Annotated in this window: 51 protein-coding genes (2 of these 51 only partly in view); 21 read left to right on the top strand and 30 right to left on the bottom strand. The window is 60.9% G+C overall.

Annotated elements, in window-relative coordinates:
• Positions 1-367, top strand: the 3' portion of a protein-coding gene (fabA, locus tag AB5Y89_RS19465; protein ID WP_368224311.1) for a 3-hydroxyacyl-[acyl-carrier-protein] dehydratase FabA. It extends 194 nt beyond the left edge of the window; only the last 367 of its 561 coding nucleotides appear in the window; the start codon falls outside the window, past its left edge; the stop codon is at positions 365-367.
• A gap of 80 nt (positions 368-447) precedes the next feature.
• On the opposite strand, the gene rmf is transcribed toward fabA, so the two are convergent.
• The 14 genes from rmf to AB5Y89_RS19395 form a co-directional block, all read right to left on the bottom strand.
• Positions 448-624: a ribosome modulation factor gene (gene rmf, locus AB5Y89_RS19460; protein ID WP_010674759.1), complete on the bottom strand. Its 177-nt coding sequence runs from the start codon at positions 622-624 to the stop codon at positions 448-450.
• Positions 625-784: 160 nt separating this feature from the next.
• Complete coding sequence (locus tag AB5Y89_RS19455) at positions 785-2,434, bottom strand: DUF3466 family protein (protein ID WP_045524876.1); 1,650 nt, start codon at positions 2,432-2,434, stop codon at positions 785-787.
• Positions 2,435-2,442: 8 nt separating this feature from the next.
• Positions 2,443-4,353 (bottom strand): ABC transporter ATP-binding protein, encoded by a 1,911-nt coding sequence (locus AB5Y89_RS19450; RefSeq protein WP_039040795.1) that lies wholly within the window; start codon positions 4,351-4,353, stop codon positions 2,443-2,445.
• Between the two features lie 72 nt (positions 4,354-4,425).
• Positions 4,426-4,653, bottom strand: a complete 228-nt coding sequence (locus tag AB5Y89_RS19445) for a glutaredoxin family protein (RefSeq protein WP_368224310.1) — start codon at positions 4,651-4,653, stop codon at positions 4,426-4,428.
• Positions 4,653-6,824 carry a bifunctional 23S rRNA (guanine(2069)-N(7))-methyltransferase RlmK/23S rRNA (guanine(2445)-N(2))-methyltransferase RlmL gene (gene rlmKL / locus AB5Y89_RS19440; RefSeq protein WP_368224309.1) on the bottom strand — a complete coding sequence of 724 codons (2,172 nt, stop codon included), beginning with the start codon at positions 6,822-6,824 and terminating at the stop codon, positions 4,653-4,655. Before rlmKL ends, AB5Y89_RS19445 begins: the two co-directional genes overlap by 1 nt.
• 307 nt (positions 6,825-7,131) lie before the next feature.
• Positions 7,132-7,668 (bottom strand): cell division protein ZapC, encoded by a 537-nt coding sequence (locus AB5Y89_RS19435; protein WP_368224308.1) that lies wholly within the window; start codon positions 7,666-7,668, stop codon positions 7,132-7,134.
• 85 nt (positions 7,669-7,753) lie between these two features.
• Positions 7,754-8,764 carry a quinone-dependent dihydroorotate dehydrogenase gene (pyrD, locus tag AB5Y89_RS19430; protein ID WP_039040791.1) on the bottom strand — a complete coding sequence of 337 codons (1,011 nt, stop codon included), beginning with the start codon at positions 8,762-8,764 and terminating at the stop codon, positions 7,754-7,756.
• Between the two features lie 47 nt (positions 8,765-8,811).
• Positions 8,812-13,653: an NAD-glutamate dehydrogenase gene (locus AB5Y89_RS19425; protein WP_368224307.1), complete on the bottom strand. Its 4,842-nt coding sequence runs from the start codon at positions 13,651-13,653 to the stop codon at positions 8,812-8,814.
• A 274-nt stretch (positions 13,654-13,927) separates the two neighbouring features.
• Positions 13,928-14,149, bottom strand: coding sequence for a DUF2835 family protein (locus AB5Y89_RS19420; protein ID WP_010674767.1), 222 nt, complete (start codon positions 14,147-14,149; stop codon positions 13,928-13,930).
• Positions 14,150-14,216: 67 nt separating this feature from the next.
• Positions 14,217-16,841: an aminopeptidase N gene (gene pepN, locus AB5Y89_RS19415; RefSeq protein WP_368224306.1), complete on the bottom strand. Its 2,625-nt coding sequence runs from the start codon at positions 16,839-16,841 to the stop codon at positions 14,217-14,219.
• A 129-nt stretch (positions 16,842-16,970) separates the two neighbouring features.
• Positions 16,971-18,986 carry a carboxy terminal-processing peptidase gene (prc, locus tag AB5Y89_RS19410; RefSeq protein WP_219603624.1) on the bottom strand — a complete coding sequence of 672 codons (2,016 nt, stop codon included), beginning with the start codon at positions 18,984-18,986 and terminating at the stop codon, positions 16,971-16,973.
• Positions 18,987-18,994: 8 nt separating this feature from the next.
• Positions 18,995-19,639: an RNA chaperone ProQ gene (gene proQ / locus AB5Y89_RS19405; protein WP_010674770.1), complete on the bottom strand. Its 645-nt coding sequence runs from the start codon at positions 19,637-19,639 to the stop codon at positions 18,995-18,997.
• 101 nt (positions 19,640-19,740) lie between these two features.
• Complete coding sequence (locus tag AB5Y89_RS19400) at positions 19,741-20,199, bottom strand: GAF domain-containing protein (protein ID WP_010674771.1); 459 nt, start codon at positions 20,197-20,199, stop codon at positions 19,741-19,743.
• Positions 20,200-20,307: 108 nt separating this feature from the next.
• Positions 20,308-20,766: a hypothetical protein gene (locus AB5Y89_RS19395; protein WP_128271370.1), complete on the bottom strand. Its 459-nt coding sequence runs from the start codon at positions 20,764-20,766 to the stop codon at positions 20,308-20,310.
• Positions 20,767-21,045: 279 nt separating this feature from the next.
• Here AB5Y89_RS19395 and ccoN point away from each other — a divergent pair, with 279 nt between their 5' ends.
• The 11 genes from ccoN (at position 21,046) to ttcA (ending at position 31,213) form a co-directional block, all read left to right on the top strand.
• Positions 21,046-22,470 carry a cytochrome-c oxidase, cbb3-type subunit I gene (ccoN, locus tag AB5Y89_RS19390; protein WP_010674773.1) on the top strand — a complete coding sequence of 475 codons (1,425 nt, stop codon included), beginning with the start codon at positions 21,046-21,048 and terminating at the stop codon, positions 22,468-22,470.
• An 18-nt stretch (positions 22,471-22,488) separates the two neighbouring features.
• Positions 22,489-23,103, top strand: a complete 615-nt coding sequence (ccoO, locus tag AB5Y89_RS19385; protein ID WP_010674774.1) for a cytochrome-c oxidase, cbb3-type subunit II — start codon at positions 22,489-22,491, stop codon at positions 23,101-23,103.
• An 11-nt stretch (positions 23,104-23,114) separates the two neighbouring features.
• Positions 23,115-23,294: a CcoQ/FixQ family Cbb3-type cytochrome c oxidase assembly chaperone gene (locus AB5Y89_RS19380; RefSeq protein WP_010674775.1), complete on the top strand. Its 180-nt coding sequence runs from the start codon at positions 23,115-23,117 to the stop codon at positions 23,292-23,294.
• The gene (ccoP, locus tag AB5Y89_RS19375) at positions 23,294-24,283 is read left to right on the top strand and encodes a cytochrome-c oxidase, cbb3-type subunit III (RefSeq protein ID WP_039040785.1); all 990 of its coding nucleotides are present in this window, start codon (positions 23,294-23,296) and stop codon (positions 24,281-24,283) included. Before AB5Y89_RS19380 ends, ccoP begins: the two co-directional genes overlap by 1 nt.
• A 113-nt stretch (positions 24,284-24,396) precedes the next feature.
• Positions 24,397-24,885, top strand: a complete 489-nt coding sequence (locus tag AB5Y89_RS19370) for a FixH family protein (protein WP_368224305.1) — start codon at positions 24,397-24,399, stop codon at positions 24,883-24,885.
• Positions 24,886-24,973: 88 nt separating this feature from the next.
• Positions 24,974-27,370, top strand: coding sequence for a heavy metal translocating P-type ATPase (locus AB5Y89_RS19365; RefSeq protein ID WP_368224304.1), 2,397 nt, complete (start codon positions 24,974-24,976; stop codon positions 27,368-27,370).
• 82 nt (positions 27,371-27,452) lie between these two features.
• Positions 27,453-27,659 (top strand): cbb3-type cytochrome oxidase assembly protein CcoS, encoded by a 207-nt coding sequence (gene ccoS, locus AB5Y89_RS19360; RefSeq protein ID WP_324028869.1) that lies wholly within the window; start codon positions 27,453-27,455, stop codon positions 27,657-27,659.
• Positions 27,643-28,329, top strand: coding sequence for a sulfite exporter TauE/SafE family protein (locus AB5Y89_RS19355; RefSeq protein WP_368224303.1), 687 nt, complete (start codon positions 27,643-27,645; stop codon positions 28,327-28,329). Before ccoS ends, AB5Y89_RS19355 begins: the two co-directional genes overlap by 17 nt.
• 68 nt (positions 28,330-28,397) lie before the next feature.
• Positions 28,398-29,153, top strand: a complete 756-nt coding sequence (locus tag AB5Y89_RS19350) for an FNR family transcription factor (RefSeq protein WP_041215139.1) — start codon at positions 28,398-28,400, stop codon at positions 29,151-29,153.
• Between the two features lie 136 nt (positions 29,154-29,289).
• Positions 29,290-30,237 (top strand): universal stress protein UspE, encoded by a 948-nt coding sequence (gene uspE / locus AB5Y89_RS19345; protein ID WP_368224302.1) that lies wholly within the window; start codon positions 29,290-29,292, stop codon positions 30,235-30,237.
• Positions 30,238-30,304: 67 nt separating this feature from the next.
• On the top strand, positions 30,305-31,213 hold the full coding sequence (gene ttcA, locus AB5Y89_RS19340; protein WP_010674783.1) for a tRNA 2-thiocytidine(32) synthetase TtcA: 909 nt from the start codon (positions 30,305-30,307) through the stop codon (positions 31,211-31,213).
• Positions 31,214-31,284: 71 nt separating this feature from the next.
• Here the strand turns inward: ttcA and AB5Y89_RS19335 are convergent, their stop codons facing one another.
• Positions 31,285-31,947, bottom strand: a complete 663-nt coding sequence (locus AB5Y89_RS19335; RefSeq protein WP_368224301.1) for a DUF2987 domain-containing protein — start codon at positions 31,945-31,947, stop codon at positions 31,285-31,287.
• Between the two features lie 61 nt (positions 31,948-32,008).
• Positions 32,009-32,764 carry a hypothetical protein gene (locus AB5Y89_RS19330; RefSeq protein WP_042017089.1) on the bottom strand — a complete coding sequence of 252 codons (756 nt, stop codon included), beginning with the start codon at positions 32,762-32,764 and terminating at the stop codon, positions 32,009-32,011.
• A gap of 257 nt (positions 32,765-33,021) precedes the next feature.
• Between AB5Y89_RS19330 and AB5Y89_RS19325 the strand changes: the two genes are divergently transcribed.
• From AB5Y89_RS19325 to AB5Y89_RS19295, 7 genes are all read left to right on the top strand, one after another.
• A complete protein-coding gene (locus AB5Y89_RS19325; protein ID WP_368224300.1) occupies positions 33,022-33,639 on the top strand; it encodes a glutathione S-transferase family protein in 618 nt (205 codons plus the stop codon).
• Between the two features lie 245 nt (positions 33,640-33,884).
• Positions 33,885-34,304, top strand: coding sequence for a D-ribose pyranase (rbsD, locus tag AB5Y89_RS19320; RefSeq protein WP_268452468.1), 420 nt, complete (start codon positions 33,885-33,887; stop codon positions 34,302-34,304).
• 21 nt (positions 34,305-34,325) lie between these two features.
• Positions 34,326-35,855 (top strand): ribose ABC transporter ATP-binding protein RbsA, encoded by a 1,530-nt coding sequence (rbsA, locus tag AB5Y89_RS19315; RefSeq protein WP_368224299.1) that lies wholly within the window; start codon positions 34,326-34,328, stop codon positions 35,853-35,855.
• Positions 35,852-36,820 (top strand): ribose ABC transporter permease, encoded by a 969-nt coding sequence (gene rbsC, locus AB5Y89_RS19310; RefSeq protein ID WP_039040774.1) that lies wholly within the window; start codon positions 35,852-35,854, stop codon positions 36,818-36,820. The genes rbsA and rbsC overlap by 4 nt, the downstream gene beginning before the upstream one ends.
• Positions 36,821-36,850: 30 nt before the next feature.
• Positions 36,851-37,726 (top strand): ribose ABC transporter substrate-binding protein RbsB, encoded by an 876-nt coding sequence (gene rbsB / locus AB5Y89_RS19305; protein ID WP_010674790.1) that lies wholly within the window; start codon positions 36,851-36,853, stop codon positions 37,724-37,726.
• 98 nt (positions 37,727-37,824) lie between these two features.
• Positions 37,825-38,757: a ribokinase gene (gene rbsK / locus AB5Y89_RS19300; RefSeq protein ID WP_048207722.1), complete on the top strand. Its 933-nt coding sequence runs from the start codon at positions 37,825-37,827 to the stop codon at positions 38,755-38,757.
• The gene (locus tag AB5Y89_RS19295; protein ID WP_041211440.1) at positions 38,757-39,782 is read left to right on the top strand and encodes a substrate-binding domain-containing protein; all 1,026 of its coding nucleotides are present in this window, start codon (positions 38,757-38,759) and stop codon (positions 39,780-39,782) included. The genes rbsK and AB5Y89_RS19295 overlap by 1 nt, the downstream gene beginning before the upstream one ends.
• A gap of 89 nt (positions 39,783-39,871) precedes the next feature.
• Here the strand turns inward: AB5Y89_RS19295 and AB5Y89_RS19290 are convergent, their stop codons facing one another.
• The 13 genes from AB5Y89_RS19290 to thrS all read right to left on the bottom strand — a co-directional run bounded on the left by AB5Y89_RS19290 (position 39,872) and on the right by thrS (position 55,899).
• Entirely contained in the window at positions 39,872-41,521 is a 1,650-nt protein-coding gene (locus AB5Y89_RS19290) for a GGDEF domain-containing protein (RefSeq protein WP_368224298.1), read from the bottom strand.
• Complete coding sequence (locus tag AB5Y89_RS19285; protein ID WP_010674793.1) at positions 41,518-41,976, bottom strand: hypothetical protein; 459 nt, start codon at positions 41,974-41,976, stop codon at positions 41,518-41,520. Before AB5Y89_RS19285 ends, AB5Y89_RS19290 begins: the two co-directional genes overlap by 4 nt.
• 106 nt (positions 41,977-42,082) lie before the next feature.
• Positions 42,083-42,856, bottom strand: a complete 774-nt coding sequence (gene cobB / locus AB5Y89_RS19280; RefSeq protein ID WP_041215132.1) for a Sir2 family NAD+-dependent deacetylase — start codon at positions 42,854-42,856, stop codon at positions 42,083-42,085.
• 72 nt (positions 42,857-42,928) lie between these two features.
• Entirely contained in the window at positions 42,929-43,543 is a 615-nt protein-coding gene (locus AB5Y89_RS19275) for a GNAT family N-acetyltransferase (RefSeq protein ID WP_045524895.1), read from the bottom strand.
• Positions 43,544-44,794, bottom strand: a complete 1,251-nt coding sequence (locus tag AB5Y89_RS19270) for a response regulator (protein ID WP_368224297.1) — start codon at positions 44,792-44,794, stop codon at positions 43,544-43,546.
• Between the two features lies 1 nt (position 44,795).
• Entirely contained in the window at positions 44,796-48,719 is a 3,924-nt protein-coding gene (locus tag AB5Y89_RS19265; RefSeq protein WP_368224340.1) for a transporter substrate-binding domain-containing protein, read from the bottom strand.
• A gap of 54 nt (positions 48,720-48,773) precedes the next feature.
• Entirely contained in the window at positions 48,774-49,070 is a 297-nt protein-coding gene (gene ihfA, locus AB5Y89_RS19260; RefSeq protein ID WP_005300715.1) for an integration host factor subunit alpha, read from the bottom strand.
• A 3-nt stretch (positions 49,071-49,073) separates the two neighbouring features.
• Positions 49,074-51,461 (bottom strand): phenylalanine--tRNA ligase subunit beta, encoded by a 2,388-nt coding sequence (gene pheT, locus AB5Y89_RS19255; RefSeq protein WP_368224296.1) that lies wholly within the window; start codon positions 51,459-51,461, stop codon positions 49,074-49,076.
• Positions 51,462-51,473: 12 nt separating this feature from the next.
• On the bottom strand, positions 51,474-52,457 hold the full coding sequence (gene pheS / locus AB5Y89_RS19250) for a phenylalanine--tRNA ligase subunit alpha (RefSeq protein WP_043155490.1): 984 nt from the start codon (positions 52,455-52,457) through the stop codon (positions 51,474-51,476).
• Between the two features lie 305 nt (positions 52,458-52,762).
• Positions 52,763-53,119: a 50S ribosomal protein L20 gene (rplT, locus tag AB5Y89_RS19245; protein ID WP_010674800.1), complete on the bottom strand. Its 357-nt coding sequence runs from the start codon at positions 53,117-53,119 to the stop codon at positions 52,763-52,765.
• Positions 53,120-53,134: 15 nt separating this feature from the next.
• Complete coding sequence (gene rpmI / locus AB5Y89_RS19240; RefSeq protein WP_005300673.1) at positions 53,135-53,332, bottom strand: 50S ribosomal protein L35; 198 nt, start codon at positions 53,330-53,332, stop codon at positions 53,135-53,137.
• Between the two features lie 86 nt (positions 53,333-53,418).
• Complete coding sequence (infC, locus tag AB5Y89_RS19235) at positions 53,419-53,949, bottom strand: translation initiation factor IF-3 (protein WP_185219337.1); 531 nt, start codon at positions 53,947-53,949, stop codon at positions 53,419-53,421.
• A 21-nt stretch (positions 53,950-53,970) separates the two neighbouring features.
• Positions 53,971-55,899, bottom strand: coding sequence for a threonine--tRNA ligase (thrS, locus tag AB5Y89_RS19230; protein ID WP_010674801.1), 1,929 nt, complete (start codon positions 55,897-55,899; stop codon positions 53,971-53,973).
• Positions 55,900-56,224: 325 nt separating this feature from the next.
• Between thrS and AB5Y89_RS19225 the strand changes: the two genes are divergently transcribed.
• Positions 56,225-56,437, top strand: a complete 213-nt coding sequence (locus AB5Y89_RS19225; RefSeq protein ID WP_010674802.1) for a hypothetical protein — start codon at positions 56,225-56,227, stop codon at positions 56,435-56,437.
• Positions 56,438-56,440: 3 nt separating this feature from the next.
• Here AB5Y89_RS19225 and AB5Y89_RS19220 read toward each other — a convergent pair whose 3' ends face one another.
• Entirely contained in the window at positions 56,441-57,031 is a 591-nt protein-coding gene (locus AB5Y89_RS19220; protein WP_368224295.1) for a tetratricopeptide repeat protein, read from the bottom strand.
• A gap of 174 nt (positions 57,032-57,205) precedes the next feature.
• On the opposite strand from AB5Y89_RS19220, the gene AB5Y89_RS19215 reads away from it, so the two are divergent.
• On the top strand, positions 57,206-57,671 hold the 5' portion of the coding sequence (locus tag AB5Y89_RS19215; RefSeq protein ID WP_368224294.1) for a PA0069 family radical SAM protein. 590 nt of this gene lie beyond the right edge of the window; the window shows 466 of its 1,056 coding nt (coding positions 1-466); its start codon is at positions 57,206-57,208; its stop codon lies beyond the right edge, outside the window.

Genomic DNA, 57,671 nt, shown 5'->3' with positions numbered 1-57,671 from the left:
CAAGGGTGAAATCCTGGCTGAACTCGATATCACGCCGGATCTCTGGTTCTTCGACTGCCACTTCCCCGGCGATCCCGTCATGCCCGGCTGCCTGGGCCTAGATGCCATGTGGCAACTGGTCGGCTTCTTCCTGGGCTGGAAAGGGGGTCCTGGCAAAGGACGTGCGCTGGGTGTCGGTGAAGTCAAGTTCACCGGCCAGATCCTGCCGACGGCCAAGAAGGTCACCTACAAGATCACCTTCAAGCGCGTCATCAACCGCAAACTGGTCATGGGCATTGCCGATGGCATCGTGGAAGTGGATGGTCGCCCCATCTACAACGCCACCGATCTGAAAGTGGGCCTGTTCAAAGACACCACCGCATTCTGATCCTGCTCCTGGGTGAGCAGAGACAACGTAAAGGGGCCACGATGGCCCCTTTCCTTTTGTAATGAGTGATGAAGTATCGGTTACTTCATGAAGAGGCCTGAGCCTCGCCCTTCCATGGCATCGCGCCAACCACCAAGCCAATGGCCCCTGGCATCCAGGCACTGGTACGGACACGCTTCTTTCTGTTTGCCGACTACGCCAGCCTGATAACCACGAGCGCGAGCTCTCTCCAGACGGTCCCGTTTCTGTCTCTTCATCATCTACGACCCTCTTCGTGGAACAAAAAAAGCGACCAGTTTTTCACCGGTCGCCTTCATCTTTACCCCAGGGGGGAGGCAGGGTCAAACAAAAAATTCCATGCTATTCAGGGGTTGTGACACAAGATACTGAACTGCATTAATTTTTGATGACACTTATTTATCGCTGATAGCGACGCAGCCAGGCAAAGGGCAGCGCCAGCAGAGTCAACCAGAACAGGCTGCCGCCACCGCCCTCGCCACCATCCTGACCGGTCTGGTTGTTGACCGGCGCATTGCTGACCACATAGCTGGCCGGGGCATTGCCCTGATAATCCGCCACGGCCGGCGTCAGTTTGACGGCGACCACGGTGGCGTTGGCGCGTTTGTTGAGGTCGCTCTCGCTGTCATAGCGATACGCCGTCGCGGCAATGGTGCCGTCGCTGCTGATGCCGCTCGCGTAAGCGATGTGATAGTACTTGCCGTTCTGGGCACACTGCTTGTTGCCGGCGTCATCCTTGCCACAGATGAGATCGTTCAGATACCAGCTGTTGGCCGGGGCGGCCGCGTTCAGCAGGAAGGCTTCCTGCATGCGGTTGGTGCCATTGACCACCGGTTGGGTCTGGTGACGGGAGTCGCGCCAGCCAACCACCATGTTGTGATCGTTGATGGCGGCCGCTTCCGAGCCTGCCCCCGAGACCGGCTTGTCCTGGAGAGGAAGGCTGGCCGCCGTACCCGGCTTGCTCAGGTTGAACAGGAACATCTCCACCGGGCGGTTCTGTCCCTTGTTGATGCGATAGCGCTGGTTGCCGATCACGTAGCCGTTGTCGTTGACGGCCACGGCCCAGCTGTGTTGCAGCTTGGCATCGTCCTTGCCAGGCTCGCCATCCGGCAGCGGGATGATCTTGGTGGTGCCCACGGTGCCGGCAGCCGTATCCAGGGTCCAGTAGCTGGCGAGGTTGCGACCATCCAGATCACCGGTGCCCACCTCGCCGGTAGAGCTGTAGCCCACGCCGTAGAGGGTGCCGTTGTACTTGGCCACGCCCAGTGCAGAGGCGGTTTGCAGCACCTCGTCACGCTGATGGCCATAGGTACCGGCCTGCATCAGCTTGTTGAACCCGCCCGAGCTGTTGAGCAGCCAGAAGCTCGCCTGGGTATCGACCCCGGGGCAGTAGCGGAAGTCACCGTACTGGCTGTCATTGCCCGTCTCGAAACACCACTTGTAGAAGTCACCGCCCACCTTGTGGCGATACTTGTCGCTGGCCGCGGTACCGGTCACCAGATACTGACCGTTGTCCAGCTTCTTGATGGAGGTGGGTACGCTCAGGCCATGGGTGCTGGCCGCATCCTTGAGCTCGACCGGGTTGCCGTCATTGACCACGGCAAAGGCGGTGCGCAGCTTGCCATTCATCTTGTAACCGACCCGATCCTCCGGGACATCCCCGAGGGCCGTCACCAGGCCATCGACCTCGGAGCTGGTCACGTAGCCCAGGTTGCTGCGTTGATCCACCTTGTCCAGGAAGTCACGACGCCACTGGTAGGCAAAGCCCGAGTTGTCGCTCCAGAAGGAGTTGCAGACCGAGTTGGAGAGCATGCAACCCTGCTCGAAACGGAAACGATCGACCAGGAAGTCGGCAAACCGCACGGTGGAGAAGTATTCCGCCATGTTGTTCTTGGTGTTGAGCCCGATGAGGCCGTTGGCATCGCCGCTGATCCCGCTGGCATAGCCTTTGACTTCGTCATCGACGATGGTGAAAAAGGAGCTTTGTGCCGCCTGCGCGTTGAGGCTGGCGCCGACCAGGATGGCCAGCATGGATAATTGCTTTTTCATCTACTTCCTTAGTCTTGATGTTTCAACGCTTCCAACTCCTCCCAACGGGAGAAGGCGTGTTCCAATGCGGCCTCTGCCGCATTCAATGCATCCAGTTTGGGCTGGGTCTGCTCTGCTGGCAGAGAGAAGAAACCGGGGTGGTTAATCTCGGCCTGCAGGGCATCGAGTTCCATTTCCAACTGTTCCAGCCGGGCTGGCAGATTATCCAGCTCCAGTTGCAACTTGTAAGAGAGTTTTCGTGTTTTTTTCGCAGGCTCCGCTGCCGACGCGACAGGCTCTGCCACCTTGACCGGGGTCGCCTTGGCCGTCTGTTGGGCGGCCTGCAGGGCTCGTGTGGCCATCATGTCGGCGTAGCCCCCGACATAATCGCTGATCCGTCCATCCCCTTCAAACAGCCAGCAGCCGGTCACGGTATTGTCAATGAAACGGCGATCGTGGCTGACCAGCAGCAGGGTCCCCGGGTAATCGGTGAGCAGCTCTTCCAGCAATTCCAGCGTTTCGACATCCAGGTCGTTGGTTGGTTCATCCAGAATCAACAAGTTACTGGGCTTGAGGAAGAGTTTGGCCAACAGTAGACGGTTTTTCTCGCCCCCTGACAAGGCCTTGACCGGGGTGCGCGCCCGCTTGGGCTCGAACAGGAAGTCCTGCAGGTAGCCAAGGATGTGGCGGGAGCGGCCGCGAACCATCACCTCCTGCTTGCCCTCCCCCACGTTGTCCACCACCGTCTTCTCGGGGTCGAGCTGCTCACGGTATTGATCGAAGTAGGCCACTTCCAGGTTGGTCCCTTGGCGCACCGAGCCACGGCTCGCCTCGAGCTGGCCCATCAGCAGCTTGATCAGGGTCGACTTGCCGCAGCCGTTGGGGCCCACCAGAGCAATCTTGTCCCCGCGCAGCACCTGCAGATCCAGTCCCTGGAACAGGGTGCGATCACCAAAGTCCAGCCCCAGCCCCTCGGTCTCGAACACCAGCTTGCCGGAGCGGCCCGCCTCGTCCAGTTGCAGCTTGGCCTTGCCCTGCAGTTCCCGGCGCTGGGTGCGCTCCATGCGCATCGCCTTGAGGGCCCGCACCCGTCCCTCGTTGCGGGTACGACGCGCCTTGATCCCCTGGCGCACCCATACCTCTTCCTGGGCCAGCTTGCGGTCGAACTCGGCGTTTTTCAGCTCCTCGACCCGCAGCCACTCCTCCTTGCCTTGCAGATATTCGTCGTAGTTGCCGGGCCAGGAGGTGATCACGCCGCGATCGAGATCGATGATCCGGGTCGCCAGCTTGTGGATGAACTCCCGGTCGTGGGAGATGAAGACGATGGCGCCGCGAAAGTCCTTGAGGAACTCTTCCAGCCAGTTGATGGCATCGATGTCCAGGTGGTTGGTCGGCTCGTCCAGCAGCAACAGATCCGGGTCACACGCCAGGGCGCGGGCCAGAGCCACCTTGCGCAGCCAGCCGCCAGACAGACTGTCGAGCGTCACATCAGGGTCGAGATCAAGCAGGGTCAGCACCTGATTGATGCGGGTCTCGTACTGCCAGCCGTTCTGATAGTCGAGCTGCTCCTGCAACTGGCTCATGGTGCGAATGTTGGCATCGGAAGGGTCGTGCGCCAGGGCGTGGGAGACATGGTGGTACTGCTTGAGCAGCTCCCCTACCCCGGCCAACCCTTCTGCGGCGTAATCGAACACGGTGATCTCGCTCGAGGCGGGCGGATCCTGCTCGAGGCGGGTCACTTTCAAATCTTGTTGCAACACCAGACGGCCGTCGTCCAGCGGCAGTTCGCTGGCAATCACCTTCATCAGGGTAGACTTGCCCGCCCCGTTGCGACCCACCAGACAGAGGCGCTCGCCCCGCTCGATGGTGAGCTCGGCATGGTCGAGCAGCGGAAAATCACTGAACGACAGGGACGCGCCGTGCAATGTCAAAAGAGCCATGTTTGTTCCTTGTTGCTTATGAAAAAACGGGCGGCAGCGTGAGTCTGCCCCCGTTTTGTCGTCAAATCCTGCTCACCCCTGTGCCAGCCAGCCTTGCAGCTCTCCCAGGGTGAAAGGCCAGCCCAGCTCCCGGCCGGCAGTGTCTTGCAGCACCGGGATGCGCACCCGGTAAGCCTCGAGCCAGGCCTCCTCTTCCAGGATGTCGCAGCGGCGGGTCTGCGCGGCCATCCCTGCCTGTTCCACCAGCGCCCACGCCTGTTCGCACAGGTGGCAGCCGTCGGTGTGAAACAGGGTCAGCATCAGCCTTGTGCCTCGGCGTGGGTGATGATCCAGCAGTTGTGGATATGCTGGTTGCGCTCGAAGTCCTTGGGCCGGGTCTTGTTCGTGATGTTCTGCGCCTTGAGACCGATGGCGTCAAGGCCGGCCAAGTCCATCTTGAAGTGGCGCTTGTTGTTGGAGAACACCAGGGTGCCGTCCGCCGCGAGCAGGCGCTTGAGGTGCTGCATCAACAGCAGGTGATCCCGCTGCACGTCGAAGCTCTCGTCCATCCGCTTGGAGTTGGAGAAGGTGGGCGGATCGATGAAGATGAGGTCGTACTGCTCGTCGGCTTCCGACAACCACTTCAGACAATCCGCCTGCACGAACTTGTGCTCGCGGCCCACCAGCGAGTTGAGGCGCATGTTGTCCTGGGCCCAGTTGAGGTAGGTGCGCGACATGTCCACCGTGGTGGTTTCGCGGGCGCCGCCGAGCCCCGCGTGCACGGTGGCACTGCCGGTATAGGCGAAGAGGTTCAGGAAGCGCTTGCCCCGAGCCATCTGGCCCAGCATGCGGCGGGTCTGGCGGTGGTCGAGGAAGAGGCCGGTGTCCAGATAGTCGTAGAGGTTGACCCAGAGGCGTGCACCGTACTCCTGCACCTCCATCCGGTGCTGCTCTTCGGAGAGCTTCTGGTACTGCTGTTTGCCTTCCTGGCGCTCGCGCACCTTCAGGATCACCTTCTCGCCGTCCATGCCGGTCACCTTGATGGCGGCCTGCACCATGTCCAGCAGACGCTGGCGGGTCTTCTGGGCGGGAATGTCCTTGGGCGCCGCGTACTCCTGCACCACCAGATAGTCCTGATAGCGGTCGATGGCAGCGTTGTACTCCGGCAAGTCCGCGTCATAGAGGCGGTAGCAATCGAGGTTCTCCTTGCTCGCCCATTTCTCGAGGGTCTTCAGATTCTTGCGCAGACGGTTGGCAAAGTCCTGGGCCACCTCTTTCTGGGAAGCAACGGCATCGAGGGCGATCTGATAGTTGCGCAGCTGGCACTCGAGGGCGCCGTTGAACAGGCGATACTGCTTGTCGGCACGCAAGCGCAGGCAGCTCAGGAGTTCGGGAGAGGCGGAGAGAATGGTGACCTTCCACCCCTGGAAGCCGCGGCGCAGGGCATCGCCAAGGGCCTGATGCACTTCCAGCAACGCCGGGAATTCACCGAGACGCTCGCCATAGGGCGGGTTGGAGATAAGCATGCCGACCTGACGGATCTCCCCTTCCACAGCCGGCATCGGCAGCGGATTTTCCAGCTTGGTGACATCGGCCTGCTTGAAGGTAATGAGATGGGCCACGCCGGCGGCCTTGGCGTTGTCACGGGCCTTCATCAGGACCCGGGTATCCGCATCGCAACCGAACAGTTTCACCTCGCAGCGCTGCATGCCGCGCTTGGCACGCACCTGGGCTTCCATCATCAGACTCTGCCACAGTTCACCATCGTGTTGCAGCCAGCGATCGAAACCGAAGCGCTCACGGCGCAGCGCAGGCGCCATGTCGGCAGCGATGAAGGCCGCTTCAATCAGCAGGGTACCGGAGCCGCACATGGGGTCCATCATGGGCTCGCCGGCCCAGCCGCTGCGGGCAATCATGGCCGCAGCCAGGTTCTCTTTGAGGGGCGCCTCGCCGGTGCCCTGGCGATAGAAGCGCTGGTGCAGCGCCGGGCCTGACAAGTCCAGCGTGATATTGGCCTTGCCTTTGCCAAGGTGCGCCATGATGCGAATGTCCGGGGACTTCTTGTCCACATCCGGGCGCACGTGACCGCGCTTGGTGAAGCGATCGACGATGGCGTCCTTGATCTTCAGGGCGCCGTACTGGGTATTGCGAATGGAGGCGTTGGTACCGGTAAAGTCCACCGCGATGGTGGCGGTACCGGAGAAGTGCTCTTCCCAGGGAATGGTATGGGCCCCGAGGTAGAGGTCCAGATCATCGTTCATCTGGAACTCGGAGAGCACCAGCACGATTCGGGAGGCAAAGCGGCTCCACAGACAGGCCTTGTAGCCGATGGCCAGTTCGCCCTTGAAGTGGACGCCGGCCACGGTCTCACGGACCTGCTCCGCACCCAGATTGGTCAGCTCGACGGCCAGCAGGTTTTCCAGCCCTTTGGGGCAGGTTGCAAAAAATTCTTTCATCACGCTCACGGGGATGCCATAAAAATAGTGCCGCATTATACCTTATCGGCCCGCGCTCGGCACTCGAACCTTGGACAAAGGCGCCATATAAACGGCAAGAGGCGCGGCAAACGCTCCCCTCCCCCTTGCGGGGGACAGGATCCCGCTCCTGGCTGGCAGTTGTCTACCATCACATTCGTAAAGAATTCGAAAATCTTGCCCGGACCAGGCAGAAAATGGTCGTGACGACCAGACGAAGGAAAAAGACAAATAATAGAACAAGAGAGAGACTGAGCGCTTAAATATCAGACCAATATAGCAGGCCTATAACGGACTTATTCGTCGCCATATAACGGCCCCATCGTCAGCCCACTTCCCGATATTGTGTCAGTGCCCGGACTCTGGCTTGCATCCGGTTATTCATCACCTTGATCACTGCAAAGCGCGGCAGCGTCTTGCTGTTGGTCAGCACCAGCTCCTCGGTCAGGTTCAGGCAAACGCTCGCCTGATCGCCGGCTTCGATGACCATGAATTCCCCCCGACCGTGGGGAGTATCCATCCACACCAGGGATCCCATCTCTGGAATAACATGAGCCTGCTGTTCATGAAAGAACCAGCTTTGCGGCATCAGGGGTTTATAAAAACGGCTGACGGCGATGGCATTGAGGACCAGCTGGACCTGGTGGGGCGTACTCCAGTCGAGTTCAGCGGCCTTGTCCATCAACTGGTAATAGAGGGCGGCATCATCCACACAAAAAGGCTGGGTGGTGAAAGAACAGGGAACAAGTTGCCGACCTTTATATTCGGTGGCAAATATCATGCGATCGGACAAATCCAGCATCAGGCGATCATCCTGAGCGTCATAATGCCACTGCCAATTGTCATTGGGTTGAATACACATGGTGGTGCCCTTATCTAAGCCGTCCCTCGACTTTATTCCATGTCGAGAATTTGAGCAACGTTAAATAAGGGCAACCGGTTATTTTTTAAATATGGGTAACGATCTCTTTGACCAGACTCGGCCCTTTATAAATAAAACCGCTGTAAATCTGGACAAGACTGGCACCCGCCGCCAGTTTTTCCCGAGCCGCCATGGCGCTGTCGATACCACCCACACCGATAATGGGCAGGGCGCCGTCGAGGGCCTTGGCCAGGTGGCGGATCACCTCGGTGCTCTTGTGCTGGAGCGGACGACCGCTAAGCCCGCCAGCCTCTGCGGCATGGGGCATGTCATATATCATCTCCCGCTCCAGAGTGGTATTGGTGGCGATGACACCATCAATACGGTTCTTGATCAAAGAGGCGGCTACCTGATCTATTTCATCGAGTGACAGATCCGGGGCAATTTTCACGGCCAGCGGCACATACTTTTTATATTTCTCGGCCAGCTCCTGTTGACGCTGTTTCAATGCGGCCAGCAGTTCATCCAGTGCATCGCCATATTGCAATTGACGCAGACCCGGGGTGTTTGGTGAGGAAATATTGACCGCAATATAACCGGCATGGTCATACACCTTGTCCATGCAGAGAAGGTAATCATCCTTGCCCTGCTCGATGGGGGTGTCCTTGTTCTTGCCGATATTGATGCCGATCACCCCCTGATATTTGGCCTCTTTCACCTTGGCCACCAGGTGATCGACTCCCTTGTTGTTGAATCCCATGCGATTGATGATCCCTTCGGCCGGGATCACCCGGAAGAGACGAGGCTTGTCATTGCCGCTCTGGGGTCTGGGGGTCACGGTACCGACCTCGATGAAACCGAACCCCATGGCGCCGAAGGCATCGATGCACTCCCCGTCTTTATCCAGACCGGCGGCCAACCCCACCGGATTGGCAAAATTAAGCCCCATGACGGTGACGGGGCGTTTGGGCAGAGAGTGGCGGAAGAAACAATCAAGCGGGGTACCGAGAAGGCGGGGCAAATATTTGATGGAGAGATCGTGAGCCTGCTCCGGATTGAGTTTGAACAGGAAATGCCTGGCGAGTGGGTACAGCATGCTTGCTCCTTAAAAAAAGCCCCGGCAACTGGCCGGGGCTTTTGGGGTTATGCCGAGGTTCGGCAATTCAACTGGAGCAGGTTCAACTCTCGCAAGGCCACCGAGAACTTGGCGAACTCGTGCGTGCTCGTGGTCTTGAAGTCGGCCAACATGTGGGTCCAACGGGACAAGAGTTGCTCATGCTCCGAAATCCAGTCGGCCAGTATGGTAGCGCATTCCCCCTGCTCTTTGCACCCTTCCAGTACCACGGAGGTGAGGCTGCGTTGCTGCCAGTCCAGATCTTCGCGGAAGGAGGCCCGCGCCATCGCCTGCCAGTGGTTGCCCACCGGCTGATGGTTGATCTGTTCGAGGAACCAGTGCAGATCCAGCTTGGCACCCAGGCGGTAGTAGACGTTGGCAACCCGCAGGATGTCGGTCTTGTGCTCCGCGGCAATCTGCGCCAGATCCAGGCAGGAGAAGAGGCTGCTCATGTGGGCCACGCGACGGGCGATGGCCTCCGGCACCTGTTTCTCCACCAGGGCGGCGACCGCCTGGCTGTGTTCGGCCACTTCGCTTTCGTCCATTACCTCGTAAAGGTGCTGACTCAGGGTCTCGAAGGCCGGGCGGAAGAAGGCGATGTTCTCGCCGATGCTCCAGCTGCGGTTGCGGGCGCGCAGGAACCAGCGGGTGGCGCGGCGTACGATGCGGCGGCTGTAGAACATCAGCTCGAGCTGGGTCTGGGCATCCACCCCGTTGTCACACCCTTCGATGTCACGCCACAGGGCGCCGAGGCCGAACACTTCCCGGGCCATGGCGAAGCAGCAGGCCACTTCCGCCACCGAGGCACCGGTCTCGTCCTTCATCCGGCTGGCGAAGTTGAGCCCCATGTCGTTGACCAGCATGTTGGCCACCCGGGTCGCGATGATCTCGCCTCGCAGCGGGTGCTGGGCCAGGGCCGCACCAAATTGCTGCTGCAACTGGGTCGGGAAGCTGGTGACCAGCATGTTGGCGAGGAAGGGCTCTTCGGTCACTTCCGGGCAGTTGAGCTGCTCTTTGAGCACCATCTTGCCGTAAGCCACCAGCACCGCCAGCTCGGGTCGGGTCAACCCCTGCCCTGCCGCCATCCGCTCGGAGAGCTCCTCGTCGGAGGGGAGGAACTCGAGCGCCCGGTCCAGCTTGCCTTCCCGCTCCAGCCCCTGGATGAAGCGCTGCTGCTCTTTCAGCTGCTCGGCACCACGGAAGACGGTCACCGAGATGGACTGGGACTGGCGGTAGGCGTTGGTGATGACCACCTGGGCCACCGCATCCGTCATCTCGTAGAGCATCTGGTTGCGCTGCTTGAGGGTCAGATCCCCGGCGGCCACCAATTGGTTGAGCAGGATCTTGATGTTGACCTCGTTGTCGGAGCAATCCACCCCGCCCACGTTGTCGGTGAAGTCGGTGTTGATGCGACCACCCTGGCTTGCATACTCCACCCGGCCAAGCTGGGTGAAGCCCAGGTTGCCACCCTCGCCCACGATGCGGGCACGCAGGTCACGCCCATTGACCCGCAGCACGTCGTTGCTGCGATCCCCGACGTCGGCGTCGCTCTCGCGGGCACTCTTCACATAGGTGCCGATGCCGCCGTTCCAGAGCAGGTCGACGTTCAGGCAGAGCAGCGCCTTGATCAGCTCGTTCGGGGCCATGCCGCTCTTGTCGGTGCCGAGCAGGGTCTGCATTTCCGGGCTCAGCTTGATGGACTTGGCAGAGCGCAGGAAGATGCCGCCCCCCTTGGAGATGAGCTCACGGTTGTAGTCATCCCAGCTGGAGCCGGGCAGCTCGAACAGGCGCTTGCGCTCGACGAAGCTCCCGGCCGCATCCGGGGTCGGGTCGACGAAGATGTGCATGTGGTTGAAGGCGCCCACCAGCTGGATGTGCTCGGAGAGCAGCATGCCGTTGCCGAACACGTCGCCGGCCATGTCACCGATCCCCACGCAGGTGAAGTCGGTGGTCTGGCAGTTGATGCCAATCTCACGGAAGTGGCGCTTGACCGATTCCCAGGCGCCGCGGGCGGTGATGCCCATCTTCTTGTGGTCATAGCCGACCGAGCCGCCGGAGGCAAACGCATCGCCGAGCCAGTGGCCGTATTCGAGGCTTATCTCGTTGGCGATGTCGGAGAAGGTGGCGGTGCCCTTGTCGGCGGCCACTACTAGGTAGTAGTCATCCTCGTCGTGACGCACCACGGATTTTGGCGGGATCACCTCGCCCTGGATGATGTTGTCGGTCACATCGAGCAGGCCGCGGATGAACAGACGGTAGCAGGCCTTGCCCTCCTCCTGGATGACGGCACGGGGCGCTCCCGCCGGCATCTGCTTGCAATAGAAGCCGCCCTTGGCGCCCACCGGCACGATGACGGTGTTCTTCACCTGCTGGGCTTTCACCAGACCCAGCACTTCGGTGCGGAAGTCCTCTTTGCGATCGGACCAGCGCAGGCCGCCACGCGCCACCTTGCCCCAGCGCAGGTGTACCCCTTCCACTCGCGGGGAGTAGACGAAGATCTCGAACTTCGGCAGAGGCAGCGGCATATCGGTGATGCTGGAGGGGGCCAGCTTGAAGGAGATGTAGGGCTTGATGTTGCCCGCCTTGTCCAGCTGGTAGTAGTTGGTGCGCAGGGTAGCGTCGATCATCTCCACATAGCGGCGAATGATGCGATCGTCATCCAGGTTGGCGACCTGATCCAGCTTGGCCGCAAGCTCCTCGTGCAGCTTGGCCTGCACCTTGGCATCCTGCTTGATGGCCGGATCCAGGCGCTGTTCGAACAGGGTGAACAGCAGTTGGGCGATGTCCGGATAACGGGTCAGGGTCTCCTCGATATAGGACTGGCTGAAGGAGACGCCGGTCTGGCGCATGTATTTGGCATAGGCCCGCAGCACGGATACCTGACGACCGGTGAGGCCGGCCCCCAGCACCAGACGGTTGAAGCCGTCATCTTCCAGGGTCTTGTTCCAGATGGCGGCGAAGGCCTGCTGGAAGCGCTGCTGGCTCTGCTCCAGATCGAACGGTTGCTCACCGCGCAGCAGCATGGAGAAATCGAGGATCCAGAACACCTCGCCGGTGGGGGTCCGTACCTGATACGGGGTCTCGCCGATGACGCGCAGCCCCATGTTTTCCAGCATGGGCAGGACGTCGGAGAGGTGGATGGGTTCGCTTCGGTGGAACAGCTTGAGGCGTACCCGGCGATCGTTCTCCTCCTCCTGGGCGCGGTAGAACAGCATGCCAAGCGGCTCGGCCTCGCTCAATCCATCCAGGGCCATGATGTCCGCGACGGCAGAGCCCGGCAGCACATCTTCCTTGTAGGCACGGGGGAAGGCGGTGCTGAAACGGCGGCGCAGCTCGTTACCGCGGGCCTCGCCATAGTGGGAAAGCAGCACGGAATCCAGGCGGTCATCCCAGCTGCGGGCCGCTTCAATCAGGTTGTTCTGTACTTCGTTCACATCCACATCCACGTTGTTGTTGTTGACCCGCACTATGTAGTGGGTCCGTGCCAGCACGCCCTCGGTGAAGTAGACGTTGAACTCCACATCGATGCTGCTGCCAAAATATTTCTGCAAAATCTGCTGGGTCTTGACCCGCAGCGCCGTGTTGTAGCGCTCCTTGGTGACATAGACCATGCAGGAGAAGAAGCGGCCGTAGACGTCGCGGCGCACGAACAGGCGCAGCATGTCCCGCTCCTGCATTTCCAGCACCCCGAGACCGGTGGCCAGCAGCTCCTCTTCACGGGCCTGGATCAGCTCGTCGCGCGGGTAGGTTTCCAGCACGTTCAGCAACGCCTTGTAGGCATGGGAGCCCGACTCAAAGCCGGAGGCGGCCATGATGCGCTCGAGGCGGTGGCTGATGAGGGGGATCTGGGTCGCACTGGTGTTGTAGATGGAGGAGGCATAAAGGCCGATGAAGCGATCCTCTCCCACCACCTTACCGTGCTCGTCGAAACGCTTGATGCCGATGTAGTCCACATAGGCCGGACGATGTACCCGGGACTTGCTGTTGGACTTGGTGAGGATCAGCAAGTCGGAACTGAGGGCCGCGTGACGGGCGCTGGCGGGCATGGTGCCGAGGCGCTGGCCTTCGTCCTTGATGGAGTTCTTCATCAGCCCCAGGCTGGACTCGGGCTGCGGCAGGATCTCGTGATCCCCCTCCACCGCCTTGACGTCGTAGCGACGATAACCCATCAGGGTGAAGTTGTGGGCGGCCACCCATTTGAGGAAGGCGACGCAGGAGTCCACCTCGGCTTGGCTGACCGGGTTCTTGCGTTTGGGCAGCTCCTCGATGATCTCGTTCAGGCGCGCCAGCATGGGCTGCCAGTCTCCCACCGCCAGGGCCACTTCCCGCGCCACCGAGTTGAGCTCGGCAGTCAGGGCGTCCATCTCCTCTTCACCGGTCAGGTGATCGATTTCGATGAGGAAGGCGGTTTCCACCGAGGTCTGCTCTGCGGTGTTGTCCAGATCCAGGATGGCGCCAATCTTGCCGCCTTCACCGCGGATCAGGTGCAGCGGCTGGTGCAGCATCATGTGTGCGGTGATATTGAGACGCTTGAGCGCCATGCGGATGGAGTCCACCAGGAAGGGGGAATCCTGCAGGATGATCTCGACGATGGTATGGGGAGACTGCCATCCGTGGCGGGTCAGCTCGGGGTTGTAGACCCGGATATAGGGCTCGATGCCGGTACGGTGGTTGAGGGCATTCCACAGACTGAGGGCGGCGCCATAGAGATCGCTGTCATTGCGGTCATGCAGATCAGTGCTGGCCATGTTGCCGTAGAACTTGGCAACGAAACATTCGACCAGGGAGGCGCTGTTTTTCGGCAATTTCTGGTGGATCAGACTGAGAACGTTTTCGAGCAGAACGGAGGTAGGGGCGTCTTTCAATGCCATTGCTAGTTTCCTTATCGGACGACATCACAGACACGGCGACATCCACCCAGGATGCGCGCCGGTACAGAGTTGCAGCGAAGTGTAATGGCTTGGATCAAGGAAGGCGAGCAAAGGTGATAACGGGATGTTAAAAACAAGGGACAGATCACGGCTTGGGTTGTGATAAATTTTGCCAAGTTGGCAAAATTCAGAAAATCGCACTGGATGCCGCGCCATTTACCGGATAGATAGTGACTTAAAGCAGATATTTACCCGGATTGATGTTCAAGTTTTGTTAATTTATGCGTTCCAGGGAAATGAAGCGATGATCGTCCTGGGTTTTCAGTCGAAAGTAGCCGTGAACGCCGCTCTCCGACACAAAACGCCGGATTTTCTCCAACCCCAGCTCCAGGGTCAGACCCTGCTCGGTACGTACCACCAGGCGGTTCACCTGCCCCTGGTACATCAACATGATCTCGTCGCGGCCAAGGGAGAGCCGAAAAGTGTATTGCCTCATGTCACCTCCTGGTCATCCATGAAAAACGGGCAGGAGAGCCAGACTCCCCTGCCCGCCGTCGTGACGCTTATTGTGCCAGCGCCTTGCTCACCTTCTCGAACAGATCCCGCGCCAGCCCGTCCAGGTTGGCCAGGCGGGTCAGCTCGGCGCGAACCAGCGCCTTGCGCCCCTCATCGAGCCGCTTGAACTGGATAAGCGGGGTGATGAGGCGGGACGCCACCTGGGGATTGACCTCGTTGAGCTCGATCAAGAGATCGGTCAGGAAGCGATAGCCGCTGCCATCGGCGGCGTGGAACTGCACCTGGTTGCTCATGGCGAAGCTGCCGATGAGCGCCCGCAGCCGGTTCGGGTTGCGGATGCTGAAGGTCGGGTGCGCCATCGCCTGCTTCACGTCATCGAGCACATCCTTGGCCGGCTTGGCGCCCACCAGCCGCAGCCAGTTGTCCAGTACCAGGCCATCATGGGCCCACTTGCCTTCGAAGTCGGCCAAGAGCGCAGCGCGGCACGGCAGCAGATGGCTGTTGGCCACCTGGAGTGCCGCCAGGGTGTCGGTCATGTTGTCGGCGGCCCCGTACTGCTCGCGCACCAGGGTATCGGCCTTCGCGGCATCCAGCGCCGCCAGATAACCCAGCACCACGCCCTTGAGGGCCCGCTTAGCCATGTCGGCATGGACCACCTGATAAGCCGGCAGGCGCAGGCTCTCGTAGCACGCCAGCAGGCGGTCGCCGAAGGCGTGGGCCAGTGCGGCCTGGATCCCGTTGCGCACCTGGTGGATGGCGTCGATGTCGGCCACCTCGAACAGCTCGGCCAGGGTCGCCTCTCCCGGCAGGGCAAGGATCTCTGCCTTGAGGGCGGGATCCAGCGCAGCCTCGTCCAGAATGGCGACAAAGGCCGCCAGCAGGGTGTGGGAGAGTTCAATCCCCTGCCCGTGCTGGACCCGGGCAACCCCGTCGATCACCGCCTTGTTGATCAGCATCTGGGCGGCGTCCCAGCGGGCAAACTCGTTGCGGGCATGACGCATCAGGAAGGCCAGGGCCTCGTCGCTGTAGTCATAGTGCAGCTTGACCGGGGCGGAGAAGTCTCGCAACAGAGAGGGTACCGGTCTGACCGGCACCCGATCGAATTCGAACGTCTGCTGTGCTTCCAGCACGTCCAGCACATTGCCAATGGCCTTGCCCTGGTATTGCAGCGCAATAACGGCACCCTGCTCATCGTAGAGCTCGATGTCGAGGGGGATATGCAGCGGCAGCTTTTGTGGCTGATCCTGGGTCGGCGGCGTGTGCTGGCTCACGTGCAGACGATAAACACCACTTTCGGCATCGTACTCGTCGGTCACGGTAAGCTCGGGGGTGCCGGACTGGCTGTACCAGCGGCGGAAGCGAGCGAGATCCACCCCGGAGGCATCCTCCATCGCCTGCACGAAGTCGTCGCAGGTGGCAGCAGAGCCGTCGTGACGCTCGAAGTAGAGGCGCATGCCCGCCTGGAAGGCGTCCTCCCCCAGCAGGGTGTGCATCATGCGGATCACTTCAGAGCCCTTCTCGTAGACGGTCAGGGTGTAGAAGTTGTTCATCTCGATCACCACATCCGGGCGGATGGGGTGGGCCATGGGGCCGGCATCTTCGGCAAACTGCGGACCGCGCACGGTGCGCACGTTGTTGATGCGGTTGACGCCGCGCGACCCCAGATCGGAGGAGAACTCCTGATCCCGGAACACCGTCAGCCCCTCTTTGAGGCTTAACTGGAACCAGTCGCGGCAGGTGACACGGTTGCCGGTCCAGTTGTGGAAGTATTCGTGGCCGATCACCCGCTCGATGCCGTGGTAGTCCGCATCGGTGGCAGTGGCCGGGTTGGCCAACACGAACTTGGAGTTGAAGATGTTGAGCCCCTTGTTCTCCATGGCTCCCATGTTGAAGAAGTCCACCGCCACGATCATGTAGATGTCGAGGTCATACTCGAGGCCGAAACGCTGCTCGTCCCAGCGCATGGAGTTGATGAGGCTCTCCATGGCGAAACCGGCGCGGTCCAGGTTGCCCTTGTCCACGAAGATCTCGAGCGCCACCTGGCGGCCGCTTTTGGTAATGAAGTGGTTGCGTTCCACGTCGAAGTCACCGGCCACCAGGGCAAACAGGTAACTCGGTTTGGGGAAGGGATCCTGCCACTGCACGAAGTGGCGACCGTCGTCCAGATCGCCGCTCGCGACCTTGTTGCCGTTGGAGAGCAGATAGGGGTACTTGGCCTTGTCGGCGGTGATGCGGGTACTGTAACGGGCCAGGATGTCCGGCCTGTCCATGTAATAGGTGATACGACGAAAGCCCTCGGCCTCGCACTGGGTGCAATAGGCATCGCCGGATTTGTAGAGCCCCTCCAGCGCCGTGTTGGCGGCGGGATCAATGTCGGTGACCACGGTCAGCACGCACTCGGCCGGCAGGTTGAACAGAGTCAGGCTGCTCTCTCCCTGCTCGTATTGCTGATAGGGCACGCCATCCACACTGACGCTGACAAGGTCAAGCCCCTCGCCGTCCAGCACCAGGGGCTCGTTGTGATCGCCGCTGCGACGCAAACGGGAGATGGCGGTGACCCGGGTCAGGGGCTCTTGCAGCTGAAAATCGAGATCCAGGCTGTCACACCAATAGAGGGGAGCCTGGTAATCCTGGCGATATTTGGCCGTCATGGCCTGAGGTTGTTCAGTCATTATTGTGTGCTTCCACGCTTTGTTATTGACGTGTCAGAGGCTGTCACAAGGCTCGGACAGGGTCAAATAGTTTGCATTCAGGCAAAAGAAAGGGCGACCCGAGTCGCCCTTGTCATTTCGTTGCCAGCATCAGCTCTTCTTGCTGAGGGTGGCCAGATCCGCCGTGATGTTGGCCGCTTCCACCTGGTATTCGTCAGGTGCCTCGAAATCGGTCGGCAGTTCATCCAGGCTCTTCACCGTCGGCTTGCCAAGACGGGTCAGCCGCTCATTGGCTCGCGCCAGCGCCTTCTCGTCCTGTTTGGCCTGTTCATCCAGCCGCTCAGCTTCGTTCAGGGAGACCGACTTCTTGTCCTTGTCCGCCTGATACTCCTTGATGTCCTGCAGCACATAGGCAAATTCCGGATCCTTGGTGATCCGTGCCTCGTGGGCCGCTTTCAGCTTGGGCAGCAGGCTGGAGAAGTCCCCCAGTCGCTCGTAGCTGGCCGAGGCGATCTTGTCCCAGGGCAAGGCGTTGAACTCGCGGCTCTCCCCCGTCTCCCCCGGCGCTACCGCAGTCGGGAAGGCGATATCGGGTGCAACTCCCTTGTTCTGGGTGCTGCCGCCATCGATACGGTAGAACTTGGCGATGGTGTACTGCACGTGACCCAGCGGCTGCTCGTAGAAGTCATAGACCTTGGCGAGGCTGCGATGCTGCTGCACCGTCCCCTTGCCGAACGAGTTTTCGCCGAGGATCAGCGCACGACCATAGTCCTGCATGGCGGCAGCGAAGATCTCGGAGGCCGAGGCGCTGTAGCGGTCGATCATCACCGACATGGGGCCACCGTAGTAGACATTGCCGTCGTCGTCGCCATTGACGGTGATGCGACCCATGTGATCACGGATCTGCACCACGGGGCCGCTGGCAAAGAAGAGACCGCTCAGGGCGGAAGCTTCCGTCAGGGCACCGCCACCGTTGCCGCGCAGATCGACGATGAGGCCGTCGATCTTCTGCTTGTTGAGGCTGGAGATCTCCTTAATCACGTCGTCGTGCAGGTTGACGTAGAAGCTCGGGATCTCGAGCACGCCGATCTTCTTGCCCTCGGCGGTGATCACCTTGGACTTGGCGGCTCTGTCTTCCAGACGCACCTTGTCACGCACCAGCTCCACCAGCTCTGTCTTGGCGGTCGCGCCCTTGCCGCGCTGGATCTCCAGCTTCACCTTGCTGCCCTTGGGCCCCTTGATGAGCTCGACCACGTCGTCAAGACGCCAGCCTATGACATCCACAATCTTGCCGTCGTCCTGCCCCACCCCGGTGATCTTGTCATCGGGTTTCAGGTGATTGGACTTGGCCGCCGGGCCACCGGGCACCAGGGAGCGGATGACGGTGAAGTCATCTTCCGCCTGCAGCACGGCACCAATCCCCTCCAGCGAGAGGTTCATCTCGGTGTTGAACCGATCGGCGCTGCGCGGAGACAGATAGCTGGTGTGCGGTTCGATGGCGCGGGCAAAGGAGTTCATGAAGAGCTGGAACACGTCCTCGCTCTCGGTCTGGGACATCCGCTTGATGGCGTTGTTGTAACGCTTGCCAAGCAGCTCCTTGATCTCGGGCCACTCCTTGCCGCTGAGCTTGAGGCTCAGGGCATCGAACTTGACCCGCTGACGCCACAGCTCGTTGAGCTCGGCTTCATCCTTGGGCCAGGGAGCCCCTTCCCGATCGAAGACGTAATTGTCTTTCTGGGTAAAATCGAAGGGAGTGTCGAGCAGTTTGAGGGCGTATTCGAACCGCTCGTACCGCCGCTGCTGACTCAGGTTGAACATCTCGTAGGCCGGAGCCAGTCGCCCTCGCTCGAGGTCGGTGTCAAAACCGGTACGATATTTCTCAAAACGGCTGATGTCAGAGGCCAGAAACAGGTTGCGGCTGTAGTCCAGATTCTCCAGATACTTGTCAAAGATCACGGAGGAAAAGGCGTCGTCCAGCTTGAACTGTTTGTAGTGGGAGCGGGTAAACAGATTGGCAATTCGCTTGCTGGCCGTAGCATGTTGGCTCTCTTGAGCCAACACAGGCAAATCACTTTCCTTGAGCACCGGCTCGATGGCCTGTGCGAGCCCGGCAAGCGCCAGGCTACAGGCAACGAGTGAAAAACGAATCACGCCATGCTTCAACATTCGTCTCCTTAGAGAACCAGATGCTCGAACTTGACCCGCAACATCATGCCGGTCTGCAATTGAACCTGTACGTCATCCTTGGTCACTTCCTTGATGGTCGCAGGCACAGGGGACTTGCCCAGCACGACGCGCACGCCCTGCTCGACTTTCAGGGTAGCGGCATCCACTTTCACCAGCGGCGCATCGGCGACCGGTGCAGCCTTGGGAGCAGGGGCGGACTTGGGCTTGTCGGAGCGGGGAGCGTCAGCCTTGCGTGGCGCGTTGCGACGCGGCTGCTTGGGCTTGTCTTCCTTCTCCTTGGTGTTGGTGCGGCGGCTGGCAAAGACACGTTCCTTGCTCTCCTTGAGCGCCTGTTTGGCATGCTCGATGTGCTCTTCGGTGAGCAGCTCGCCCGGGTTGCCGTCCAGATCGACACGGGCCTGGCCAGCCTTGAGGCCATGCAGGTAACGCCAGCTGGAGGTGTATTGACGCAGAGCAGAGCGCAGCATGGTCTTGGAGACTCTCTCGTCATCAGCAAGACGCGCGGCCAGATCCTGGAAGATGCCAATCTTGAGTGGCTTGGCCTCTCCTTCAGCGATGAAGCAGGCCGGGAATTTCTCGACCAGGTAGGCGACGATCTCTTTACTGTTCTTCAGCTTTTCAGTGTTTTCCATGTATAACCTTGGCTTTCATATAGACGCACGGGCATGCCCGAACACAACAAAGGCCCCATTATAGAGAGCTTGGGACCTTTTGCGAACCATCTAGCAATGACTTAGAGCATGCTTTCCAAAATTTGCACCGTTTCTTCGAGGCCAATCCGGTCCTGCTCGTCAAAGCGGTTAAAAATTGGACTGTCGATGTCCAGCACCCCGATGATCTCCCCGCCACGGCGCAGCGGGATCACGATTTCCGAGTTGCTGGCACCATCGCACGCAATGTGCCCCGCGAACTGGTGCACGTCGTCCACCAGCTGGGTCTTACCCTCGGCAACCGCAGTGCCACAGACGCCGCGCCCGACCGGGATGCGCACACAGGCCGGCTTGCCCTGGAACGGGCCGAGCACCAGGGTCTCGCCCTGCAGCAGGTAGAAACCAACCCAGTTGATGTCAGCCAGTTCCTGATTGAGCAGGGCAGACAGGTTTGCCAGGGTGGCGATCATGTCGGGTTCGCCCTCCAGCAATGCCTGGGCCTGCTGGTTGAGCGTGCGATAAAATGCTTGTTTTTCAATCATGATTAAATGAACTTCACTCCTTGATAATCAATGCAAGGTACCGTCCTGCCTGAAAATTTCAAATCAATTTTCAATTATCCCCCCTCCTGGGGCCCGATGAGAGGCCGTTCAACGTGCCGCGCCCAACGTCAGTTGATGGCGCTGGCCATTGCTCCACTCGATGGTCAGGAGCCAGTCCATCGCCTCGGTCGTACAACTTCCCACCTGGGTCACTCCTCGCCACCCCGCTTGGCTGGGTTCAAACTGCACGGGGATGAGCCCCATGAACATCTCCTTGCCCTCGAGCCAGGCCTTGACCGGCGTGATGGCCGGCACACCCCCTTGAAGGCGCAGGACAAAGTCATGTTCAGGGCGGATCGGCAAGCCATCAATGCTGACCGTCAGCGGGCGATCCCCGACGATGAGGCGGCAGGGGCTGTGGGACAGATCACAAATCTGAACATTGGTGCCCTCTGCATGGTCGCTTCCAGTGCCTGAAAACCAGGTTCGATAGGCCATCAGGGAGAGCAAAATGACCAGCACCATGGACAGGTGGACGATTTTGCGTGAAGTGAGTCTCTCTTTCATGAAAAAACAACTCTGTAAGGTACTTTGAAAATGTAATTTTCGTGATCTGGCGCAAGGTAAAAACTGGCGGACATGAGACCCGCTGGAGCCAAATATATCACTGTTTGTACTGTTATTTTACCGGTCATTTCAGTATCATTCTCAATGGATTTTCATTTAACCACCTTTTGCTTTTCCTTTTATTAACAGATGTTAACGAGAGGATTTTGCAAAACCGGGGTGAAAATGGCCCAGGACACCGGGCAACACAAACAACAGCATCGGAAGCGGAATACAACGATGAGCCATACAACAAACCACCCTGAGTACAACTACACCGTTGTGCGCCAGTTCACCGTCATGACGATTGTCTGGGGTATCGTCGGCATGTCGGTGGGTGTATTGATTGCAGCCCAGCTGATCTGGCCTGCCCTCAACTTCGACACCCCCTGGCTGACGTACAGCCGTCTGCGTCCCCTGCATACCAATGCGGTCATCTTCGCATTTGGTTGCAGCGCCCTGATGGCCACCTCCTTCTACGTGGTGCAACGCACCTGTCAGGTCCGGCTGTTTGGTGGTCCCCTCGCCTCCTTCGTGTTCTGGGGCTGGCAGGCGATCATTCTGTCTGCAGCCATCTCGCTGCCGCTGGGGTACACCACCTCCAAAGAGTACGCCGAGCTGGAGTGGCCCATCGACATCGCCATCGCCGTGGTCTGGGTGAGCTATGCCATTGTCTTCTTCGGCACCCTGGTCAAGCGCACCACCTCCCACATCTATGTGGCGAACTGGTTCTTCGGTGCCTTCATCATCACGGTGGCCGTGCTGCACATCGTCAACAATATGGAAGTGCCGCTCTCCGGCATGAAGTCCTACTCCATGTACTCCGGCGCCATGGATGCCATGGTGCAGTGGTGGTATGGCCACAACGCGGTGGGCTTCCTGCTGACGGCGGGCTTCCTTGGCATGATGTACTATTTCGTGCCCAAGCAGGCGGGTCGCCCCGTCTACTCCTACCGCCTCTCCATCGTGCACTTCTGGGCGCTGATCTCCCTCTATATCTGGGCCGGTCCGCACCACCTGCACTATACCGCCCTGCCTGACTGGGCCCAGTCGCTGGGCATGGTGATGTCCCTTATCCTGTTCGTGCCCTCCTGGGGCGGCATGATCAACGGCATCATGACCCTCTCGGGTGCCTGGCACAAGCTGCGTTATGACCCCATCCTGCGCTTCCTGATCGTCTCCCTGTCGTTCTACGGTATGTCGACCTTCGAAGGCCCCATGATGGCGATCAAGACCGTCAACGCCCTCTCCCACTACACCGACTGGACTATCGGTCACGTTCACTCCGGTGCCCTGGGCTGGGTTGCCATGGTGTCCATCGGTGCCGTCTACCACCTGATCCCGAACCTGTTCGGGCAGGGGCGCATGTACAGCATCAAGCTCATCAACGTCCACTTCTGGCTGGCCACCGTGGGCACCGTGCTCTATATCGTCGCCATGTGGATTTCCGGTGTGATGCAGGGACTGATGTGGCGTGCGGTCAACGATGACGGCACCCTGACCTACAGCTTCGTGGAGGCGCTGCAAGCTTCCTATCCCTTCTACTTCGTGCGCTTCCTGGGTGGCTGCTTCTTCGTCACCGGCATGCTGCTGATGGCCTACAACGCCTATCGCACCGTCACTGCGCCCAAGGGTTCCCTGGAACCCGTCGCACAGCCAGCCTGATTTGAAGGGGTTTAAAGCATGAGCAACAACAACCGTCACGAGATTTTTGAAAAAAGCGTCCCCATGCTGGTCATTGGCATCATCTTCGCCATCAGCCTGGGGGGTCTGGTGGAAATCACCCCCCTGTTCTTCCAGAAGCAGACCAACGAGCCGGTGGAGGGCCTCAAACCCTACACCGCCCTGCAGATGGAAGGACGCGACATCTACATCCGCGAAGGCTGCACCGTCTGCCACAGCCAGATGATCCGCCCGTTCCGCGCCGAGACCGAACGCTACGGCCACTACTCGGTTGCCGGCGAGAGCGTCTGGGAGCACCCCTTCCTGTGGGGCTCCAAGCGTACCGGCCCGGATCTGGCCCGGGTCGGCGGCCGCTACTCCGATGACTGGCATCGCGCCCACCTCATCAACCCGCGTGACGTGGTGCCCGAGTCCAACATGCCGGCCTTCCCCTGGCTCGAGACCAATGTGCTGAGCGGCGAGCTGACCGGCAAAAAGCTGGCTCTGTTCCGGGATCACTTCGGCGTGCCCTATACCGATGCCGACATCGCCGGTGCCGGTGAGGCCGTCAAGGGCAAGACCGAGCTGGATGCGTTGATCGCCTATCTGCAATCACTGGGCCATGCCCTGAAATAAGGAGTCGGGATATGGATTACGGCACATTTCGCGGCCTGTACACCCTGCTGCTGATGGTCATCATGATTGGCATCATCGTCTGGGCCTACAGCAAGCGCCGCAAGGCTTCTTTCGACGAGGCCGCCAACCTGGTTTTTGCCGATGACGAGCAACCCAGTGCTGATAACAAGAACGCAGGAGCGAAGCAATAATGAGCACTCTGTTTAGCATTTTTGTGACCGTCATAAGCCTTGGCACCATTCTCGGCTGCTTCCTGCTGCTGGCCTGGTGCATGAAGGACAAGATGGGGGCCGAAGAGGGCAAACCCATGGGTCACACCTTCGACGGCATCGAGGAGATCAACAATCCCCTGCCGAAGTGGTGGTCCTATATGTTCCTCTTCTTCATCGTCACCGGGCTCATCTACCTGCTCGCCTTCCCGGGCCTTGGCAACTTCAAGGGTCTGCTGGGCTGGCAGAGTTCCAACCAGGATGTGCGTTCCCTGGCCGAGTCCAAGGCGGCGGCCGAGTCTGCCAAGGCCGAAGGACGCGCGGTGGAATACGACCGGGAACTCGCCAAGGCCGACGAGATCTACGGCGCCAAGTTCCGCGAGCTGACCTATCAGGCTGACGGCAAGAGCTACAAGGAGATCACCGAGATCGCCAAGGATCCGGAAGCCCTGAAGGTGGGTCAGCGCCTGTTCCTGCAAAACTGTTCCCAGTGTCATGGCTCCGATGCCCGCGGTGGTCGCGGTTTCCCGAACCTGACCGACAGCGAATGGCAGTGGGGCGGCGCACCCGACCAGATCAAGACCACCATCATGGGCGGTCGTCAGGGGATCATGGCCGCCTGGGGCGAGATCCTGGGTCAGGACGGGGTGAAGGAGGTTGCCTCCTATGTGCTGAGCCTCTCCGGTCGCAAGGTTGATCTGGTGGAAGCCAAGAAAGGGGAGGCACGCTTTGCCATGTGCGCCGCCTGCCACGGTCCGGATGCCAAGGGCGGCATCGCCTTCGGCGCACCCGACTTGACCAACAACATCTGGCTCTATGGCGGCTCCCGTCAGGTGGTCGAACAGACCATCACCCACGGGCGCCACGGCGTGATGCCGGCCTGGAAGGACATTCTGGGGGAAGACAAGGTACATCTGCTCGCTTCCTACGTTTACAGCTTGTCCCACAACGATCGGCAAAATCAGCAGTAACATGTGATAAGCACGTGATTAATCAGCAAAAAGCCTCGACTCTTCGAGGCTTTTTGTTATCTTGTGTTGGCTGAATTACCGCCATTTCGTTAACCATTTGTTTCGGTAGCATCATGACTCAACCCTGGTATCGCCAATTCTGGCCCTGGTTCATCATCGCCCTCCCCTGCGCCGCCGTGGTAGGCAGCATCGCCACCGCCATCATTGCCAGCAAGGATGGGGTCAACCTGGTGGCGGAGGACTACTACAAGCAGGGCAAGGAGATTAACCAGGATCTCAGCAAGTTCGATCGCGCCGAGGCGCTCGGCATCCGTATCGCCCTCAATTTCAGCGACAAGGAGCTGACGTTAAATCCACTGTCCGGGGATTTCCCCCTCGGGCAGGCACTGCACCTCTCCCTGTTTCATCCCACGTTGGCGGGCCTGGACAGCGAACATCTGCTGACGGCCGATGGCAAGGGAGTCTATCGCCTGATGCTCGACAAGCCCCTCACCGGCAAGTGGCACGTGCGGGTCGATGCCTTCAACCATGAATGGCGCCTCCAGGAGACGGCACAACTGCCGACTCAGGCAGCGATTGAGCTCGATCCCAAGGGACGTTGAATCACGAAGGCAGGGTGATCGGCACGCCGGTCAGCCGCCCTTCTCCCCGACCCGGCCTGCAGGGCTGCATCAAAGAGGGATGATCACCATGACCGGCTGTTTTCACTGTGGTGAACCGGTTCCCACTGGCAGTAACTTTACTCTCGAGATCAAAGGCATCGTTCAGCCGATGTGTTGCCCTGGCTGTCAGGCCGTGGCACAGACCATTCTCGAATGCGGCCTCGCCAGTTATTACGAACACCGCACCGCTCCCGGCATCAAGGGGGAACTGGTGCCCGAAGAGCTCGCCGCCCTCACCCACTACGATCTGGCGGAGGTGCAGCAGGAGTTCGTCACCGACACCGGTACGGGTCGCGAAACTACGCGCGAGATCCAACTGACGGTGGAAGGTTTGACCTGCGCCGCCTGTGCCTGGCTCATCGAGCGGCACCTGATGACCCTGCGCGGTCTGCGTTACATCAACGTCAATACCACCACCCATCGCGCCCGCATCAAGTGGGATCCGGCCCAGCTCTCTTTGAGCGACATTCTCAAGGGCTTTGCCAGGGTCGGCTATCGCGCCTATCCCTTCCAGACTCATCAGCAGGAAGCGCTCTACGCCAAAGAGGTGCGCAGCTACATGTTCCGCATGGCGCTGGCCGGCCTTGGCTCCATGCAGGTGATGATGTGCGCCGTGGCACTCTACATGGACCTCTTCATCAGCGTGGAAGAGGAGTTCATGATCTACTTCAAGTGGATAAGCCTTCTGCTCTCCACCCCCATCATGATCTACTCGGCCCAGCCTTTTTACGTGGGGGCATGGCGCAGCCTGAAGCAGGGGCACCTCTCCATGGATGTTTCGGTGTCGCTGGCACTGATCGGCGCCTTCGTCGCCTCCATCTGGGCCACGGTCTTCAACACGGGTGAGGTCTATTACGACTCCATCACCATGTTCGTCTTTTTCCTGCTGTTGGGCCGTCTGCTGGAACTGCGAGCGAGGCGCAAGGCGTCGGAGTCGAGCTCCAACCTGGCGCGTCTGGTGCCCATCATGGCGACCCGCATCGATGATGACGGCGAACACGAGGTGGCCGCCAAGACGCTGCGAGTCGGAGACAGGGTGCGGGTACTCGCGGGGGCCACCCTGCCGGCAGACGGCATCGTCACCTTGGGCCAGGCCAGCCTCAACGAATCCATGCTGACTGGCGAACAGTTGCCTCTGCTCAAGCAGGCCGGGGATCCCGTCTATGCAGGCACCATCAATACCGATGCCCCCCTGGAGATCCGGGTCAGCCATCCCATTGAAGAGTCGCGTCTGGCCCAGATCATGCGCCTGCAGGATCATGCTCTGGACGACAAGCCCGCCATCGCCCAGCTGGCGGACGTGCTGTCGCGCCACTTTATCCTGGTGCTCCTGATCATTGCGGCCGGGGTCTGGACCTTCTGGCATTTTCATGAGCCCGAGCGGGCCTTCTGGGTCACCCTGGCGGTGCTGGTGGCGACCTGCCCCTGCGCCCTCTCGCTGGCCACCCCGACCGCACTGACCTCGGCCACTGCCAACCTGACCCGCAGCGGCATCCTGCTGCGCCGCGGCCACGTGCTGGACATTCTGACCCGGGCCAACCGCATCGTGATGGACAAGACGGGAACTCTGACCACGGGCAACATCAGCCTGGTGAGCACCCAGCCCCTCGGCGAGCTCGACGCAGCCCGCTGCCTCGCCCTCGCCCAGGCCCTGGAGACCTACTCCGAGCATCCCATCGCCCGTGCGTTTCGAAGCAAACCACTGGCGGACGGGGTGCCGCTCGCCGCCAGCGACGTCACCCCCGTCATCGGCCACGGCGTGCAGGGAGTGATTGAGGGCAAGCATTACCGCATCGGCAGTGCACGCTGGCTCGAACTGGCGCAAGAAGAGAATGCCGCTGAAGGGCTGACCATCTATCTGGCCGATGAACACGGACTGCTGGCCCGTTTCATCCTGGCCGACACGCTGCGCCCCGATGCCGGTGCACTGATCCAGGCCTTCAAGGAGGCAGGCCTGCAAACCACCATTCTCACCGGCGACGGTTCGGACCAGGCGGACATGCTGGCCCGCGAGCTGGGGGTCGATGAGCTGGTAAAAGGGGTCACCCCGGACGGCAAGCTGGCCTATCTCAAGGCCCGGGAAGCGGCCGGGGATATCAGCATCATGGTGGGAGATGGCATCAACGACGCCCCTGTGCTGGCCGGCGCTCACGCGTCCTTTGCCATGGCGGGGGGCACGGATCTGGCCAAGAACAGTGCCGACGCCATCCTGCTGGCCGACGATCTCTCCCGTCTGCTGGCCGCCCGGGCCCTGGCCCTGCGCACTCGCAAGATCATCAAGGAGAACTTTGCCTGGTCCATCGGCTACAACCTGCTTGTGCTGCCGCTGGCGGCCAGTGGCTGGCTCCCCCCTTATCTGGCGGCTGCTGGCATGTCCCTGAGCTCCCTCATCGTGGTCACCAACTCCATGCGGCTCAACCGGTGAGCAGCCATCTGGCATCCTCCCGGGTGGCGGCACCTCTTGCCTCGCCGGGTTATCATCCCCCTTTCACCACAGGGTCCGCGCCATGAACATCATCTTCGTCCTTATCCCCATCGCCATCCTGTTCGTTGTCATTGCAGGAGCCGTCTTCTTCTGGGCCATCCGCTCCGAGCAGTTCGAGGATCTCGACAGGCAGGGCTCCAACATCCTGTTTGACGAGGAGCAGCGCCCCTTGCCCCTCCCTGAACAACAAGCAGAACAGGAAAGCAAGCCTCATGACCAGCAGCCTTGACCTCATGGGCGCCCTGCTGGTCGGGCTTGCCGGTGCCGGCCACTGTATCGGCATGTGCGGCGGCGTGTCCGCAGCGCTCTCCATGGCCATACCTGCCGAGAAGCAGCATTTTTGGGGCAGGCTCGGTTATCTGCTCAACTACAACCTGGGGCGCATCCTGAGCTATGTGCTGGCGGGCGCGCTGGTGGGCGGCTTGCTCGCCACCACTACGGAGATAGGCGCTGGCAAACACGCCCTGGCAGGGCTTCGCCTCATCGCCGCCCTGCTGATGATAGCGCTCGGCCTCTACTTGGCTGGCTGGTGGCATGGCGTCTTGCTGCTCGAGCGCATCGGTGCGAAGTTCTGGCCTCTCATCAAGCCGCTGGCAAGCAGGTTTCTCCCGTTTACATCAGCCTGGCAGGCCCTCCCCTTTGGCATGGTCTGGGGCTGGCTCCCTTGCGGCCTCGTCTACTCCATGCTGACCTGGAGCGCTGCCGCAGGCTCCGCAAGTGGCGGGGCACTCATCATGCTCTTTTTCGGCCTCGGCACCCTGCCGACCCTGTTTGCGCTGGGGGGGCTGGCAGACCGATTGCGCTACTGGCTCACCCTGCGCAGCCTGCGCCTTGGGGGCGCCTTGCTGCTTATTGCCTACGGGATCCACACCCTCTGGATCGGGATGGCGTCCTTTTGAAACCCTATCCAAAACGGATGAGATGGTGGTAAACTTGTTTGATATAAATCAATTATTCATTTGAGCCTATGATCCCGGACAAGAAACCTGGCAGACGTATTCAGAGCGGTGGCTGTGCAATTCATTGCCAGGATTGCAGCATCAGCCAGCTCTGCATCCCCTTCACCCTGAACGACAACGAGCTCGATCAGCTCGACAGCATCATCGAGCGCAAAAAGCCGATCCAGAAGGGTGAAGAGTTGTTCAAGGCCGGCGATGAGCTCAAGTCGCTCTATGCCATACGTTCCGGGACCATCAAGTCATACACCATCACCGAACAGGGTGACGAACAGATCACTGCCTTCCACCTCGCCGGTGATCTGGTCGGTTTCGACGCCATCCACAAGCAGGCACACCCCTCCTTCGCCCAGGCGCTGGAAACCGCCATGGTGTGCGAAATACCGTTCGATGTGCTTGACGACCTCTCTGGCAAGATGCCCAAACTGCGCCAGCAGATCATGCGGCTGATGAGCAACGAGATCATGGGCGACCAGGAGATGATCCTGCTGCTCTCCAAAAAGAACGCCGAAGAGCGCCTCGCTGCCTTCCTGCACAATCTCTCGGTTCGTTTCTCCGAGCGCGGCTTCTCCGCCAAGGAGTTCCGCCTCTCCATGACCCGTGGGGACATCGGCAACTACCTCGGTCTCACCGTCGAAACCATCAGCCGCCTGCTGGGCCGTTTCCAGAAATCCGGTCTTATCAGCGTCAAAGGCAAATACATTACTGTACTGGACAACGTTGCCTTGGGCGTCATGGCCGGAGCCACTCGTCCTCCCTGCGGTTAATCCCTGTTTATTCCCTTTTTTGCCGGATCGGATCACCCTGAAATTTGATCCGGCACACCTTCCCGTCTCCCCCCTTGGACTAAGCTGTAATAGCTAAAGAGTTGCCATCATTGGCCTTTTTGCCAAGGAGGAGAACATGGTCAAGTACCGAAACATTCTGGTGGTGATCAATCCCGAGGAGGAGCGCCAGATCGCGCTCGAGCGCGCGGTCAAGGTCGCCGAGCTGGATGAGGGCGCCCAGCTGACCCTGCTCCTGACGATTTACGACTTCTCTTACGAGATGACCGCCATGCTCTCGGCAGACGAGCGGGAAGAGATGCGCCATGGTGTCATCGCCCAGCGTCGGGAGTGGCTCGACGAGATCCTCACTCCCTATCGGGCCAGAGGGCTGGAATGCGAAGTGAAAGTGCTCTGGCACAACCGTCCCTTCGAGTGCGTCATTCAGGAAGTGCTGGAACAGCGTCACGATCTGGTCGTCAAAGCGACTCACAAACACTCCTTCCTGCAAACCTTCATCTTCACCCCCACCGACTGGCACCTGCTGCGCAAATGCCCCTGTCCGGTTCTGCTGGTAAAAGAAGGGCACTGGCAGCGGGGGGGCAACCTGATTGCCGCCATCAACTGCTCGAGCGATGACAAGGAGCAGAAGGTGCTCAACGAGCGGATCACCCGCGAGGGGATCGCCATCGCCGAGCTGCTTGGTGCCAGTCTCTATCTGGTCAACACCTACCCGGGCACCCCGGTCAATGTCGCCATCGAACTGCCAGAGTTCGATCCCAACGCCTACAACGATGCCATTCGCAAACACCATGAAGATCTGCTGCGGGAACATGCCGATCAGTTCGGCATCAACCACATGTGGACCAAGGTGGCGGAAGGCTTGCCGGAGGAGGTGCTGCCGGACATGGCGGACGATCTGAATGCCACCCTGATGATCATAGGATGCGTCGGCCGTACCGGCCTCTCTGCCGCCCTGCTTGGCAACACCGCCGAGCACGTGGTGGACAGGCTCAACTGCGACATTCTCATCCTCAAACCCGACGATTACAGCTGCCCTGTGGATGACAGGCGTCATCCTGCATAAGCGTTTCTTGCCCTCCCCCGGGACATGGCTATAATAAGCCGCTTATTTTTGTCCCGGGTTTGAGGCCATGCTAGAAGAGCTTAACGCCAAAGAGAAATACAGTTTCAACAAGCTGCAGAAACGCCTGCGGCGCAACGTGGGCCAGGCCATCGCCGACTTCAACATGATTGAAGAGGGTGACAAGATCATGGTCTGCCTGTCTGGCGGCAAGGACAGCTTTGCCATGCTCGACATCCTGATGAGCCTGAAGGCCAGCGCCCCCATCCATTTCGATCTGGTGGCCGTCAACCTGGATCAGAAACAACCCGGCTTCCCCGAGCACGTGCTGCCTGAATACCTGAGCACCCTTGGCATCGACTTCAAGATCGTGGAAGAAGATACCTACTCCATCGTCAAGGAGAAGGTACCGGAGGGCAAGACCACCTGCGCGCTCTGCTCCCGCCTGCGCCGTGGCATTCTGTATCGCACCGCCCAGGAGCTGGGTTGCACCAAGATCGCCCTTGGCCATCACCGTGACGACATCCTCGAGACTCTGTTCCTCAACATGTTCTACGGTGGCAAGCTCAAATCCATGCCCCCCAAGCTGGTGAGCGACGATGGCAAGAACGTGGTGATCCGCCCCCTGGCCTACTGCAAGGAGAAAGACCTGGTGCGCTATGCCGAGGTCAAGGCCTTCCCCATCATCCCCTGCAACCTGTGCGGCTCCCAGGAGAACCTCCAGCGCCAGGCCATCAAGCAGATGATGCAGGAGTGGGATCGCCGCTTCCCGGGCCGTCTCGAGACCATGTTCACCGCCATTCAGGACGTGATCCCGAGCCACCTGCTCGATCACCAGCTGTTTGACTTCAAGAGCATCAACCGCGACTCCGGCATCATCGACGGTGGCGACAAGGCGTTTGATCCGCCCGAGCTGCCCAAGGCGCCGCTGCTGGACATCGACGAGATGGACATGCTGGACGTGATTGAGGTGCGCTAAGCCCCGTCACCCACAGAAAAGGAGCGCCAGGCGCTCCTTTTTTCATTCTGGCAATCTGCGGACTCGGGTCGCTACCCCTTGTGCAGCCAGGGGGTCAGGCGCAGGATCGCCCCTTGCAGTTGCAGCTTGCCCTGGGCAAACCCCTTCAGTTGCGCATTGCTGAGCAGCAGTTGCCCCTGCTGCCAGGAGACGGCCTCCTGACGGGCACCCTCCACAAGGTAGGCAGTGCCTGTGGGCGCCACCATGGAGATCCTCACCCCTTCCATCTTGGGCAGGAAATACTGGCCGACCATGCCGGCCATCTTGTCGAGCAATCGCTGCATCTGCTGCTGGCGCGAGACGAGCTCGGCCAGCGGCACCTCGGGTGTGGCGGGGGCGTCAGCCATCACCTGTACCGACAGATCGCAGGCGGCGTGGGCCTCGGTGAGCCCCACCACCACGATCGCCTTGTCGAGGTTGAGATCATCGTCATAGGGCAGACGCAGTTCGCCATCCACCGTGACCTCGGCGGGCACATCCCTGTCCGGGGTCGAGACCCGGGCCGAGGTGAGCCCGCAGCGCCGACCGTTCTGTTGACTGGCCAGATAAAAGCCCAGTCTGGCGTGGCCAAATTCCCCCTTGGCGAAGGTCTTCATCTGGCTGTAGAAGGTGCCGTAGTCGAGTTCAAGGGACGGCTCAGCCTGTCCCAGCATGGGTACCAGCAGGAGCGCCGCCATCCCGTATCGCTTGTTCATATGCCATCCTTTTGCATCATGCTCCGGGCGGGTCGACACCGGCTGACCCCCTGGTATCCCGTTATGCGTTGAAATGATCCGGGCCCTGCCCGTCGTTGCCACTGGCAACCTCGGTCACTTCGACTGCCACCCCACACAGATCCCGGTAGAGAATGCCCTTGCAGTTGAAGTAGAGCGGCGCCACCCAGATAAGTCCCAGCCCCATGGGGATGAGCGCCAGGAAGAAGAGTGCCAGCATGACCCCGTGCAGCAGCACTATGCTGGGCCAGCCCCGGGCAAAGAGCTTGAGGGAGACCAGAATGGCCTGAGCCGGGGAAAGACCGCGCTCCAGCACCAGAGGTACGGTAAACACCAGCCCCATGCCCACCAGGGCGGAAGGGATGAAGGCCAGCATCACCGGCACGCCCAGCAGCTCGAACAGGGGGCCAAACAGGCTGGTGATGAGGCTGCCGAGCAGACTCAGGCTGCCCAGGCGCAGGAAGTGGCGAAAGAAGTCGAATACCTGGCTCGGCCGGGCGCGCACCCCCACCGACTGCTGCAACCCCAGCATGTCGAGGGAGGAGGTCATGGGTGACATGATCACCGTGACCAGCAGGCTCAGGATCAGGGCCATATCCATATCCCCTCCTTCACGGGCAACATAGGGCGTCAGCAAGGTATTGCTCAGCAGGATCCAGATTGCCATGACCCCGGCGATGGCCAGCGCCAATCCGAAACCGGTGCGACGAGTCTGTTGCCACCCCTCTTTCAACACCCCTTGCAGGTCCAGACGATATCCCTGGCTGAGGGACTGTTCGAGGGTTCCACCGATCCGCATTCTATTACTCAATTGACTGTCCAACATTCACTGACGACTGATCCAAGGTGGCACATTATAGCGGTTTGAACTGGCATGCGTAGCCGTTTTTCCTGTTATCTTCCGTTCAGAAAGCCATTGATACCAAAGGCCTTGCAGCCCTTCTTGATGAAGTTCCCCTCACCCTTGGCCCCTCTGTCCAACGGGAGTAGGATGATGGCGCGCGCTGGCGGACGAGATGTCCACTGGCTCTTCTCTCTCACACAAGGAAAACGGTCATGTCCGAACTGACGCTCTATCTTGCCCCCGGTACCTGTGCCATGGCGGTGCGCATCGCTCTGGTAGAGTCCGGTGCCCCTCACCTTGTCAAGCGCCTGGATCTGGCCGCTGGTGAACAGCGCAGCCCCGACTACCTCGCCATCAATCCCAAGGGGCGAGTCCCGGCACTGGTGACGGAGCATGGCGTGCTGACCGAAACACCGGCTCTGCTGCTCTACGTGGCCCAGCGTTTTCCTAACGCCGGGCTGGCCCCATTGAATGACCCCTTCCTCCTGGCCAGGATGCAGGAGGTACACAGTTTCCTCGTCTCCACCGTCCATGTCGCCCATGCCCATGGACGCCGTCCCGGCCGCTGGGCCGACGATGAACAGGCCATGGCTGCCATGCAGGCCAAGATGCCCCAGAACATGCGCGATGGCTTTGACCAGATTGAGCGCCACTATCTGGCCGGCCCCTGGGTACTGGGGGAGCGCTTCAGCCTGGCCGACATCTACCTCTTCGTGATTGCAGGCTGGCTCGAGAGCGACGGGGTGGCCATCAGCGAGTTTCCCAAGGTGGCGGATCACTATCAGCGCATGCTGGCCCGCCCCGCAGTGCAGGCGGCGCTCGCCCTCTGATCTCCTCGCGCCGGGTACGCCTTTTTGTGCGGGCAACATCCGGCGACGCCTCTCAGACGGGTGCTCTTCTGGCACCCGTTTCTTCTGAAATTGCCCTGTCACTGAGATCGTTTTCACATTTTCGTCATCACTGCCTAGACCCGTTAACGGTTAACACCTATCTTTCGCCCTAATGACGCAACCGGTTGCGTAACCGATTGCCCAACTCAATATCCATATGCGGTCCCAGGCCGCCGAGGTGCTGTATGAAACGAGGCAAGCTGCTCAATGCTCCCTTAAGCGCGCTGGTCGCGCAGATGGGCCACACCGACGAGATCACCGTCTGCGATGCTGGCCTGCCTATTCCGACGGGCCCCGAGCGCATCGATCTGGCGCTGATGGCGGGCACCCCCAGCCTTGAAACCATACTGACCGCCCTACTCACCGACCTGGTGGTGGAGAAGGTGATCATGGCAAGCGAGATCAAGCAGATCAGTCCCGCCGCCCATCAGGCGCTGGTGGATCAGCTAGAGGCCCACGCAGCCGCCCAGGGCAAGCCCATCACCATCGAGTACTGCCTGCATGAGGAGTTCAAAACCCGCTCCCGCCAGAGCAAGGCGATCGTGCGCAGCGGCGAGGTGACCCCCTACGCCAACCTGATCCTCTGCGCCGGTGTGGCGTTTTAAGCCTCTTCAAGGAAGCTGCAAATGAGCACAACCTCCCCCCTCTCACCCATTCTGGAGCTGACCGGGATCGTCAAGACCTTCCCCGGGGTACGCGCCCTCGACGAAGCGGGTCTTCGGGTCTATCCGGGCCAGGTGATGGCCCTGCTCGGCGAAAATGGCGCTGGCAAGTCGACCCTGATGAAGGTGCTGACCGGCATCTACCAGGCCGATGCGGGCAGCATCAGCTATCGCGGCCAGCCGGTTCACTTCAAGGGCCCCCGCGACTCCCAGGATCAGGGGATCAGCATCATCCACCAGGAGCTGAACCTGCTGCCGGAATTGTCGATTGCCGCCAACATCTTCCTCGGCCGCGAGCCCCGTACCCGTTTTGGCAGCATCGACCACAAGCAGTTGCGTGAGCGTGCCAGCGGTCTGCTGGCACGGCTTGGCGTCAAGCACGGCCCGGATACCCGACTCGGAAGTCTCTCCATCGGTGAACAGCAGATGGTGGAGATAGCCAAGGCGCTGTCGTTCGATGCCAGCGTCATCATCATGGACGAGCCCACCGATGCCCTCACCGACACCGAGACCGAGCAGCTCTTCACCGTCATTCGCGAACTGCGCGAGCAGGGCTGCGGCATCGTCTACATCTCCCACCGCCTGAAAGAGATCTTCGAGATCTGCGATCGGGTCACCGTGCTGCGGGACGGCAAGTGGATCGGCGAGCAGGCGGTGAGCGATCTCGATGAAGACAGGATCATCGAGATGATGGTGGGCCGCCGGCTGGAAGAGCAGTACCCGCGCCTGGTGCGCGAGCTCGGCCCGGTCAGCCTGCAGGTGAAGGATCTGGCTGGCCCCGGCGTGCGCGGGGTGAGCTTCTCCCTGCGTCAGGGGGAAATTCTGGGCTTCAGCGGCCTGATGGGCTCCGGCCGCACCGAGCTGATGAAGCTTATCTATGGCGCCAGCCCCATCAGCGCTGGCCAGGTGACGGTGGATGCCCACGCCCTGGTACCCAGAAGCCCGGCCGATGGTCTGGCCGCCGGCATCGCCTATATCTCCGAGGATCGCAAAGGCGACGGCCTGGTGCTGGAGCTGTCGGTGCGCGAAAACATGAGCCTGTGCGCCCTCGGCGAGTTCATTCGTGGCGGCAAGATTGACGGCCAGGCCGAGCGCCAGGCGGTAGGGGACTATGTGCGTCTGTTCAACATCAAGACCCCGAGTCAGGATCAGCTGATCAAGCTCCTCTCCGGCGGCAACCAGCAGAAGGTGGCCATCGCCAAGGGGCTGCTGACCCGGCCCAAGGTGCTGATCCTGGATGAGCCGACCCGCGGCGTCGATGTCGGCGCCAAGAAGGAGATCTACCAGCTCATCAACCAGTTCAAGAAGGAGGGGATGAGCATCATCCTGGTCTCCTCCGAAATGCCGGAAGTGCTCGGCATGAGTGATCGCATCCTGGTGATGCACGAAGGGCGCATCAGCGCAGAATTCAACACCCGCGATGCCAATCAGGAGAAGCTGATGGCAGCGGCAGTCGGTAAACAGTGGCAAGCAGAGCAAGAGGCAGCACAATGACAACCCAAACCCTTTCCCGCCGCGGCGTCATGAGCAAGGCCTGGTGGATCGAGAACAAGTCCCTGGTCGCGCTGCTGGTGCTGATCGGCGTGGTCTCTTTCCTGAGCCCCAACTTCTTCACCGCCGACAACCTGCTCAACATCCTGCGCCAGACATCGGTCAACGCCATCATGGCGGTCGGCATGACGCTGGTCATCCTGACCGCCGGCATCGATCTGTCGGTCGGCTCGGTACTGGCCCTGTGCGGCGCCCTGGCCGCCACCATGGTGGCCATGGAGCTGCCCATCGGCCTGGTGATCCCCCTCACCCTGGGGGCCGGCGCCCTGCTTGGCAGCATCAGCGGCCTCATCATTGCCAAGGGCAAGGTACAGGCCTTCATCGCCACCCTGGTCACCATGACCGCCCTGCGCGGCGTTACCATGGTCTACACCGAGGGGCGCCCTATTTCCACCGGCTTCAGTGACGGCGCCGATCACTTCGCCTGGCTCGGGACCGGCTACCTGCTGGGTCTGCCGGTGCCCATCTGGCTGATGGCCATCGTCTTCCTGCTGGCCTGGTACCTGCTCAACCACACTCGCCTGGGCCGCTACATCTATGCCCTCGGCGGCAACGAATCGGCCACCCGCCTCTCCGGTATCAATGTGGATCGGGTCAAGCTCGCGGTGTATGGTCTGTGCGGCATGCTGTCGGCACTGGCCGGGCTCATCGTCACATCCCGCCTCTCCTCCGCCCAGCCCACTGCCGGCATGGGGTACGAGCTGGATGCCATCGCCGCCGTGGTGCTGGGGGGCACCAGCCTGATGGGGGGCAAGGGCCGTATCATGGGTACCCTGATCGGTGCCCTCATCATCGGCTTCCTCAACAATGCCCTCAACCTGCTCGACGTCAGCTCCTATTACCAGATGATCGCCAAGGCCAGCGTGATTTTGCTTGCCGTGATGATCGATAACAAAAGCAACCGTTAACAAGCCACGCCACACACAAGGAATGAAATGATGAAAAAGCTCAATACCCTGCTCGCTGCCGCCATCATGTCCGTGCTGGGCACCGCCCAGGCCGCGGATCACACCCTGGCGATGGTGGTCTCCACCCTCAACAACCCCTTCTTCGTCACCATGAAGGAGGGCGCCGAAGCCAAGGCCAAGGAGCTTGGCTACGAGCTGGTGGTGCTGGACTCCCAGAACGACCCGGCCAAGGAGCTCTCCAACGTGGAAGATCTCACCGTGCGCAAGGTCAACGCCATCCTGATCAACCCGACCGACTCCGAAGCCGTAGGCAACGCCATTCGCCTGGCCAACAAGGCGAACATCCCGGTGCTGACCCTGGACCGCGGCGCGGCCCAGGGTGACGTCAAGGCTCACATCGCCTCTGACAACGTGGCCGGTGGCAAGCTGGCTGGCGACTTCATCGCCGAGAAGCTGGGCAGCGGTGCCAAGGTGATCCAGCTGGAAGGGATCGCAGGTACCTCCGCCGCCCGTGATCGCGGCGAAGGCTTCGCCCTGGCGGTCACCGCCAACAAGCTGCAGGTGCTGGCCTCCCAGCCCGCCGACTTTGATCGCACCAAGGGTCTGAACGTCATGGAGAACCTGCTGGCCGCCCATCCGACCGTGCAGGCAGTGTTCGCCCAGAACGACGAGATGGCGCTGGGTGCCATCCGCGCCGTGCAGGCCGCTGGCAAAGAGGTGATGATCGTGGGCTTTGACGGCACCGACGATGGCAAAGCCGCCGTGGCCAAGGGTAAACTGGCCGCCACCGTGGCCCAGCAGCCCGCCCTCATCGGCGCCATCGGCGTGGAAACCGCCGACAAGGTGCTCAAGGGTCAACCGGTGGAAAAATCCATCCCGGTACCGCTGCAAATCGTCAACAAGTAAGTTGTTGGGGGGAGGTTCGCCTCCCCTCTCTTTTTCCGCCAGTGCCGCCTGGTCTGGGTCCACCCAGACCAGGATGTACTCAACCAAGGGTGATAGGAATGAATCGTCTCGTAGTCCTCGGCAGCGTGAATGCGGATCATGTGCTGCGCGTCCCCCACTTTCCCCGCCCCGGTGAAACCCTGACCGGCCACAGCTATCAGGTCGTTCCCGGCGGCAAGGGCGCCAATCAGGCGGTGGCCGCCGCCCGCCTCGGCGCCCCTGTCTCCTTCATCGCCCGCATCGGTGATGATGCCATCGGCCACCAGATGAAAACCGGGTTTGCCAACGACGGCATCGATGTCAGCGCCGTCGAACTCGACCCCAGGCTCCCCACCGGCATCGCCATCATCTATGTGAGCGACGAGGGGGAAAACAGCATCGGCATCTCCGCCGAAGCCAATGGCGCCCTCACCCCGGCCGTAGTGCAAGGTCACGAGGCAATGATCGCCGCCGCCCACACTCTGCTGCTGCAACTGGAAGTGCCGCTGGAGAGCGTGCAGGAAGCGGCCCGTCTGGCTCGTGCCCACGGCACCCGGGTGGTGCTCAACCCCGCCCCCGCGCGCCCGCTCTCAAGGGATCTGCTGGCGCTGGTGGACCTCATCACCCCCAACCAGACCGAGGCCGAGCTGCTGACCGGCGTCAAGGTGACGGACGAAGCGAGCGCCCGGGAGGCTGCCGCCCGCTTCCACCAGATGGGCATCGGTGAGGTGATGATCACCCTGGGGTCTCAAGGGGTCTATTGCAGCAAGGGGCAGCAACAGGCGCTCATGCCGGGTTTTCGGGTCAAGGCGGTGGATACCACGGCGGCCGGGGATACCTTCAACGGCGCCTTCCTGGCGGCCGAGCTCGCGGGCGCCGACTTTGACGCTGCCGTACGCTTTGCCCACGGGGCGGCGGCACTCTCCGTCACCCGGTTTGGTGCCCAGAGCTCCATTCCGAGCAAGCAGGAGGTCGATGCCTTCCTCCTTGAACAGACTGCGCAGGGGCACTGATGGCCAATATCAAGGAGGTGGCCGCGCTGGCAGGGGTGTCGACCACCACCGTCTCCCACGTCATCAACGAGACCCGCTTCGTGGCCGAAGAGACCCGGGAGCGGGTCTTCGCCGCCATGCGCGATCTCAACTATGCCCCGAGCCTGGTGGCCCGCAGCCTCAAGGTAAAGGAGACCAACAGCATCGGCATGCTGGTTACCACCTCCAGCAACCCCTTCTTCGCCGAGGTGGTGCGCGGGGTGGAGCGCTACTGCTTCGAGCAGGGTTACAACCTGATGCTGGGCAACACCGAAGGACAGGCCGAGACCGCGCTCTCCTACCTCAAGATGATGCTCAGGAAACGGGTCGACGGCCTGCTCATCATGTGCAGTGAAGGGCAGCAGGAGGTGTTCAACCAGCTCGACTGGCTCAAGAGCCTGCCGGTCGTGGTGATGGACTGGGGCATGGAGAACGGCGAGGTGGATCTCATCGCCGACAACTCCCATCGCGGCGGCTACCTGGCAACCCGCCATCTGCTGGGGCTGGGTCACACTGCCATCGGTTGCATCACGGGCCCCCACAGCCGCGCCCCGGCCAACCAGCGCCAGGCGGGTTTCGAGCAGGCGATGCAGGAGGCCGGGCTCACCGTCAATCCGGGCTGGATCCAGGAGGGAGACTTTGACTGCGCCAGCGGCGCCGCCGCCATGACCCGCCTGCTGGCACTGCCAGAGCGTCCCACCGCGCTGTTTGTCTGCAACGACATGATGGCCATGGGGGTCATCAGTGCCGCCCATCAGGCGGGGCTGGTGATCCCCCGCGATCTCTCCATCGTCGGCTATGACAACGTGGCGCTGGCCCAGTTCATGTCCCCCCCGCTCACCACGGTCAATCAACCGAAAGAGGAGCTGGGCCGCCTCGCCGTCACCCGGCTGCTGGCGCGCATCAACGGCGAGCCCATCGCAAACCGCATGATCACCGTGGATCCGGACCTGGTGATCAGACACTCCTGCGCTCCCTTTTCCTCACCGGACAGCAAACCAGTTTAAGTGCCAGCAAGCAGCAGAAGGGCGGCCATGAGCCGCCCTTCTGTGTATTGTCTCCTTGGCATCGGCCCCGAGACTGCACAAGCCACCACTCAACTCAGCTTGAAATCATCCTCTTGCTGCGCCTCTCCCCAGGGAGCCAGACGCAGCAGCCCCAGCGCCGTTGCCAACGGCTGGAGCAGCGCCTCGTACCCGGAGGGTGCTGGCAGCCAGTAGCGAATTGGCCAGCCCGCTTGCAGCAGTTCGGGGGCGCTGCTGCCAAGCTCTCTCAGCGCCAGCACGCAGCCACGCTCGCGCACCTTCTCAAGCAGGGTGGCATCCGGTATCAGCGCAGGCAATGCCAGGATCAGCCTCCCCTGTGGCAAGGGGGGCAGGCTCGCCAGCAGAGGGGCCAGCTGGGCAGGCTGATGAAGCCTTACCAGCAAGGTGCCACTGCATGGCTCTTCTGTCAGCCATCGTGCCATCACGGGCCCAAGGACACCACGCTCTTGCATCCAGCCCACGTCACAGGGCTGCTGGCTCACCTGCCAGCGCAGGCTGACCGCCGTCACCGGCACGCCCTGCTCGTCTCTCATCGCCTCGCAGAGGGTCTCCAGGGGGGAAGGGGCGGCCCCCGCCAGCCATTCCCGCAGTTGGTGCAGCTGCCGCTGGGCCATGTGGAGATCAGCCTTCATCGCACTCTGATACCACACCAGGGTGGTCCCCTCACGCTTGGCCTCGTTCAATGCCAATATGGCCTGCTCCAATAGCTCATCGGCATCCTCACCACCCTCGCACCTGGCCACTCCGAAGCGACACGCCAGATCAAAGCTGCTTTCCCGGGTCACGAACTCAAACTGCAACAGGCTCACCATGATCCCCATGCGGGCTTCGAGGTCGCCTTGTCCGTCGTCCAGCACCACGGCGAACTCATCGCCCCCCAGCCGGTACGCACGGCCGGGGCATGCCTGACGCAACCGGGCCGCGACCGCCTGCAACAGGCGATCACCAACCTGGTATCCGAGCAGATCATTGACCTGCTTGAACCGCTTAAGATCAAGCACCGCCAGCGCCTGGACCCGATCTTGCAGCAGGGATTGCCTGAGCTGCCCCTGCAAGGCCCGACGGTTGCCAAGCCGGGTCATGGGATCGAGCAGGGAGAGGCGACGATTCTGCAGATTGGTCCGAATGAGGGCAAAGACCAGCACACAGCCCATCACCAGCAGGATCAACTGCCAGATCTGGATCCAGAACAGGCTCTGGCGCAACTGGTTGAGGGAGGCTTCCCGCTCCTGGCCGGAAAGGATCTGCTCCCCAATCTGCTCCACCTGATGGGTCAAGCCGGTCAGCCGGACGAGGGCAAGATCGAGGGCTTTCCCCCTCTTCAGCTCCCCGGACTGCATCTGGGGATCCAGCCCCTTGAGTTCGTCAAAGAGCCGTTCAAGCACCTCCCCCAACCCATGCCTCGCCCGCGCATCGGCGGTCTCGGTACTGATCAGGAACACATCCAGCCGGTTCCACAGCAGGTCGTAATCCAGGCTCAGGGCCGCCATGTCGAGCGCCCCGGCACGGTAGAGGCGCACATCATAGAGAAATCGCTGGGACTCCTGCATTACCTGGCTGATGTTCCAGTGGGTGTTGCGGTAGAACATGTCAACGAGCTGCTCGTGCCGACTCTGCAGCAGCAGCCCCCAGAGGGACGAGAAGAGAAACAGCAGGGAAATGGCTGCAAGCAGCAGGTTATCTCGCTGTCGTCGCGTCACGGGACAACCTCGATGCGGATCACCTGCCAGACCATGTTGTTGTGGATGGCGGACACATCCATGTCGGGATGGGCCGAGAGGGGGACCAGCAGCCAGAGCGGCCCTTTATTGCGACGGGTGAGCGGTTTGTCATCCTGGTAACGCACCAGGGTCAGCGGCACCTTGGCAAACAGGGAGAGATCGACCCGCTGCTGGTAGCCATTGAGTGCGGCGACATCGATGGCGCTGGCACTATCCACCTGCTGCGCCGCCAGCACGCTTTTCAGGGTCGGTCCACGATAGCGGTGAGTGCCGAGGGTCCAGGGCGTCGCCGTCTCGAACTCCACTTGTGGCAAGGCGGCCAACGCCGCCTCATCCAGGGTGATTTCCCGCTTGTCCGGCAGGATCAGTTGCAATAGCGAAGAGGAGGAAGCCTGGGTACCGAACGAGAAAAGCACCAGCAGGAGAGAGGCCATCCCGCGCGTTGGAAAGTTCATGACATGTTGTGCCAGCTGCATCTTGAAGTTAGGTGTCAGTGTGGCGATTTCAGTGGGTCAATGCAACTGTGTGAAAAATCAATAGTTATGGGCCCCGCATCTCCATCCAGTTATGTCCCTCGACGGTGAGAGGCTGATGCACACCGCAACTTTGCAGGAGTTCATCCACAAAAGCGGGCACCAGCAAGGAAGCCGGACCATAACGTTTTTCATCAAACTGGCTGCCCACTTCGCTCGGCTCCAGATTGAGCTCCACCGTATGGGCACCGTTCAGGCCGGCCTCATGGACGAATCCGGCGGCAGGGTAGACCGCCCCGGAGGTCCCGATGGAGATGAAGAGATCGCACTGGGCCAGGGCCGAGTAGATGCGGTCAAGCCCAAGGGGCATCTCCCCGAACCAGACCACATGGGGGCGCAGCGGGTGGGGAAACTGGCAGCAGGAACACAGCTCTTCCTGATGGAGATCCCCGCGCCACTCGATCACCTGACCCGAGCCCGGGCAGCGGGCCTTGAGCAACTCGCCGTGCATGTGGATGAGGTTCTTGCTGCCGGCACTCTCGTGCAGGTTGTCGATGTTCTGGGTGACCAGGGTGACGCGCCCCGGCAGCAGGCGCTCCAGACGGGCCAATGCATAGTGGGCCGGATTGGGGTGGATCTCGGCGCGCTGCAACTGATGGCGCCGCGCATTGTAGAAACGTTGTACCAGTTCGGGATCCCGCGCATAGCCTTCAGGGGTGGCCACGTCCTCCACCCTGTGCTCTTCCCACAGGCCATCACAGGCCCGGAAGGTCTTGATACCGGATTCGGCCGAGATGCCGGCACCGGTGAGGATCACGATATGTTTGGCTGACTGCACCATGGTTGTTCTCCTCCAACGGGTAACAGGCTGACCTTAGCACAGGAGCAAGAAGCGGCCCATTCGCCCTTGGTCTTAGGCCGATGGGAACACAAAGCTCGCCATGGGCGCGAGATCCAGCCTGGCAAAGACCATCTCCCGTCCTGTCACCAGGGTAAGTGGCAACCCGAGCCCCTTGAGCAGAGCCAGCATGGGGCGATTCTGGCCGAGCACTTCCGCCGTCCACTCCCGGATCCCCTCCCCGTATGCCAGCCGCGCAAGCGCCAGCAGGATGCGACGCCCGGCGCCGCGATGCTGAAAATGATCCGCGACGATGCAGGAGAACTCGGCCCTGTCCGGGTGCAGGCGCCGGCGAACGGACTGGGCCATGGCAAGCGGCGCCCCCTGCTCGTCGGTCAGCAGCAATCCTATCTGGGGTTCTCTGGGGTAGTCGAGAAAGAAGGCGAGCTGCTCGGCCGTCGCAGGCTGCTTGGCCCGCATGAAGCGCAAATAGACGCTCTGCTCGCTCAGGGCGTCATAAGCCGCGCTTATTCGCTTCGGGTCGCTGCCCGCCAGCTCCTGCAAGCGGCAAGTCAACCCCCCCACCACCATCGTCATCGGCAGGGCGGCCCGTGAGGCGGGAGCCGTCCAACCCGACATTCCCTGCCACAAGCGCGGCTCATCGAGCGGCCAGCAAAGATAGCGAGCCATTTACCAGCGCCCTGCCATGCCGCGATCCTGCCACTGGGCGGCATCCTGCAGGTTGAAGGGGTCGTCGAGGTAGAGCGCGATGCCAAGCTCCCGGGAACGCTGGATGAAGCGGGCCAGCAAGGAGTCGGCTGCCATCGCCTCCAGCTCGGGCAGCAGGTGTTGCCCGAGCAGCAGGGATTGCAACGGCAGACGCTCGATGAGATCAAACGGCAGGTGCTGGGCATGATCGAGCAGCAGCGCGAGTCTGGCCCCCGCGAGGCTCGCCTGCAGTACCAGGGCGAAACGGTCCGCCTGGCTCAGCAGGTGATCCCGTCGGTGGATGACCAGGGTCAGCTCGCTTGCTTCTCGTCCATGCTGCTCGAGCCAGAGCTTGAGCGGCTCCCAGTGAGGGGAAAGGCCGCTCAGGCTCAGCCAGATTGGCAGCGTGCAGGAGGCCGCATCTGCCAGCAGCCCAAGCTGTCCTCTCGCCTCTCCCTGCCAGCTACGCACGGTGCGCTTGAGCCCGCCCAGCCTGCGCTGACGCTGGGGGCCAAGATAGAGCATCTTGAGCAGACGCAGCAGATCGTCGCTTTGCAGCGGCTTGGCCAGGGCGGCCAGCACGTTGAAACCCGCATCGTGCAGGAGACGCCGGGCACCGTCTATCAGGGTCTGATCATGAGCGGAGAGCAGGATGATGGGCAGACCGCTGTGGCGATACTGGGGATGGCTCATCAGCAGGCTGATGGCATCCTGCTCCGCCAGACTGAGATCACAGATAAGCAATCTCACGCCCCCCTCTTCCAGCGCCTTGAGGCACCCTTCGCCATCCTGAACCCAGTGGCAGGGCAACCCCAGTCCCTGGATCTCCTGCTGAATGCAGGCTCCCTGGAAGGGGTGATCTTCGAGCAGCAGGATCTGGCACTGGGCGAGCCAGGCACGCCACCCCTGCTCCCGTGCCTGCAACCCCTCGAGCCAGGGGTCGCTGAGGCGATAGATCCCCGCCCCGGGAGCCAGCAGATGAGGCAGATAGTCGGCCCCCTGATGAGAGGCAGGATCAAACAGGGCGATGGCCCCGGCGGCAAACAGTCCTTCCCATTGCCAGCCGGCATCGGGTCGGGTGCGGTGCAGATTGGCATAGGCCGGCAGCCCCACCCCCTTGACCGCCTGATGGGAGACGGCGTCCAGGGCATAGACGCTGACCGGGTAAAACGTTGGCTCCTGGCTGTCATCAGACTCCAGCAAGGCCATCAACTCTTCATCTGTGATGATCATGTCATGCTCTCTCGCCCAGTTGTCGGCAGACCTCTTCCACGCACTGCCTCAAGGCGGCTCCAAGGGGATGTCCGGGGGCCTCCTGCCAACGGTCGATCACCTCTACCAGGGGGGTAGCCCCCACCATTTTGGCGGCCCCCTTCATCTTGTGTAAAGCCGTATTGAGGGCCTTCTCGTCCCCTTGTGTGACACACCGCTCAATGTCGGCCAGATCCTGGTGAACCGATGCCAGATAGATGTCAATGAGGGCCGGGCTGAGGGAGACGGGCAGGGAAAGGGCTGCCGTTGGCTGCGGTGCCTTCCCCCCGTCATGGGGGCCAAAGACGGTACGAAGCAGTACGGCCAGATCCCTGAGCAAGACGGGTTTGTCCAGATGGCCCTGACAGCCGCATTCTGCCAGTCGCTGCGCCGCCTGCTCGCTGAGATCCGCAGTGATCACGTAGACGGGTAGATGCTGCCAGCGTTCATCGGCGTGCAATTGCCTGCAGAGCTCGGCGCCGTCCATCACCGGCATCTGCAGGTCCGTCAGCACCAGATCCACCGACTCCGATTGCAGGATCTCCAGTGCCAGACGGCCATTGGCCGCGCTCAATACCCGGGCCCCCAGCTGACCCAGCTGCATGCTGATCAGCATTCTGTTCACCTCGTGATCTTCCACCAGCAGCACCCGCCTGCCTGCCCCCGGCAGGTCCGTGATCTCCTCGGCGCCACGGACGAGTCTGGGCTGCAGCAGGCTGACCACGGAGCCCGGGATCCAGGGTTCCCCCTGCCAGTACCAGGCGCGCAAGCCCCCATCGTCCTGCATGGCCCCAAGGCAAGGTGCCGCCGGATCCTCGGCCACGCCAAACTCTGCGAGCCAGGCCCGCATATATTCGAGCTCCCCGGGCAACAGTTGCAGGGAGACCGTCTTGACGCGCGGTTGCCAGGGCGCCTTCTCCTGCGCATGCCTGAGGGGCAACGAGCAGAGGAAACGGCTACCCCCGCGAGCCAGAGGCTCGACCCGGATCTCGCCCCCCATCTGTTCCATCAGCTGGCGGCAGATGGCCAGCCCAAGCCCGGTTCCCTGAGCTCTGGGCTGGCCAGGCTCCTCCCCTTGTTCGAAGGGCAGGAACAACCGGGGCAACAGCTCGGCACTGATCCCGGGCCCCTCGTCGTCTACCCCGCACACAATCCACTCCCCTTGTCGCCGGGCCCAGAGCACCACCTCTCCCCGCTCGCTGAACTTGATGGCGTTGGAGAGCAGGTTGTGCAGCACCTGTTGCACCCGGTGGGGATCGAGTTCCATCAAGGCGGGCAGCGCCGGGTCGAGCGCCAGGCGCAGTTGCAGATGGCGGGATCGCGCCTTGGACCAGTGCACCGCCGCCACGTGCTCACACAGCTCCACCAGATCCGTGGGCTGTACGGAGAGGCGCAACTGACGCGTCTCGTTGCGGCTGAAGTCGAGCACATCGTTGAGCAGTCCGAGCAGTTCATTGCCCGCCTGTCTGACATGGGCCAGAGCCGAGGCCTGCTCTGCATTGAGTCCGGTCTGCTCGAGCCACTCCAGCAAGCCGAGCATGGCGTTCATGGGGGTGCGGATCTCGTGGCTCACGGCGGCCAGGAAGCGTCCCTTGGCAAGCACGGCCTGCTGGGCCTGCTCGTGGGAAAGCTGCAGGGAGTGCTCCTGCTCCACCCTGGCCGTCACATCCTGCACCACCCCGTAGATCCGCCACCCCTCCCCCTGACGGCGCCCCCTGCCGGAAAATTGCAGCCAGCGAGTTCCCTTGGCGGGGTGCTGATAGCGCAGCAGATGGGAGAAAGGTCGCCCGGCTTGCAGCATGGCCAGCATGGGGGCTCGCATCTCGCGCCTGTCCTGGTGGGAGATGCGAGTCAGGGTCTCGTTGGGATTGACCCGGATCTGCTGGCTCGCCAGCCCCAGCAGTTCGTGACTGCCCCGGCTCACAAACTCCACACGGGTGATGGCTCCCCCCAGCAGGGTGAATTGCAGCACCACACCGGGCACCGTATTGGTGAGGGCGCGCAGGCGCCGCTCTGCCTGACGCAGCAGGCGGGTACGCTCGCGCAGGGCGCTGATGTCGGAGAGGGCGATCAGATCCCCTGCCGGTGCCTGGGGGCCCAGTCGCAAGGGGATCTGGGCATAGGAGTAGACCTGCTCGTGCAGCGCCAGCTCCCCTTCGGCGCCCTGCAACTGTGGCGCGGGCAGCACCAGATCGGCGGCGTAGCGCGCCTCCATGCGCTTGGCCCGCTTGTTGCGCTTGATCACCTCCCCTTTGTCATTGCGCAAGAACACGGGAACGGGGAGCGCCTGGAAGAGAGACTCCCTGAACTTGCTTTCCAGCGCCAGCGCCTGCTCCACCTTGTGACGCTCGCGGGCCTCCTGGGCCAGTTGCTGACGGGATCGCCAGACTGACCAGATCACTGCCATGCTGATCAGCAGTGCCAGCAACACGGAGCCAAGCCAGAAACCGTAGCTGACCCCTTCCTGCTGGTTGACCACCAAGCGGCGCCAGCGTTGCACCAGCTCGTCCACCTGCCGATCATTGAGGGTCATCAGGCTCTGATCCAGCACCCCTGCCAGGCTGGTCTGTTCCGGCCGGATGGCAAAGCCGAGGCCGAAACGCTCCGGCAATTCGGTGATGGTCAGCTCGCTCAACTGGTTGTTTCGAATGGGATATTGGAGCTGATACAACTCCGCCAGCATGGCCTGGGCATCCCCATGCCGCACCGCCACCAATCCCTGCAGCAGGTTGTCGGTCACCTCCCACTCATGCTGGCCGAACCGGGCAAGCAGGCCGGGATCATAGAGCATTCTCGGGACCACCACCTTGCCACTGACGTCCGCGAGGGAGACAGGCCCCCTCTTGCTGCGACTGACCAGAGCATAGCGGCTGGTCGCCACCATCCTGGTGAAGTCGAACTCCTTGTTCAGGGCGGCGGACTCCATCAGCCCGACCATCATGGCGGCATCGCCACTGCGCAGCAATGCCAACGCCTCCTCCCGGCTAGCGGCGGGCACCAGCTCGAAGCGCAGTCCCGTCTGCCGACTCACTTCCCGCAAGACGTCCGCACTCCAGCCAATGAGCTCTCCCTGCTGGTTGACGCCGCTGTATGGCATGAAACCGGGATCCGCCACCATCTTGATGGTGTGGGCCTTGCCGACCAACCAGGCCTGCTCCTTGTCGGTAAAATGCAGGGGATTCACATCCTGCTCACCCTGAGGCAGATACTTGCCCAGATCCCGGTAGAGACTGCCCGGCGGCAAATAGCGGATGGCCGTATCCACCAGCTCCAGCAACTCGGGCTGGTTGCGCATCATCAGCCGGTAGCTGATGACCAGATCATCGCTGCGAAGACGGCGAAGGCGCAGCCCTTCATCCGGGAATTCCCGCATCAGATAGCGCAGTTGCAGATAATCGCCGAGATAGGCGCTGCCCTTGCCGGCCACCAGGGCACCATACCAGTTCTCGGCATCGGTCAGCTGTTGCTGGGATGAACCAGGATAGAGACGCTTCAGGATCTCCTGGGCCTGCCAGATAGGTGACACCAGAAACTGCGCCTGATCGAGCTCACCCCGATAGAGGATGGCGGACTCCGCTTCCATCATGGCCCGACTCAAGACGGTATCGCTCGAGTTCGACCGGGCAGGCCCGACGTGAGGAATGAGATCGCAGCGCCCGTTCAGCAGATCCTGCGTCATGGCTGCCCAGCTCGGCCGCTTCTCGACATGCACCGGTACCGGCAACAGCTCTGCCAACCGCGTCATGCGATCGATGAGCAAGCCCCCCTCCGCCTCCAGATAGGGAGGACGTTGCAGGGCCGGGTAACAGAAGGTCAGTCCGGTGAGCGAATCGGCATAAGCCTGGGCACCCGGTGACAGCGGGAGTATGGCAGCACGCAGTGGCAAGGCCAGCAGCGCGCCGGACAACAGAAGGATTTTTATCATCTGAATGGAAAAGCCAGGCGATTGCCTGGCTTTTTGTCACTCGTTGGGTTCAACATTTTCTACCCTGGCCTTGAGCTTCTGGCCGGGCCGGAAGGTCACCACGCGACGGGCGCTGATGGGAATATCCTCCCCCGTCTTGGGGTTGCGTCCGGGACGCTGGTTCTTCTCGCGAAGATCGAAGTTACCGAAGCCGGAAATCTTGACCTGTTCGCCACGCTCGAGCGCCTGTCTGATCTCCTCAAAGAAGGCTTCCACCATATCTTTGGCTTCACGCTTGCTCATCCCGAGCTGGGTGAACAGGTGCTCTGCAATGTCGGCTTTGGTAAGCGCCATAGATCAATCCCTCAAGGATGCATTCAACTCTTCACCGAGGGCCCGCACGACATTGTCCACGGTCTCGGCGATCTCTTTCTCCTCCAAGGTGCGCTGGGTGTCTTGCAACACCAGGCTGATGGCCAGGCTCTTCTTGTCCTCTGCCATACCAGCGCCCTGGTATACGTCGAACAAGTTTATTCCAACTAACTGATTTCCGCCAACTTTTTTAATTACTGCCAGAACGTCGCCTGCCAGGATCTGTCTGTCAACCACCACGGCGATGTCGCGACGGTTGGCCGGGAACTTGGATACTTCGGCAGCAACCGGCACCTTGGCCGGCGTCAGTTTGTCCAGCTCCAGCTCGAACATGACAGCGCGGCTCTTGAGCCCCAGCTTCTTCTCGAGGCTCGGGTGGATCACGCCGATGTGGCCGATCACGACGCCATTGCGCAGAATGGCTGCACTCTGGCCCGGATGCAGGGCACTGTGCTCGGTGCGCTCGAAGGTGAAGGTAGCCCCTTCTGCAGTCAGATCCAGTACCGCTTCCAGGTCACCCTTCAGATCGAAGAAGTCGACGGGACGGGCCTTGACATCCCAGTGCTCGTCCCCCTGGTTGCCGGTGATGATGCCGGCCAGCATGGGTTCCTGACGGATGCCGTTCTCGGCATTCTCGTCCTTGATGAAACGCAGGCCCTGCTCAAACAGGCGCACGCGTGGCTGCTGACGGTTCTGGTTGTAGACCACCGCCTGCACCAGACCCGGGAACAGAGAGACGCGCATGGCGGACATCTCGACCGAGATCGGGTTCGGCAGCACGATGGCATCGCTCTGCGGGAACAGGGTCTGCTGAGCCTTGGGATCCACGAAGCTGTAGGTGATCGCTTCCTGGAAACCGCGGTCAACCAGCAGGTCGCGCACCCGCTTCAGGGTCACCTGTCCTTCAGCCTGCTCCACCATCGCCAGAGAGGCGGCGGGTTTCAGGTTCGGGATGTTGTTGTAGCCGTAGATGCGGGCCACTTCCTCGATGAGGTCTTCCTCGATGGCGATGTCGAAACGCCAGGAGGGAGCCAGCGCGGTCCAGCCGTCAGTATCCACGGTTACCTGCATGCCCAGACGAGTCAGAATTTCGACCACCTGCGCATCCGCCACGCTGATGCCGATCACCTTGTCGAGCTTGGTGCGGCGCAGCTTGATGGGGGCAGCCTTGGGCAAATGGGCATCGGATTTGACTTCGATGACCGGACCCGCTTCACCGCCGCAGATGTCCAGCAGCAGACGGGTGGCACGATCCATCACCTTGGCCTGCAGCTCGGGATCCACCCCGCGCTCGAAGCGGTGGGAAGAATCGGTATGCAGACCGTAGGCACGGGCACGGCCGGTGATGGAGAGCGGCGCGAAGAAGGCGCACTCCAGCAGGATGTCGGTGGTGGTCTCGGAGACACCGGTGCGATCGCCGCCGAAGATGCCGGCCATGCAGGTAGGGCCTTTGCCATCGGCAATCACGAGCGTGGTCTCTTTGAGCTTCACCTCGTTGCCATCGAGCAGGGTCATGGGCTCGTCGGCACGGGCGCGACGCACCACCAGTTCCCCTTCAAGCGTCGCCAGGTCGAAGGCGTGCATCGGCTGGCCGTATTCCAGCAGCAGGTAGTTGGTGATGTCAACGATGGCGTCGATGGAACGAATACCGCCACGGCGCAGCTTCTCCTGCATCCAGAGCGGGCTCTGGGCGTGCAGGTTCAGCCCCTTGATGACACGGCCGAGATAACGGGGGCAATCTGCCGGCGCTTCAACCCGGATCGGGAAGGTTGCATCGATAGTGGCAACAGCCGGCGCCCAGGTTGGCTCGACCACATCCACGCTGTTGAGCACGCCGATTTCACGGGCAAGACCCGCGATGCCGAGGCAGTCGGCACGGTTCGGGGTCAGATCCACATCGATGCTGACGTCGTTGAGCGCGAGGTATTCACGGATATCGGTTCCGATGGGGGCATCAAGCGGCAGCTCGATGATGCCATCGGCTTCGACGTCGATGCCCAGCTCGCTGAAGGAGCAGAGCATGCCGTGGGACGGCTGGCCGCGCAGCTTGGCTTTCTTGATGGTGAAATCACCCGGCAGGGTCGCCCCGACCTTGGCCACGCACACTTTGAGGCCGGCGCGGCAGTTCGGCGCACCGCAGACGATGTCCAGCAGCTCGGCCTCGCCCACATTGACCTTGGTCACCCGCAGCTTGTCGGCGTCCGGGTGCTGGGCGCACTCGACCACTTCACCCACCACCACATTGTTGAACTGGCCGGCCACCGCTTCCACGGCGTCCACTTCCAGACCGGCCATAGTGATCTGCTCGGCCAGTACATTGTCACTCAACTCGGTGCGGACCCACTCCATCACCCAGGATTTACTGAATTTCATGTTCTCTCGCCCTTACTTGAACTGCTTGAGGAAGCGCAGGTCGTTTTCGAAGAAGGCACGCAGGTCATTGACCCCGTAACGCAGCATGGTCAGGCGCTCAACGCCCATGCCGAAGGCAAAGCCGGAGTATTTTTCCGGATCGATGCCGACCGAACGCAGCACGTTCGGGTGCACCATGCCGCAGCCCAGCACTTCCAGCCACTTGCCGTTCTTGCCCATCACATCCACTTCGGCGCTCGGCTCGGTGAACGGGAAATAGGAAGGACGGAAGCGAATCGTCAAGTCTTCCTCGAAGTAGTTGCGCAGGAAGTCGTGCAGGATGCCTTTCAGCTCGGTAAAGCTGGCATGTTCGTCAACCAGCAGGCCTTCGACCTGGTGGAACATCGGGGTGTGGGTCATGTCGTAGTCGTTACGATAGACACGGCCCGGCGCGATGATGCGGATCGGCGGCTGCTGATGTTCCATGGTGCGGATCTGCACGCCCGAGGTGTGGGTACGCAGCATCAGATCAGGATTGAAGTAGAAGGTGTCGTGATCGGTACGCGCCGGGTGGTGAGCCGGGATATTCAGCGCATCGAAGTTGTGGAAGCCATCTTCAATCTCGGGACCACGGGCAACCTTGAAGCCCATCTCGCCAAACAGGCGCTCGATGCGCTCGATGGTACGGGTCACCGGGTGCAGACCGCCATTCTCGATGCGGCGGCCCGGCAGGCTGACGTCGATGGTCTCGGCGGCCAGCTTCTGGTTCAGCACGGCGATTTCGAGGGCTTCACGACGCGCGTTCAGGGCATCCTGAACCTGCTGTTTGGCCTGGTTGATCACGGCGCCCGCTGCGGGACGCTCTTCAGCGGACAGGGCGCCCAGTCCCTTCATCTGCTCGGTAAAAAAGCCCTTTTTACCCAGATATTTGACCCGGATTTCGTCGAGGGCGGCGATGTCGCTTACGCCCTCAATTTCGGCCTTGGCCTGGCCGACTACTTCTTCAAGCTGTTGCATGTCTTCCTCGTCACCACTCCCGGAACAGGAGCCTTTAGGCTAAATAAGGTCAAGAGGGGAATAATACAAAAAAAGCCCCTTGGCTGACCATAGTTATGACGGGCTTTTCTCCCTGCAAATCATTTTGTTATATGGAAAAGCCACAAGCCAGATGCAACAGGATTGAAACAAGCATCGTTTGTTCTAGTTTGTTGGCATATGGAAGGATAAAGCATTTATGAACGTGGCATGCTACCTGCCAACGCTCAAAAATGAGCAACAAAAAAGGAGGCCTGAGCCTCCTTTATTTTTATAACAGAGCTGGATTAGACCAGAGCTGCTTTAGCTTTTTCAACCAGGGCGGTGAAAGCCAGCTTGTCGTGAACGGCGATATCGGACAGGATCTTGCGATCGATCTCGATAGAAGCCTTCTTCAGACCGTCGATCAGACGGCTGTAGGACAGGCCGTTCTGACGGGCTGCAGCGTTGATACGCGCAATCCACAGTTGACGGAACTGACGCTTCTTCTGGCGACGGTCACGGTAGGCATACTGACCAGCTTTGGTTACCGCTTGTACCGCTACGCGGTAGACACGGGAACGGGCGCCGTAGTAACCCTTGGCGGCTTTCATTACTTTCTTGTGACGAGCGCGAGCGGTCACACCACGTTTAACTCTTGGCATTTTTCACATCCCCCCTTATGCGTACGGCAGACAAGCGACAACACGTTTGTGGTCGGCAGCGGAAACAAAGAACTTCGGTCCCAGCTGACGCTTACGCTTGCTGCTCTTCTTGGTCAGGATGTGACGCAGGTGGTTGTGCTTGCACTTGAAGCGACCTGAGCCAGTCTTCTTGAAGCGCTTTGCCGCGCCCCGGTTGGTTTTCATCTTCGGCATTTCATACTCCGCATTGTGAGTGACAACAAAATCGCAAGGCGAACCAACTCATGGGGCCAGCCCCATGAGTCAATTTCTTGTGGGCCTTAAGATTTCTTCTTGGGTGCGAGGACCATCACAGCTTGACGGCCTTCGACTTTCGGGAACGATTCGACTACGGCCAGCTCTTCCAGATCGTTCTTGACGCGCTCGAGAACCTTGATACCAAGATCCTGGTGGGCCATTTCACGACCACGGAAGCGCAGGGTGACCTTTGCCTTGTCCCCGTCTTCCAGAAAGCGAACCAGGTTGCGTAGTTTTACCTGATAGTCGCCTTCGTCGGTGCCAGGACGGAATTTGATTTCCTTGACCTGGACGACTTTCTGCTTTTTCTTCTGTTCTTTGGTGGTCTTGCTCTTTTCGTAGAGGAATTTGCCGTAATCCATGATCCGGCAAACGGGCGGCTCAGCGTTCGGACTGATCTCGACCAGATCCACTCCGGCCTCAAGGGCCAAGTTCAGGGCATCCTGGATGGAGGTGATGCCAATGGCTTCACCATCCAGACCAGTCAGACGAACTTCTTTCAGACGGATCTCTTCATTGATCCGGTGAGCGCGGGCTTGCGGTTGCTTGCCCAGTTTTTTTCCGCCTTTTATAGCTTATTCCTCCACTTTCTTTTGTCCGCGGGTCTGAACTTCCTGGGTCAACAGAGCAATCAGCTCTTCAACAGGATAAGAGCCCAGGTCAGCCCCTTTACGAGTACGCACTGCAATCTTGCCGGCTTCTACTTCTTTGTCGCCGCAGACCAGCATGAAGGGTACTCGCTTCAAAGTATGCTCGCGGATTTTAAAGCCAATCTTCTCATTTCTCAAGTCCGCTTTTGCGCGAAGGCCCGCATCATTCAATGCCTTGGCAACTTTCACAGCATAATCGGCCTGGTTATCCGTGATATTCATGACCACGGCCTGGGTCGGAGCCAGCCAGGTCGGGAACAGACCGGCGTACTCTTCCGTCAGGATCCCGATGAAGCGCTCCAGCGAGCCCAGAATGGCGCGGTGGATCATCACGGGGATGTGGCGCTCGTTGTCTTCGCCCACATAGGTGGCGCCAAGACGGCCCGGCAGGGCAAAGTCGAGCTGCACGGTACCACACTGCCAGGCACGATCAAGGCAATCGTGCAGGGTGAACTCGATCTTGGGACCGTAGAAAGCCCCCTCGCCCGGTTGCAGGTCGTACTTCAGGCCGTTGAGTTCCAACGCCTCGGCCAGCGCGGCCTCGGCACGATCCCAGGCTTCATCAGAGCCGATACGCTGCTCCGGACGGGTCGAGAGCTTGACCACGATGTTTTCGAAACCGAAGGTACCGTAGACGTCATAGACCATGCGGATGCACGCAGACACCTCTTCCATGATCTGCTCTTCGGTACAGAAGATGTGGGCGTCATCCTGGGTGAAACCCCGTACCCGCATCAGGCCGTGCAGGGAGCCTGACGGCTCGTTGCGGTGGCAGGAGCCGAACTCGGCCATGCGCAACGGCAGATCGCGGTAGGATTTCAGACCCTGGTTGAAAATCTGCACGTGACCCGGGCAGTTCATCGGCTTGATGGCGTACTCGCGGTTTTCGGACTGGGTGGTGAACATGGCCTGGGCGTATTTCTCCCAGTGACCTGAACGCTCCCACAGCACGCGATCCATCATGAAAGGGCCTTTCACTTCCTGATAGTCGTACTCTTTGAGCTTGCCACGGATGAAGGTTTCCAACTCGCGGAAAATGGTCCAGCCGTCGTTGTGCCAGAACACCATGCCCGGCGCTTCTTCCTGCATGTGGTACAGGTCGAGCTGCTTGCCGATCTTGCGGTGGTCGCGCTTGGCGGCCTCTTCCAGACGCTGCAAATAGGCCTTGAGCTGCTTCTTGTCGGCCCAGGCGGTGCCGTAGATGCGCTGCAGCATCTTGTTGTTGGAGTCGCCGCGCCAGTAGGCGCCGGACATCTTCTGCAACTTGAAGTGGTGGCAATGACGCATGTTGGGCACGTGCGGGCCGCGACACATGTCGATGTACTCTTCGTGATGATACAGACCGGGCTGGTCATCACGGGCAATGTTCTGATCCAGGATCTCGACCTTGTAGGTCTCGCCACGGGCTTCGAACACGTCGCGCGCTTCCTGCCAGGAGACCTTCTTCTTGATGACGTCGTAATCCTTGGCGGCCAGCGCCAGCATGCGCTCTTCCAGGGCAGCCAGATCTTCGTCGGTCAGGGTGCGGTCGAGATCGATGTCGTAGTAGAAACCGTTGTCGATGACGGGACCGATGGCCATCTTGGTCTGGGGCCAGAGTTGCTTGATGGCATGACCCAGCAGGTGAGCACAGGAGTGGCGCAGAATGTCCAGACCTTCTTCGTCTTTGGCGGTGATGATGGCCAGGGAGGCATCGGCTTCGATCAGCTCGCAGGCATCCACCAGTTCACCGTTTACCCGACCGGCAATGCACGCCTTGGCGAGACCGGGACCGATGTCCGCGGCCACATCCATGACGGAAACGGCGTGGGCAAATTGACGTTGGCTGCCGTCAGGCAGAGTAATGATTGGCATTAGGTGTTTCCTTATACAGTGGTGACCCCTACCAAAGGCCACATGCAGGTTGGAGAAACCCTTTCATGTCCAGCTGTTCACTCCCGAGTTTCACCGTTCACAATACGGTTGGTACACGGCAGTGGCACACCATATGGCGTGTGCAAGGCCATCCATTGAGAGGTACAGCGGGGGATTGTATCAGACGCGACAACCCAGACAAGCTGTCTTGGCGATTTTGCATACCGCCTAAGCGCGGGTGTCAACCTGTCCTACTTGCGAGGGCGCCCTTCTGCTGCCATACCCTGTACCAGATTGAGGCGTCAGCCAAAGCAAGGAGAGCATGATGTACACCTACGACATTTCATTTCCTGAGCATGCAGAAAAGCTGGTTCATCCGGATCACCTTCTTACGACTCACTGTCCCGTTCATATCGGTGAGCTGGTGATCCTGGGCGATGGCAGCAAGCGGGAGGTATGCAGCATCGTCCACAGTGCCGAGCGCAGTACACTCTATGTCACCGACGTGACGCCCGGCAAAGTCACCGCCAGCCGTTGATCCCTAACCGGCGTTCAGAAAAGAGTGGCCATTGAAATCGAAGGCGCTGCGTCCCTCCTCGGCCAGCGCCATCTCCTGCAATACCTGTAGTGCCATCTTGTTGCCCTTTTGCGAGGCCTGATAGAGCCACTGCTTCGCCTCGGCCAGTTCAACCCGCCCGTTGACCCCCATCAGGTGCAGGATGCCCACCTTCAGCATGGCGGGCACATCACCGTTCCTGGCTGCCAGCTGCATCCAGCGAAACGCCTCGTGCAGATCCCGCTTCACCCCGGCCCCGCGCAGATAGACCTCTCCCAGCCGATACTGGCCGAAAGCGTCCCCCGCCTGCGCAGCCTGACGATAGAGTCGGATGGCGCGATCCATATCCTGCTCGCTCCCCTGCCCCACTTCATGGCTCCAACCCATCAGCGCCTGTGCCCGTGGCTGGCCCTGCTCCGCCAGCGGCGACCAGATCCGGGTCGCCTCATCAAAGTGCCCTGTCCGCCAGGCGCGGTTGGCCGCCGCCAGCTCCTGATCGGTGGAGAGCGGGATCAGACGCCAGATGACCAGCGCAATGAGGGCGATGAAGAGCCAGAGGGCAGTAGTAGGTTGCATGACATTTTCCGTGATCTGGTTCGCATTTCGTCTATGTAAACGAAATGTAGCAACAGATCAAGCAGGAGATCACCCGGGTTCACCCTCTTTCATGGGGTCGCTCTTTGCGAACTTGCAGTTTGACGGGCGACACAGCAAAATAACTGTATATATAAACAGTTCATTGGTAATGTGATGGCAGGACGAGGCGCGAACCACAATGTCGAGCACCGCTTCAGCGGCCCGCAAATCGAAACCGTTGACGACGGCTGGAGTCAGAGCGACTGGGACGCGGCATTTGCCGCCAGCGCTCCCCGCACCGAGGTGACGGAGATCAGCGCCCGCAGCATCATCAGCTACAACGATTCGCCGGATCTTCCCTTCAGTCGCTCCATCAATCCCTATCAGGGGTGCGAGCATGGCTGCATCTACTGCTATGCCAGACCCAGCCACGCCTACCTTGAGCTCTCCCCCGGGCTGGATTTCGAGAGCAAGTTGTTTGCCAAAATCAATGCTGCCGAGTTGCTGCGACGGGAGTTTGCCAAGCCAGCCTATCAGCCACAAACCATCGTGCTGGGGGCCAATACCGATCCCTATCAACCCATCGAGCACCACTATCGCCTGACTCGCGAACTCCTGACGGTGATGCTGGCTCATCGCC

It is taken from the genome of Aeromonas sp. s4, assembly GCF_040907855.1.
Lineage (GTDB): Bacteria > Pseudomonadota > Gammaproteobacteria > Enterobacterales > Aeromonadaceae > Aeromonas > Aeromonas caviae.
The sequence above is the reverse complement of the archived record's forward strand: the minus strand, read 5'-3'. Positions and strand labels throughout refer to the sequence as shown.

Excerpts from the sequence above, each read along its gene's own strand:
- rmf (WP_010674759.1), bottom strand. The coding sequence starts at position 624 with ATGAAGAGACAGAAACGGGACCGTCTGGAGAGAGCTCGCGCTCGTGGT.
- AB5Y89_RS19455 (WP_045524876.1), bottom strand. The coding sequence starts at position 2,434 with ATGAAAAAGCAATTATCCATGCTGGCCATCCTGGTCGGCGCCAGCCTC.
- AB5Y89_RS19450 (WP_039040795.1), bottom strand. The coding sequence starts at position 4,353 with ATGGCTCTTTTGACATTGCACGGCGCGTCCCTGTCGTTCAGTGATTTT.
- AB5Y89_RS19445 (WP_368224310.1), bottom strand. The coding sequence starts at position 4,653 with ATGCTGACCCTGTTTCACACCGACGGCTGCCACCTGTGCGAACAGGCG.
- rlmKL (WP_368224309.1), bottom strand. The coding sequence starts at position 6,824 with ATGCGGCACTATTTTTATGGCATCCCCGTGAGCGTGATGAAAGAATTT.
- AB5Y89_RS19435 (WP_368224308.1), bottom strand. The coding sequence starts at position 7,668 with ATGTGTATTCAACCCAATGACAATTGGCAGTGGCATTATGACGCTCAG.
- pyrD (WP_039040791.1), bottom strand. The coding sequence starts at position 8,764 with ATGCTGTACCCACTCGCCAGGCATTTCCTGTTCAAACTCAATCCGGAG.
- AB5Y89_RS19425 (WP_368224307.1), bottom strand. The coding sequence starts at position 13,653 with ATGGCATTGAAAGACGCCCCTACCTCCGTTCTGCTCGAAAACGTTCTC.
- AB5Y89_RS19420 (WP_010674767.1), bottom strand. The coding sequence starts at position 14,149 with ATGAGGCAATACACTTTTCGGCTCTCCCTTGGCCGCGACGAGATCATG.
- pepN (WP_368224306.1), bottom strand. The coding sequence starts at position 16,841 with ATGACTGAACAACCTCAGGCCATGACGGCCAAATATCGCCAGGATTAC.
- prc (WP_219603624.1), bottom strand. The coding sequence starts at position 18,986 with ATGTTGAAGCATGGCGTGATTCGTTTTTCACTCGTTGCCTGTAGCCTG.
- proQ (WP_010674770.1), bottom strand. The coding sequence starts at position 19,639 with ATGGAAAACACTGAAAAGCTGAAGAACAGTAAAGAGATCGTCGCCTAC.
- AB5Y89_RS19400 (WP_010674771.1), bottom strand. The coding sequence starts at position 20,199 with ATGATTGAAAAACAAGCATTTTATCGCACGCTCAACCAGCAGGCCCAG.
- AB5Y89_RS19395 (WP_128271370.1), bottom strand. The coding sequence starts at position 20,766 with ATGAAAGAGAGACTCACTTCACGCAAAATCGTCCACCTGTCCATGGTG.
- ccoN (WP_010674773.1), top strand. The coding sequence starts at position 21,046 with ATGAGCCATACAACAAACCACCCTGAGTACAACTACACCGTTGTGCGC.
- ccoO (WP_010674774.1), top strand. The coding sequence starts at position 22,489 with ATGAGCAACAACAACCGTCACGAGATTTTTGAAAAAAGCGTCCCCATG.
- AB5Y89_RS19380 (WP_010674775.1), top strand. The coding sequence starts at position 23,115 with ATGGATTACGGCACATTTCGCGGCCTGTACACCCTGCTGCTGATGGTC.
- ccoP (WP_039040785.1), top strand. The coding sequence starts at position 23,294 with ATGAGCACTCTGTTTAGCATTTTTGTGACCGTCATAAGCCTTGGCACC.
- AB5Y89_RS19370 (WP_368224305.1), top strand. The coding sequence starts at position 24,397 with ATGACTCAACCCTGGTATCGCCAATTCTGGCCCTGGTTCATCATCGCC.
- AB5Y89_RS19365 (WP_368224304.1), top strand. The coding sequence starts at position 24,974 with ATGACCGGCTGTTTTCACTGTGGTGAACCGGTTCCCACTGGCAGTAAC.
- ccoS (WP_324028869.1), top strand. The coding sequence starts at position 27,453 with ATGAACATCATCTTCGTCCTTATCCCCATCGCCATCCTGTTCGTTGTC.
- AB5Y89_RS19355 (WP_368224303.1), top strand. The coding sequence starts at position 27,643 with ATGACCAGCAGCCTTGACCTCATGGGCGCCCTGCTGGTCGGGCTTGCC.
- AB5Y89_RS19350 (WP_041215139.1), top strand. The coding sequence starts at position 28,398 with ATGATCCCGGACAAGAAACCTGGCAGACGTATTCAGAGCGGTGGCTGT.
- uspE (WP_368224302.1), top strand. The coding sequence starts at position 29,290 with ATGGTCAAGTACCGAAACATTCTGGTGGTGATCAATCCCGAGGAGGAG.
- ttcA (WP_010674783.1), top strand. The coding sequence starts at position 30,305 with ATGCTAGAAGAGCTTAACGCCAAAGAGAAATACAGTTTCAACAAGCTG.
- AB5Y89_RS19335 (WP_368224301.1), bottom strand. The coding sequence starts at position 31,947 with ATGAACAAGCGATACGGGATGGCGGCGCTCCTGCTGGTACCCATGCTG.
- AB5Y89_RS19330 (WP_042017089.1), bottom strand. The coding sequence starts at position 32,764 with ATGCGGATCGGTGGAACCCTCGAACAGTCCCTCAGCCAGGGATATCGT.
- AB5Y89_RS19325 (WP_368224300.1), top strand. The coding sequence starts at position 33,022 with ATGTCCGAACTGACGCTCTATCTTGCCCCCGGTACCTGTGCCATGGCG.
- rbsD (WP_268452468.1), top strand. The coding sequence starts at position 33,885 with ATGAAACGAGGCAAGCTGCTCAATGCTCCCTTAAGCGCGCTGGTCGCG.
- rbsA (WP_368224299.1), top strand. The coding sequence starts at position 34,326 with ATGAGCACAACCTCCCCCCTCTCACCCATTCTGGAGCTGACCGGGATC.
- rbsC (WP_039040774.1), top strand. The coding sequence starts at position 35,852 with ATGACAACCCAAACCCTTTCCCGCCGCGGCGTCATGAGCAAGGCCTGG.
- rbsB (WP_010674790.1), top strand. The coding sequence starts at position 36,851 with ATGAAAAAGCTCAATACCCTGCTCGCTGCCGCCATCATGTCCGTGCTG.
- rbsK (WP_048207722.1), top strand. The coding sequence starts at position 37,825 with ATGAATCGTCTCGTAGTCCTCGGCAGCGTGAATGCGGATCATGTGCTG.
- AB5Y89_RS19295 (WP_041211440.1), top strand. The coding sequence starts at position 38,757 with ATGGCCAATATCAAGGAGGTGGCCGCGCTGGCAGGGGTGTCGACCACC.
- AB5Y89_RS19285 (WP_010674793.1), bottom strand. The coding sequence starts at position 41,976 with ATGGCCTCTCTCCTGCTGGTGCTTTTCTCGTTCGGTACCCAGGCTTCC.
- cobB (WP_041215132.1), bottom strand. The coding sequence starts at position 42,856 with ATGGTGCAGTCAGCCAAACATATCGTGATCCTCACCGGTGCCGGCATC.
- AB5Y89_RS19275 (WP_045524895.1), bottom strand. The coding sequence starts at position 43,543 with ATGGCTCGCTATCTTTGCTGGCCGCTCGATGAGCCGCGCTTGTGGCAG.
- AB5Y89_RS19270 (WP_368224297.1), bottom strand. The coding sequence starts at position 44,794 with ATGATCATCACAGATGAAGAGTTGATGGCCTTGCTGGAGTCTGATGAC.
- ihfA (WP_005300715.1), bottom strand. The coding sequence starts at position 49,070 with ATGGCGCTTACCAAAGCCGACATTGCAGAGCACCTGTTCACCCAGCTC.
- pheT (WP_368224296.1), bottom strand. The coding sequence starts at position 51,461 with ATGAAATTCAGTAAATCCTGGGTGATGGAGTGGGTCCGCACCGAGTTG.
- pheS (WP_043155490.1), bottom strand. The coding sequence starts at position 52,457 with ATGCAACAGCTTGAAGAAGTAGTCGGCCAGGCCAAGGCCGAAATTGAG.
- rplT (WP_010674800.1), bottom strand. The coding sequence starts at position 53,119 with ATGCCAAGAGTTAAACGTGGTGTGACCGCTCGCGCTCGTCACAAGAAA.
- rpmI (WP_005300673.1), bottom strand. The coding sequence starts at position 53,332 with ATGCCGAAGATGAAAACCAACCGGGGCGCGGCAAAGCGCTTCAAGAAG.
- thrS (WP_010674801.1), bottom strand. The coding sequence starts at position 55,899 with ATGCCAATCATTACTCTGCCTGACGGCAGCCAACGTCAATTTGCCCAC.
- AB5Y89_RS19225 (WP_010674802.1), top strand. The coding sequence starts at position 56,225 with ATGTACACCTACGACATTTCATTTCCTGAGCATGCAGAAAAGCTGGTT.
- AB5Y89_RS19220 (WP_368224295.1), bottom strand. The coding sequence starts at position 57,031 with ATGCAACCTACTACTGCCCTCTGGCTCTTCATCGCCCTCATTGCGCTG.